General features: G+C 42.8%; 52 protein-coding genes, 2 tRNA genes and 1 riboswitch (1 of these 55 running past the window's edge). Of the genes, 30 read left to right on the forward strand and 24 right to left on the reverse strand.

Annotation, left to right across the window (positions count from 1 at the left end; translation table 11 throughout):
- Positions 1-122 precede the first annotated feature (122 nt).
- The 4 genes from sstT to QO187_RS08125 form a co-directional block, all read right to left on the reverse strand.
- Positions 123-1,325 carry a serine/threonine transporter SstT gene (gene sstT / locus QO187_RS08110; RefSeq protein WP_057757687.1) on the reverse strand — a complete coding sequence of 401 codons (1,203 nt, stop codon included), beginning with the start codon at positions 1,323-1,325 and terminating at the stop codon, positions 123-125.
- Positions 1,326-1,620: 295 nt separating this feature from the next.
- Positions 1,621-2,118 carry a DNA polymerase III subunit chi gene (locus QO187_RS08115; RefSeq protein WP_102092640.1) on the reverse strand — a complete coding sequence of 166 codons (498 nt, stop codon included), beginning with the start codon at positions 2,116-2,118 and terminating at the stop codon, positions 1,621-1,623.
- A gap of 7 nt (positions 2,119-2,125) precedes the next feature.
- Positions 2,126-3,781 (reverse strand): leucyl aminopeptidase, encoded by a 1,656-nt coding sequence (locus QO187_RS08120; RefSeq protein ID WP_102092641.1) that lies wholly within the window; start codon positions 3,779-3,781, stop codon positions 2,126-2,128.
- A gap of 225 nt (positions 3,782-4,006) precedes the next feature.
- Complete coding sequence (locus tag QO187_RS08125) at positions 4,007-4,624, reverse strand: cysteine hydrolase family protein (RefSeq protein ID WP_228153127.1); 618 nt, start codon at positions 4,622-4,624, stop codon at positions 4,007-4,009.
- Positions 4,625-5,116: 492 nt separating this feature from the next.
- On the opposite strand from QO187_RS08125, the gene lptF reads away from it, so the two are divergent.
- Both lptF and lptG read left to right on the forward strand, forming a co-directional pair.
- Positions 5,117-6,427, forward strand: coding sequence for an LPS export ABC transporter permease LptF (lptF, locus tag QO187_RS08130; RefSeq protein ID WP_102092642.1), 1,311 nt, complete (start codon positions 5,117-5,119; stop codon positions 6,425-6,427).
- Complete coding sequence (gene lptG, locus QO187_RS08135; protein ID WP_102092643.1) at positions 6,427-7,635, forward strand: LPS export ABC transporter permease LptG; 1,209 nt, start codon at positions 6,427-6,429, stop codon at positions 7,633-7,635. The genes lptF and lptG overlap by 1 nt, the downstream gene beginning before the upstream one ends.
- 120 nt (positions 7,636-7,755) lie before the next feature.
- Here the strand turns inward: lptG and QO187_RS08140 are convergent, their stop codons facing one another.
- Positions 7,756-8,364, reverse strand: a complete 609-nt coding sequence (locus tag QO187_RS08140; protein ID WP_102092644.1) for a class I SAM-dependent methyltransferase — start codon at positions 8,362-8,364, stop codon at positions 7,756-7,758.
- 241 nt (positions 8,365-8,605) lie between these two features.
- On the opposite strand from QO187_RS08140, the gene QO187_RS08145 reads away from it, so the two are divergent.
- The gene (locus QO187_RS08145; RefSeq protein ID WP_102092645.1) at positions 8,606-9,049 is read left to right on the forward strand and encodes a PH domain-containing protein; all 444 of its coding nucleotides are present in this window, start codon (positions 8,606-8,608) and stop codon (positions 9,047-9,049) included.
- Positions 9,050-9,112: 63 nt separating this feature from the next.
- Here QO187_RS08145 and QO187_RS08150 read toward each other — a convergent pair whose 3' ends face one another.
- From QO187_RS08150 to recN, 7 genes are all read right to left on the reverse strand, one after another.
- The gene (locus QO187_RS08150; RefSeq protein ID WP_102092646.1) at positions 9,113-9,442 is read right to left on the reverse strand and encodes a DUF3817 domain-containing protein; all 330 of its coding nucleotides are present in this window, start codon (positions 9,440-9,442) and stop codon (positions 9,113-9,115) included.
- 140 nt (positions 9,443-9,582) lie between these two features.
- Positions 9,583-10,521, reverse strand: a complete 939-nt coding sequence (xerD, locus tag QO187_RS08155) for a site-specific tyrosine recombinase XerD (RefSeq protein WP_102092647.1) — start codon at positions 10,519-10,521, stop codon at positions 9,583-9,585.
- A gap of 66 nt (positions 10,522-10,587) precedes the next feature.
- On the reverse strand, positions 10,588-10,914 hold the full coding sequence (gene tusA, locus QO187_RS08160) for a sulfurtransferase TusA (protein WP_102092648.1): 327 nt from the start codon (positions 10,912-10,914) through the stop codon (positions 10,588-10,590).
- An 83-nt stretch (positions 10,915-10,997) separates the two neighbouring features.
- Positions 10,998-11,492: a hypothetical protein gene (locus QO187_RS08165; protein WP_102092649.1), complete on the reverse strand. Its 495-nt coding sequence runs from the start codon at positions 11,490-11,492 to the stop codon at positions 10,998-11,000.
- Positions 11,493-11,578: 86 nt separating this feature from the next.
- Complete coding sequence (gene ruvX, locus QO187_RS08170) at positions 11,579-12,154, reverse strand: Holliday junction resolvase RuvX (RefSeq protein WP_227673305.1); 576 nt, start codon at positions 12,152-12,154, stop codon at positions 11,579-11,581.
- A gap of 50 nt (positions 12,155-12,204) precedes the next feature.
- Positions 12,205-12,768: a YqgE/AlgH family protein gene (locus tag QO187_RS08175; RefSeq protein WP_101204671.1), complete on the reverse strand. Its 564-nt coding sequence runs from the start codon at positions 12,766-12,768 to the stop codon at positions 12,205-12,207.
- Between the two features lie 167 nt (positions 12,769-12,935).
- Complete coding sequence (gene recN, locus QO187_RS08180) at positions 12,936-14,615, reverse strand: DNA repair protein RecN (RefSeq protein ID WP_102078809.1); 1,680 nt, start codon at positions 14,613-14,615, stop codon at positions 12,936-12,938.
- A gap of 764 nt (positions 14,616-15,379) precedes the next feature.
- Between recN and QO187_RS08185 the strand changes: the two genes are divergently transcribed.
- Positions 15,380-15,715 carry a pyrimidine/purine nucleoside phosphorylase gene (locus tag QO187_RS08185; protein ID WP_057757729.1) on the forward strand — a complete coding sequence of 112 codons (336 nt, stop codon included), beginning with the start codon at positions 15,380-15,382 and terminating at the stop codon, positions 15,713-15,715.
- A 223-nt stretch (positions 15,716-15,938) separates the two neighbouring features.
- On the forward strand, positions 15,939-16,709 hold the full coding sequence (gene rlmB / locus QO187_RS08190; RefSeq protein ID WP_102078746.1) for a 23S rRNA (guanosine(2251)-2'-O)-methyltransferase RlmB: 771 nt from the start codon (positions 15,939-15,941) through the stop codon (positions 16,707-16,709).
- On the opposite strand, the gene coaE is transcribed toward rlmB, so the two are convergent.
- The 4 genes from coaE to pilB all read right to left on the reverse strand — a co-directional run bounded on the left by coaE (position 16,672) and on the right by pilB (position 21,566).
- Positions 16,672-17,358 (reverse strand): dephospho-CoA kinase, encoded by a 687-nt coding sequence (gene coaE, locus QO187_RS08195; RefSeq protein ID WP_102092650.1) that lies wholly within the window; start codon positions 17,356-17,358, stop codon positions 16,672-16,674. The genes rlmB and coaE overlap by 38 nt on opposite strands.
- A gap of 141 nt (positions 17,359-17,499) precedes the next feature.
- Positions 17,500-18,399 (reverse strand): A24 family peptidase, encoded by a 900-nt coding sequence (locus QO187_RS08200; RefSeq protein ID WP_102092651.1) that lies wholly within the window; start codon positions 18,397-18,399, stop codon positions 17,500-17,502.
- Between the two features lie 7 nt (positions 18,400-18,406).
- Positions 18,407-19,630, reverse strand: a complete 1,224-nt coding sequence (locus QO187_RS08205; RefSeq protein WP_102092652.1) for a type II secretion system F family protein — start codon at positions 19,628-19,630, stop codon at positions 18,407-18,409.
- A 220-nt stretch (positions 19,631-19,850) separates the two neighbouring features.
- Entirely contained in the window at positions 19,851-21,566 is a 1,716-nt protein-coding gene (gene pilB / locus QO187_RS08210) for a type IV-A pilus assembly ATPase PilB (RefSeq protein WP_102092653.1), read from the reverse strand.
- A gap of 384 nt (positions 21,567-21,950) precedes the next feature.
- On the opposite strand from pilB, the gene tpiA reads away from it, so the two are divergent.
- The 14 genes from tpiA (at position 21,951) to pnp (ending at position 35,746) form a co-directional block, all read left to right on the forward strand.
- The gene (tpiA, locus tag QO187_RS08215) at positions 21,951-22,763 is read left to right on the forward strand and encodes a triose-phosphate isomerase (RefSeq protein WP_102092654.1); all 813 of its coding nucleotides are present in this window, start codon (positions 21,951-21,953) and stop codon (positions 22,761-22,763) included.
- A gap of 213 nt (positions 22,764-22,976) precedes the next feature.
- Positions 22,977-23,285: a preprotein translocase subunit SecG gene (secG, locus tag QO187_RS08220; protein WP_021814138.1), complete on the forward strand. Its 309-nt coding sequence runs from the start codon at positions 22,977-22,979 to the stop codon at positions 23,283-23,285.
- 141 nt (positions 23,286-23,426) lie between these two features.
- Positions 23,427-23,510 (forward strand) — tRNA-Leu (locus tag QO187_RS08225).
- A gap of 123 nt (positions 23,511-23,633) precedes the next feature.
- A tRNA-Met gene (locus QO187_RS08230) sits at positions 23,634-23,710 on the forward strand.
- Between the two features lie 452 nt (positions 23,711-24,162).
- Positions 24,163-24,663, forward strand: coding sequence for a ribosome maturation factor RimP (gene rimP / locus QO187_RS08235; protein ID WP_102092655.1), 501 nt, complete (start codon positions 24,163-24,165; stop codon positions 24,661-24,663).
- Between the two features lie 134 nt (positions 24,664-24,797).
- Entirely contained in the window at positions 24,798-26,282 is a 1,485-nt protein-coding gene (gene nusA, locus QO187_RS08240; RefSeq protein ID WP_057757751.1) for a transcription termination factor NusA, read from the forward strand.
- Positions 26,283-26,429: 147 nt separating this feature from the next.
- Positions 26,430-29,156: a translation initiation factor IF-2 gene (infB, locus tag QO187_RS08245; RefSeq protein WP_057757754.1), complete on the forward strand. Its 2,727-nt coding sequence runs from the start codon at positions 26,430-26,432 to the stop codon at positions 29,154-29,156.
- Positions 29,157-29,357: 201 nt separating this feature from the next.
- A complete protein-coding gene (locus tag QO187_RS08250; protein ID WP_101204661.1) occupies positions 29,358-29,747 on the forward strand; it encodes a ribosome-binding factor A in 390 nt (129 codons plus the stop codon).
- Between the two features lie 9 nt (positions 29,748-29,756).
- Positions 29,757-30,848 (forward strand): tRNA pseudouridine(55) synthase TruB, encoded by a 1,092-nt coding sequence (truB, locus tag QO187_RS08255; protein ID WP_102092656.1) that lies wholly within the window; start codon positions 29,757-29,759, stop codon positions 30,846-30,848.
- A 385-nt stretch (positions 30,849-31,233) separates the two neighbouring features.
- Positions 31,234-31,758, forward strand: coding sequence for a type 1 glutamine amidotransferase domain-containing protein (locus QO187_RS08260; protein ID WP_102092657.1), 525 nt, complete (start codon positions 31,234-31,236; stop codon positions 31,756-31,758).
- Between the two features lie 97 nt (positions 31,759-31,855).
- Entirely contained in the window at positions 31,856-32,017 is a 162-nt protein-coding gene (locus QO187_RS08265) for a hypothetical protein (RefSeq protein ID WP_185156577.1), read from the forward strand.
- 113 nt (positions 32,018-32,130) lie between these two features.
- On the forward strand, positions 32,131-32,307 hold the full coding sequence (locus QO187_RS08270) for a hypothetical protein (protein WP_185156578.1): 177 nt from the start codon (positions 32,131-32,133) through the stop codon (positions 32,305-32,307).
- 379 nt (positions 32,308-32,686) lie between these two features.
- Complete coding sequence (gene rpsO, locus QO187_RS08275; protein ID WP_045443035.1) at positions 32,687-32,953, forward strand: 30S ribosomal protein S15; 267 nt, start codon at positions 32,687-32,689, stop codon at positions 32,951-32,953.
- 690 nt (positions 32,954-33,643) lie between these two features.
- Positions 33,644-35,746 (forward strand): polyribonucleotide nucleotidyltransferase, encoded by a 2,103-nt coding sequence (pnp, locus tag QO187_RS08280; protein ID WP_102092658.1) that lies wholly within the window; start codon positions 33,644-33,646, stop codon positions 35,744-35,746.
- 119 nt (positions 35,747-35,865) lie between these two features.
- Here the strand turns inward: pnp and QO187_RS08285 are convergent, their stop codons facing one another.
- The 4 genes from QO187_RS08285 to QO187_RS08300 form a co-directional block, all read right to left on the reverse strand.
- On the reverse strand, positions 35,866-36,429 hold the full coding sequence (locus tag QO187_RS08285) for a hypothetical protein (RefSeq protein ID WP_102092659.1): 564 nt from the start codon (positions 36,427-36,429) through the stop codon (positions 35,866-35,868).
- Positions 36,430-36,463: 34 nt separating this feature from the next.
- Positions 36,464-37,012 carry a hypothetical protein gene (locus QO187_RS08290; RefSeq protein WP_102092660.1) on the reverse strand — a complete coding sequence of 183 codons (549 nt, stop codon included), beginning with the start codon at positions 37,010-37,012 and terminating at the stop codon, positions 36,464-36,466.
- A gap of 142 nt (positions 37,013-37,154) precedes the next feature.
- Complete coding sequence (locus QO187_RS08295; RefSeq protein WP_102092661.1) at positions 37,155-37,412, reverse strand: YheV family putative metal-binding protein; 258 nt, start codon at positions 37,410-37,412, stop codon at positions 37,155-37,157.
- On the reverse strand, positions 37,413-39,623 hold the full coding sequence (locus tag QO187_RS08300; protein ID WP_102092662.1) for a M3 family metallopeptidase: 2,211 nt from the start codon (positions 39,621-39,623) through the stop codon (positions 37,413-37,415).
- 496 nt (positions 39,624-40,119) lie between these two features.
- Here QO187_RS08300 and QO187_RS08305 point away from each other — a divergent pair, with 496 nt between their 5' ends.
- The 4 genes from QO187_RS08305 to QO187_RS08320 all read left to right on the forward strand — a co-directional run bounded on the left by QO187_RS08305 (position 40,120) and on the right by QO187_RS08320 (position 44,452).
- The gene (locus tag QO187_RS08305) at positions 40,120-41,232 is read left to right on the forward strand and encodes a hypothetical protein (protein ID WP_102092663.1); all 1,113 of its coding nucleotides are present in this window, start codon (positions 40,120-40,122) and stop codon (positions 41,230-41,232) included.
- A gap of 208 nt (positions 41,233-41,440) precedes the next feature.
- On the forward strand, positions 41,441-42,196 hold the full coding sequence (locus QO187_RS08310; RefSeq protein ID WP_102092664.1) for an endonuclease/exonuclease/phosphatase family protein: 756 nt from the start codon (positions 41,441-41,443) through the stop codon (positions 42,194-42,196).
- 186 nt (positions 42,197-42,382) lie between these two features.
- Positions 42,383-43,414, forward strand: coding sequence for an NADP-dependent oxidoreductase (locus QO187_RS08315; RefSeq protein WP_101204652.1), 1,032 nt, complete (start codon positions 42,383-42,385; stop codon positions 43,412-43,414).
- A gap of 195 nt (positions 43,415-43,609) precedes the next feature.
- Positions 43,610-44,452 carry an EcsC family protein gene (locus QO187_RS08320; RefSeq protein WP_102092665.1) on the forward strand — a complete coding sequence of 281 codons (843 nt, stop codon included), beginning with the start codon at positions 43,610-43,612 and terminating at the stop codon, positions 44,450-44,452.
- 32 nt (positions 44,453-44,484) lie between these two features.
- Here the strand turns inward: QO187_RS08320 and QO187_RS08325 are convergent, their stop codons facing one another.
- From QO187_RS08325 to QO187_RS08335, 3 genes are all read right to left on the reverse strand, one after another.
- Positions 44,485-45,102: an alpha-ketoglutarate-dependent dioxygenase AlkB gene (locus QO187_RS08325; RefSeq protein WP_102092666.1), complete on the reverse strand. Its 618-nt coding sequence runs from the start codon at positions 45,100-45,102 to the stop codon at positions 44,485-44,487.
- 20 nt (positions 45,103-45,122) lie between these two features.
- Positions 45,123-46,013 carry an alpha/beta fold hydrolase gene (locus tag QO187_RS08330; protein ID WP_102092667.1) on the reverse strand — a complete coding sequence of 297 codons (891 nt, stop codon included), beginning with the start codon at positions 46,011-46,013 and terminating at the stop codon, positions 45,123-45,125.
- A gap of 81 nt (positions 46,014-46,094) precedes the next feature.
- Positions 46,095-48,011, reverse strand: a complete 1,917-nt coding sequence (locus tag QO187_RS08335) for an ABC transporter ATP-binding protein (RefSeq protein WP_102092668.1) — start codon at positions 48,009-48,011, stop codon at positions 46,095-46,097.
- A 369-nt stretch (positions 48,012-48,380) separates the two neighbouring features.
- On the opposite strand from QO187_RS08335, the gene QO187_RS08340 reads away from it, so the two are divergent.
- On the forward strand, positions 48,381-49,229 hold the full coding sequence (locus tag QO187_RS08340; protein ID WP_102092669.1) for a hypothetical protein: 849 nt from the start codon (positions 48,381-48,383) through the stop codon (positions 49,227-49,229).
- A 176-nt stretch (positions 49,230-49,405) separates the two neighbouring features.
- Complete coding sequence (locus tag QO187_RS08345; RefSeq protein WP_102092670.1) at positions 49,406-50,296, forward strand: fructose bisphosphate aldolase; 891 nt, start codon at positions 49,406-49,408, stop codon at positions 50,294-50,296.
- Positions 50,297-50,418: 122 nt separating this feature from the next.
- Here the strand turns inward: QO187_RS08345 and thiC are convergent, their stop codons facing one another.
- A complete protein-coding gene (thiC, locus tag QO187_RS08350; RefSeq protein ID WP_228153128.1) occupies positions 50,419-52,533 on the reverse strand; it encodes a phosphomethylpyrimidine synthase ThiC in 2,115 nt (704 codons plus the stop codon).
- Between the two features lie 248 nt (positions 52,534-52,781).
- A riboswitch (TPP riboswitch) is annotated at positions 52,782-52,926 on the reverse strand.
- Positions 52,927-53,219: 293 nt separating this feature from the next.
- Between thiC and pstS the strand changes: the two genes are divergently transcribed.
- From pstS to phoU, 5 genes are all read left to right on the forward strand, one after another.
- Positions 53,220-54,386 carry a phosphate ABC transporter substrate-binding protein PstS gene (gene pstS / locus QO187_RS08355; RefSeq protein ID WP_057757805.1) on the forward strand — a complete coding sequence of 389 codons (1,167 nt, stop codon included), beginning with the start codon at positions 53,220-53,222 and terminating at the stop codon, positions 54,384-54,386.
- Positions 54,387-54,595: 209 nt separating this feature from the next.
- Entirely contained in the window at positions 54,596-55,549 is a 954-nt protein-coding gene (gene pstC / locus QO187_RS08360) for a phosphate ABC transporter permease subunit PstC (protein ID WP_102092671.1), read from the forward strand.
- A gap of 61 nt (positions 55,550-55,610) precedes the next feature.
- The gene (pstA, locus tag QO187_RS08365) at positions 55,611-56,516 is read left to right on the forward strand and encodes a phosphate ABC transporter permease PstA (RefSeq protein ID WP_102092672.1); all 906 of its coding nucleotides are present in this window, start codon (positions 55,611-55,613) and stop codon (positions 56,514-56,516) included.
- Between the two features lie 77 nt (positions 56,517-56,593).
- Entirely contained in the window at positions 56,594-57,514 is a 921-nt protein-coding gene (gene pstB / locus QO187_RS08370; RefSeq protein ID WP_102092673.1) for a phosphate ABC transporter ATP-binding protein PstB, read from the forward strand.
- Between the two features lie 119 nt (positions 57,515-57,633).
- A protein-coding gene (gene phoU / locus QO187_RS08375; protein ID WP_102078266.1) for a phosphate signaling complex protein PhoU crosses the window boundary here: on the forward strand, positions 57,634-57,671 show its start. It continues 745 nt past the right edge of the window; only the first 38 of its 783 coding nucleotides appear in the window; its start codon is at positions 57,634-57,636; its stop codon lies beyond the right edge, outside the window.

The following is a 57,671-nucleotide window of genomic DNA, read 5'->3' on the forward strand; positions in this document are numbered from 1 at the left end:
GACTTTGAGTTTAAAGTCTAGATTGTAACGCATAAAAATACCCCAAAAGTTGTGTCCAACTTATGGGGTTCAGTTCATTAAAGGCCCTTTTCTTATGTCTATATAAAACACTACAGCAGAAATTAACGCGAATACGTCGGATCCGCTGCTGCTGTAAATAATACATCAGTAGAAGAGTTCAAAGCAGTCTCAGCTGAGTCCTGAATCACACCGATGATAAAGCCAATCGCAACTACTTGCATCGCGATATCATTTGGAATGCTAAATAAGCTAGCAGCGAGTGGAATCAATAGCAATGAACCACCAGCAACACCAGAAGCACCGCAAGCACTAATCGTAGCAACCAGACTGAGTAGCAGCGCTGATGCAAACGTCACTTCGATACCCAACGTATGAGCAGCAGCAAGCGTTAAGACGTTAATCGTAATCGCAGCACCCGCCATGTTAATGGTGGCCCCTAGTGGGATGGTCACCGAATAAGTGTCTTCATGCAATCCAAGCTTACGGGCAAGGTTCATGTTGACTGGGATATTGGCCGCTGAACTGCGTGTAAAGAAGGCAGTAATTCCTGATTCGCGCAGACATCTGAACACGAGTGGATAAGGGTTCTTGCCAGTTTTGATAAGGACGATAAGCGGATTGGCAACCAACGCAATGAATAACATACAGCTGATTAATACCATCAAGATACGTGCGTAGCCTGCCAAAGAAGCAAAGCCTGTCTCAGCAACCGTGCTAGCGACTAGGCCTAAGATACCAAATGGGGCTAAAGCAATAATCCATTTAACCACTTGTGAGATGGCATCAGCGAAATCACCGACAACATTACGAGCAGTATCACTGGCTTGGCGCAGTGCAAAACCAATAATAATTGCCCATGCTAAGATACCAATATAGTTGGCTTCAGCGATTGCATTGATCGGGTTAGCGACCAGGTTCATGAGCAAGTTCGTCAAGACTTCTTTTAGGTCAGCAGGTGGTACTTGCGCGATATCGGCGTTGATCAAGACCAGCTCAGTTGGGAATAAAAAGCTGGCACCGACTGCCGTTAGTGCTGCCAAAAAAGTGCCGAACATGTACATGATAAGCACTGGCTTTACGTAGACTTCATTGCCACTACGATGTTGACTGATGGCTGCCATAACCAGAATAAATACTAGGATGGGAGCGACTGCTTTTAGTGCGCCGACAAAGAGTGTACCGAGCAACCCTATGGCGGTGCCGATACTTGGCGCTAGCCAACCAATCAATACCCCTAACACCAAACCAATAATAATAAGCGGCACCAGCCCTATACGCTGATACATTGCAATTAATGAACGCATCTGTACACCCTCAAGTCCGTTAAAAGTAAGTGAATTGTCACAACAGAAAATTTATCGAAGGATGGTAGCATTTTTTGACATATTCGCATACCGCTCATAGCAGTAGCTGTTGCGTGCAAACAGAGGGATAGTAGAGTTATAGAACTAGTATAAAAAAGAATGTAGCACTTATAGGCAAGGGCTAGCTACTCAGAATACCTCATTTATAGGAGAGTAAAAGCAGCGATATAGGCAATGATATATAAGGTAGGAAGAGATTTCGCTATGAAAGGTAAGAGGGAAATAAACAGTAGAGCTACACCTTAAAGTGGGTCAAATCGTAACCTAATTGCTGGTAGGCTTTATATTTATTGCGACCTTCTTGTGTACTTGTGGCATCAGGTTGGATCAGCTCAAGGACTCGAGAGGGTTTTGAATTATTGGTAGCAGCCATAAAATCGTTGACGGGACGAGTCGTCGTATTGAGCACGATACCATTAAAATCTGCTGGCATATGATTGCCTAGCAGTACAGGCGCTGATACTTCAGAAGTAGCAATGTTGATGTTGCTATCATCAGTACCTCTATCATTGGTACTTTTATTGTCAGTATCAGAAAGACATTGATGCGGTATAAAACTCGTAGGTTCTTGTGCCCAAAGTGCCGTATCTAGATTTGCTAGTAATGTCCCATCTTCAATTAAAATCAGCAAAGACTGAGCGCTTTTGTTAAGCGCCGTCTGCGTCAGCTGACAAATAAAGCCCAAGAAATCTTGGGCCTTACTCTCACTTAATACATAAAAACTAATTTTCATAAATGGATTAAGCCATCTCTGCGCTGTTTTTTAGATATTGCATAAACAATGGCACAGGACGACCAGTGGCTGCTTTGTCTTTACCTGAGTTCCATGCAGTACCAGCGATGTCTAAATGCGCCCATGCTTGACCTTCTTCAATGAAACGCGATAAGAAGCAGGCGGCAGTTACCGCACCAGCACCTTTACCACCGATGTTTTGCATATCAGCGATTGGTGAGTCAAGCTGAGCTTGATATTCATCATCCAAAGGCATATGCCAAATAAGATCGCCTGATAGGTTGCTAGCATTTTCTAAATCAAACAGGACATCTTCATCATTACTAAATACGGCTGAACGAACATGACCTAGTGCAACTACACAAGCGCCAGTCAAGGTGGCAACATCGATGATGGCTTTTGGCTGATAGCGCTGCACGTAGCACAAGGTATCTGCTAGTACTAAACGACCTTCAGCATCAGTATTCAAGATTTCGACTGATTTACCGTTCATTGCTTTAACGATATCGCCTGGACGTGTTGCATCACCTGATGGCATGTTTTCAGCACAGGCTAGCGCACCAACGACGTTGATTGGTAGACGAGCTTCGCACAACGCTTTGATTGTACCAAGTACTGACGCCGAACCACCCATGTCAAACTTCATCTCATCCATCGCCGCACCTGGCTTGATTGAGATACCGCCTGAATCAAAGGTTACGCCTTTACCGACTAATACGATAGGTGCGTCGTCATTGGTCGCTTGTGCATTGTCATTGCTATTTTTGCTTGCATTTTTAGCTGACTTTTTGGTTGGTAGTTTATCGGCCAATGCCTTTAGACCACTCACTTTTGCGTTGCTAGTGGTGTGCTCGGTAGTGCCTGCATTTGAACTAAATTCTGATTTACCACGGTACTCCATGAGTACCAGTTTACCTTCTTTGGTAGAGCCTTGTGCAACGGCCAAGAAGCAATGCATACCTAGCGCTGACATCTCGTCCTCACCTAGTACCTTCACGGTTAATAGGTCAGGGTAAGTTTTTGCAAGTTCTTGAGCTTGTTCAGCCATGTAAGCTGGGAAGCAAATATTGCCAGGCTCATTGGCCACATCACGAGTGAGGCTCTGACCAGCAAATACTGACTGAGCAAAGGCAAGTGCAGGCTGTAGTGACTCATCAGCTAATAGATAAACATCAGTCAATACAGGACTTGCTTGCTCAGATTTATACTTGTCAAAGCGGTAGCTCGCTGCCAACAGATTAAGGGCAAATTGACCAAAGTGGTTTTCTTCTAATACATCACCCAAGGCGACAGTGATAGAAGACACACGCTTTTGAGTGCTGCTATAGATAGTATTGGCGATTTTTTGCAGTATTGTGTTGTTAAACTTATCAGTGTTACCTACACCGACTAATAGCAGTTGTACAGGGTTTTGCTTAGTGGTTTTTTTATCACCTGCCAGCGCATAGTCAGCAACAGTCTCACAGGTAGTGCCCTTGAAATGTGATACTTCAATCAGCTGCTCAATACGAGTGGTATATTCCGTTAGCACAGATTCAGCCAGAATGTTTTTCTTGTCATCGACCAAAACAACCAGACAAGCATCGTCTTTACTTTTGGCTTCTTTTTTCAAGATTTTTTGCGTATGAGTCTTTGGTAAATGCTGAGATAATTTGATATTCATATAGTTATCCTTATTAGAGTTATGAAAATTGCAGGATTTGTATGACTGCTTATACCTGTCATATTATTAGATTATTTGGTCTGTTGAGCAATCACAGTAGTGTAGCATATTGCGATAATTGTGCGCAGTTAGCAAGGTTTAGGTAATACGTTTGAATTATTATGCTGTACTAACTTACGCTATGGTTTAGCGGTTACATTATCATTTTTCGATGGTGCCAACATATTAGCCATTGACCAATTCATCGGTCGTTACCATCGCGGCAAATCTGTCTTGTAGTGCGGCCATGGCAGTATCATGCATGATTTCAGCGCTTATCGGCTTTCTTGTAGCGCTAGGTAGATCGCGCGTGGCACAGGCATCATGGCAGACAAAACTATCGAAACCTAGGTCAAATGCGGCGCGGACGCTTGAGCTGACGCACATATGACTCATAAAACCCGCAAAAATAATCTGCTTCTTTTCTACTGCTAAAATCAGTGATTGTAATTGCGTATCATAAAAGGCATTCGGATGCTTTTTGGCAATCACTGTTTCGCCATCTTGAGGCTGCAACGGCTCGACTATCTCAACATTAGCTGATAAAGGATCAAAGACATTGCCATTCTTGGCGCCATGATGGGTAATGTGGAAGATAGGTAAATCTTGCTGACGCGCTCTATCGAGTAGTAGGCGCGCATTGGCGATAGCTTTTGCCCCAGCGTCCCCTAATGGCATAGCGCCATCGACGTATTCGTTTTGATAATCGATAAGAACGAGTGCGCAATTTGACCAATCAAGCGCATCGAATGTGCCGCCAGCGAGCTCAAGTAGGGTAAAGGGTGTAGAGATCGTTTTATTCATTAGTATTATTCTCCGTTTAACAATATAAGTATATTTTTCTATCAGTCAGTCTAGCAATTAATAACAGAGATAAATGTTCGATGATACGAATGACAAACAAACCTTTCTAAAATAAATAAAGCAAAAACTTAGCGCTAGAAATACTATCAATTCGATGTAATTTGAGGTTTTATCAATTATTTATCCAATATTTGCTATGTTTGTTACTTACTGTCAATAATGCGCTCTCAGCAAGGTGTAGGTAATGTTTTCAAACACATTTCACAGCCATTTTTGGGCAAAACATGCTAGCATTAGCGGTTATATCTGTCGCTTGTGTTTATTGAGTATGACTAACCAGTCGCTTAGTAACGTTTACCGTTATTTGAGTATTTAGATGACCCATATCATGCTGATGATATGACGTCTACGACCTAAACATTCAATAAGCTCATCATCAATCGCGCGCATACCAACCGTTTAAGAGTACCCATTGTGATATTACGCCGCTACATGACACAACAAGTTGCCTCGACCACTGCCTTAGTGTTGGGGTTTTTGGTAGTGATGATGCTCGGCGGTCGTTTGATACGCTACTTTGGCATCGCTGCTGAAGGTCGTTTGGACGTCAGCCTACTGTTTACTATCATTGGGTATAACCTACCGTACTTTTTAGAGCTCATTTTACCGTTAGCGTTTTTTATCGCTTTGATGCTGGTATTTGGTCGCTTATATGTCGATCAAGAAATGGCAGTGATCAATGCTAGTGGCGTGTCTCGAGGTAAGCTTGCTCGATTGATGACACCATTAATATTGGCATTGTTCGTCGGCGAGGCGGCACTATCTGTCGTCGGAAAGCCTTGGGGCGTACGCTCATCTGAGGCTGTCTGGCAGCAGCAAGCATTGACCAGTGCGTTTGATTTGATTCGTCCGAACGAGTTTATCAGTAGCGGTAATTACCATTTATACGTGGGTAGTCTCAGCGATGATAAGAAAAAATTGCAAGATGTGATCTTGATCCAATCTGAACCTGCGAAAAAAGGTAGTGCTGCTGAAAGTGTCGATGCCACTGCTACTGATATGAATAACACGATTGATAGAGAGACAGCCGAACAGATTGGCATCTCTGATATTCCAAAAGATATTATAAATAGCGGTGCGAAGGACATTAGCAAAGACACGATTACGTTGGCTAAGCGTGCTGAGCAAGTGGATACCGGCAATAGCGGTGTGACCCAGTTAGATCTGTTCCAAGGACGTCGTTACGAAGTCGGCGCAGGCAGTCTGAAATATAATCAAGTCGCTTTTGATCGTTATCGCATTACCTTGACTGAGTCTTCACAGGAAGTTATCACCGAAGACAATATTGAAACGCAAAAGATTGGACCGTTATGGCAAGCCGCCACGAGTAGTTCGTCATTAGGCACGAATAGTGCAATGCGCGCTGCACAAGGTGAGCTTGGCTATCGTTTGGCGCTACCATGGCTGATGATTATCGCGCCTATGTTGGCCGTGCCACTGGCACAAGTCCGTCCGCGTCAAGGACGCTGGCTGCGCTTGTTTCCTTCTATCTTATTATTTGTCAGCTGTGCATTAGGTATCATCTCGCTCAAAAACGCAGTGAGCAAAGACAGCATCAGCGTATGGGCCTATGCATGGCTTATCTTAGGATTTATGGCATTGGCGCTTTATATGAATTGGGGTAGCCGTGTGCAACATCGACTACGCTTTCGCAAACAAGAAAATAGGCTAGCCGCTGCCACAACTAGTTCAGTTAGCGACATCGATAATCAGAACAACAGCTCACAAGGAGGGCAGTCTTAATGCGCTCTTTATTTGCTAAGTCAGCGAAGTCTGATCAATTGGCCAAAAAACCTGCCAATCTAAAAGTCCTTAGTCGTTATGTCAAACTCAACGCTCTATTGGCTATTATCGCTGCCGTCATTGGTTTATGGGCGTTGCAGCTGATTTTTTCTTACTTATCAGAGCTTGATTCGTTAGATGATAACTACACCATGGGCGAGGCGCTCAAATATATCTTTTATCGTTCGCCTTACTTTTTAGAACAATTTATTCCAACGGGTGCGCTATTGGGTGCCGTCATAGGATTAGGTTTGCTGGCCAATAAAAGCGAGCTGGTCGTCATGCGCGCGGCTGGGGTCAGTATCTATCGTATCGTCGGCTGGGTATTGCAGCCCGCTTTGATATTTGTACTATTGGCATTAGCTATCAATCAGTTCGTTCTACCTTCTTCTAATCAGTTGGCAAAACAGATTAATGATGAAGACAGCACCTCACTGGTCACATCAGTGCGCGGCTACTGGACGATACAGCCACGTTTCGACACCGCAGAAGATGGCAGTGCTACACCTGATGGTAGCGACATTTTATATATCGATTATGCTGATGTCGCAGGCAATATTGGCGAGGTGAAACGCTGGCATTTGGACAACAATGGTAATTTGCAAACTGCTGTCCATGCGGAAGGTGGGAAATATACTGGCCGTGAACCAATTGATGTGAACAGTGAAAAGCCAAGCGAGCAGTATCGTTACGAGTGGCAATTAAACGATATGGTTAAGCTCTCTATCAATCAAGGTTTTGAGAGTAGCCAAGCCGTTTCACCATCAGATACGCTAAGCTTACCCTTTGCCCCAGAGTCTGTGTATCTGCTGACGCGTAAGGCAGAGGATTTGTCATTGACGCAGCTTTATGAGCATCGCACGTTTATGCGCCAACAGGGCAATCGCTCTTTAGATCATGAAGTCGCATTTTGGCAAAAGCTACTATCGCCATTGTCGATATTGTCGCTAGTGATTGTCGCCTGCTCATTTGTCTTTGGCTCGCTACGGACGCACAGCTTAGGCTTGCGTATCGTCGTGGCGTTGTTGTTTGGTCTACTATTTAGCTATATACAAGACTTAGTTGGTTTTGTATCGCTGGCGACAGGCTTTTCACCAATGCTCATGGTGCTATTACCGATTATTGGCAGCGCGCTATTAGGCGGATATCTAATAAAACGCCAGATGTAAAAAGACAATTGGCCATACAAAATAAAAAGCACGCTAAAATTAATTTAGCGTGCTTTTTTATGTCGATTTCAATTTAGGCTTCAGTTTAAATGGCTGAAACTCAATCAGGCAAAGCTAAAGCTAGTCTTTGGTCGCCATCGTAATCGTATAGGTTTTACCTTGTTTGATTTTGTCGCTATTGCCAAACACTTCGGTAAATGAGCGCTTAACAAATTGGCGTAGGCCATTAATCGTCACCACGTAAAAACGTCCACCTTTACGCATGCGTGCATAGGCATCGAGGAAGTATAAATAATGCTGCTCTTTACCGACTTTGGCTGGCAAGTTTGACATCACAAGGCTAAAGTCTTTGTCTTTTGCCACATGATTAAAACCATTTGATAAATGCACATCGACATTGTTTAGACCATTTTTTTCACAGTTACGACGTGCATATTCTACTGCCATAAAGTCTTTATCAATCAGCGTATGCTGACCATTTGGACATTCACGTGCTGCCGTCATACCAAGTACACCATAACCACAGCCTAAATCGATCGAATCATCATCTTGCTCAAAATCCACATAATCAAGAAGCATCAAGCTACCGTCATCGAGTTTTTGCGGTGAAAAAATACCCCACGTGGTCGCAAAATCAAACGGCTTACCTAGCACTTCTTGGCGAAAATTGATATCTTCGCGCCAGTGTTCGGCGTTTTTTAACAGGTCAGAAGGTGGTCTATGGCTCATGGGATTCTCGGATAATAGATAGGTAAAAGGTAGTGCGCAGCCCAGTTAGGTAGCATGTATATCATGACGCACTTTAATAAGGGTATTGTAACGAGAAAAGGATGGGTTTGCAGCTATCTATTTCTAGAACTGCATTTTGCTGTATCGGAAAAATTTTTAAGAAAAAATGCTAGAGATATTAGATAAGAGGTATCGCTTAAGATAGAATCAAATCTAACCTGATAGTCTCTAAGTGTTATTTATGCCAGACATTATATTCGTATCCAAAGTAGACTTCTGGCTTGCACTGTTACTTTGGGGTTTGAGTTTATTTACTGTGTCCGTTCCATTATGGCAGTGGAAGCGAGATGCTCAAAAATCCCTCGTACAAACTATATTAATGACGGTTATTCTCATACCTTTTGCAGCACTAATGCTCATCCCTTTTTTCGGTACTGAGTACATATTAACGAATGACCAACTACAAGTAGATAGTGGGTTCTCTGTTCAAAAAATTGAGATTACAGATATCACCTATATGACGCCGACTCGAAGTATGAGTTCTGCGCCAGCACTATCATTGGATAGGATTAAAATATCATATCAAGATGAAGAAATACTAATTTCACCAAAAGACCAGTCACGTTTTTATCGCGAGATACAGGCACGTAATCCTAAAATAGTGATAGATACAGCAGGCGAATAGAATGGCATTATCGTTAGCCGCATTCAGCTATACATCGTTCCTGATATTGAATTTTTTTCGAAACTACTTCCCCAAATTCTTCTTTAATAAGTGATCAAATATAAATGGCCCAAATGGCAAAAACGAGCCGAGCACACCAGCAGGTAGCGCCCAAAGCGGCATTTTTATTCTGCTCGCGGTGATGATTAATACCATGACATAAGCAACGAATAATACCCCATGCACTGGACCGATATAGCTTACCGCTTCTGGAATATCGAACATATATTTGAGTGGCATCGCGATACCAAGTAACAGCAGAAAAGACGTACCCTCTAAATAACCCATGATAGTAAGGTTTCTGAGAGCAGTGTTTTGACTCTTTGATAAGGTAGATGGTTGAGCTTGCGACACGATATATTCCTTTTACAATCATCAATAATATTAGATTTCAATGCTGCCCATATGACAATATGACAATATGACAATATGACAATATGACAATATGACAATATGACAATATGACAATATGACAATATGGCAATATGGCAAGGCTACCCACGTGGATGATGCTCGGCATGCAATTTCTGCAATCTCGCTGTTGCCACATGAGTATAGATTTGCGTGGTTGATAAATCGCTATGTCCTAGCAATAACTGCACACTACGCAAGTCTGCACCGTGATTAAGCAAATGTGTGGCAAATGCGTGACGTAGCGTATGCGGGGATAATTCTTTATCGATACTGGCAACTTTGGCGTATTTCTTAAGTAGATACCAAAAGTTCTGCCGCGTCATATAGCCACCTTGCGCCGTCAAAAATACCGCTTGGCAATTGCCTGATTTTAAATGAGCAATCAAGTCGCCACGCCCATGAGACAGATAATCTTCCAATGCATCCGCTGCATATTCGCCGAGGGGCACCAATCGCGTTTTATTGCCTTTCCCCGTGATTTGTAGCCAGCCTGAGTTTAGATTCACTTGCTCTAATGAGAGGTTAATCAACTCACTCACTCGCAGACCGCAGGCGTATAAAATTTCTAGCATTGCTTTGTCACGCAGTCCGAGTGCCGTACTGGTATCAGGTGCGGCAAGTAGATTGTCGACATCCGCTTCAGCTAAGTCTTTTGGCAGCGGACGTCCGAGTTTTGGGCTTTTAATACGCTCACAAGGATTGTCCTCACGCAGATTACTGGCAATCATCCATAGATAAAACTGACGCAAGCTTGAGAGCATGCGTGCTTGGGTACGTGGAGTTTTGCCATCTTGAGCAAGGAGTGACAGACAGTGCAGCACATCATCAGGCTGCCAGCGTGTCAGAGCGATAGGATTGGTCAGCTCACAAGAGCGTAGGTCGCGGACGTACGCATTACGAGTACGCGTCGCTAGACCGCGTGCCAGCATGGCTTGACGAAACTCAGTCATATAAGCTGGCTCATCATCGACCGCCAATGCTTTAGGCTGTCGTTGTTGCACGGCACGATCACGGCTCATAGGATGATACTCAGGTAGGGGTTAAGTTAGCAATAACAGACAGTTATTAAAATAATGCCAAACTTATCATGCCATTTTTTTCTTAACCAGATAGCGATATAGCGTTACGCTTGCAGGCGTATCCTCATCGCTATCGATGGTAATTTCATCAGGATCAGCGTCTAAGCTCACGTTCTCAGCCAGTGTTTCTTGGCCTACTAGTTCATGACCTAAATGACGACAGAAATTTGGAATATCGCGCGTGGTAGCCGGATCTGTCGCCAATATTTCAATCACTTCACCGCCATCTGCTTTGCGAATGACGCGATGTAGCATCATGACCGGCTCAGGACAAATCAGCCCTTGAGTGTCTAAGTGATGGTGGATAGGCGTGTCTGGTATCGAAGTGGTCATAGTCATTATCGTAAAGCTAAATAAGTGAATTTGAGGATGAGTAGTTTGCTTAAGTGCTTATTGCGGCGTACTTTGTAGGTCGTCTACGCTTCAGTACTTTCAGCCTCTTCGTCGGCATCAGGCGTATCAGCTACTTCTAAAAAGTTAAAAAACCGCTTAAAACTTACTTTAAATAAAAATGCCACGCCCAGCCAACAAGATAGTCCTAACCATGCAGTATCGGCAAAAATTAATCCACCAACCAATATAATGGTTGATACGCCAATACTCATGGCAATCATCGACGGTTGATTTAAGCGATAACGATAAACGACCAATGCATCGTAAATAGTAATGGGTATCGTGAGGGCTACTAGGGCATATGGCAAATTATAAAATAATTGATAAAGCAGCTGGTTATCATGGAAGGCTTTGATACTAGCAATCGTGCCAAAGACCACAAATGCAAAAATAGCCGCATAAATGAGATAAATCGCTATTTGGTTGGCACGCTGTGCGCCTTTAATACGGGCAATAGCAAGTGGAGCAAAACCATGCTGTGACTTATGTTGCGAAGATTGGTCTGAGACAGTGGTCATAGTAATCAGTCATTTATCCGTTAAGAGGTATGATGTATCGAAGTGACATTATAGCCGCACACGTGTCTTTTACCTATTTGGCTGCTTTATTCTGCTTTGATTGCATCGATAGCGATACTGCTATTAGGATCAGCAAAATAGGTCGACATTAGGATACAAGCGGAGATATCATCGATTGGGTCGCGTTCGTTTTTGATCCAACCATTGTCCCATGCGATTTCTCTTGCTTCGATTGAAGTCAGCCGCTCATCACACAGTGATACGGTCACTGGCAAATGCTGCTCCATTATTCTATGGGCCAGACGACGAGCGAATTTGTGCGCTCGTTTTGAAAGCATGGAGCTAGTGCCATCCATATTAAGCGGTAGGCCAACCACGACTTGCGCCACGCCCCAGACTTTGATGATACCAATTAAGTTGTCCCAATCTGGCTGCCCGTTATTCATTGCCAAAATGTCAAAGGCACGTGCCGTCTGTGTGATGGTATTACCGAGTGCCATTCCCATCTTTTTGACACCGTAGTCTAGTGCCAAGATAAGATGCGGCTTTACCTCTGGCTCAATAGTTTCAGCAGTGCTATTGCTACCGTTATCGAGAGTATCAATATCAATGTCATTATCTATAGCGTCTGTGCTACTGGCTGTAAAAGTACTATCTACCATAGTAATGGGCGTCCTTTATGTCTTTATCTAAATTCGCAGAGCGTATGAGATTACGCATGACCTATGTCACTACTAAGATAGTCGAAATTGACTCCGATTTTGTCGGCTGCGATTTGCCAGCGTTCTTCAAACGGTGTATCAAATAATAAATTCAGATCAGCAGGGCAGACTAACCAATCACCATTACTCAGTTCTTGGTCTAGCTGTTTCTTACCCCAGCTGGCATGACCTAGACACAGCTGATAGTGACCGACGCCTTGACCTGCGGCGATACGTTTTAGAATATCTTGGCTAGTTGTGATGCAAACGTTCTCCGAAATAGCAAAAGAAGAAGCCCATTCTGGCTGACCAGTATGCAGCACAAAGCCGACCTCAGGATACATAGGGCCGCCCTCTAATGCCACATCTTCCATCACCTGCGGATTGGTCACTTCAATATCTAAATCTTCTAGCAGCTTACCTACGCGAGATTGCTCGAGCGGACGATTGACCATCAGACCTAGTGCACCATGCTTGTCATGACGGCAAATATATATAAGTGCCTGCTCAAACCTTGGGTCTGACAGCTCTGGTGCTGCAATCAAAAAATGATGGGTCAAATTGGTTTTAGACATAGAAACAAATGCAACCTAATAATAAAGGTGAAAGACCACTATATGGTGATAATCAACAGAAAAGCAAGATTCGCACTAATTGCTACTGACCATCATACAGACTCAGATAACCATCCGTTTTGATGAAAACGAACGGTTATTTAACGTTAGATAGGTCAGGTAGAGCGTTATTTAACATCGGATAATAAGCTGCGGGCATGATCGCGCGTGACATCGGTAATAATGACACCACCAGACATACGCGCCAACTCGTCTACTTGCGCACTGTTGGTCAGTATGAGTAGCTCGCTTTCGGTCTGTTCTTGATGGTGCTTTTGTACCAAGATATGTTGATGCGCTTGTGCTGCGACTTGTGCTTGGTGTGTGATGGCTAGCAATTGCTGTGTTTGCCCAAGCGAGCGTAGCAGTTCGCCAACCACTTGCGCAGTACCGCCACTGATACCGACATCAACCTCATCAAATACCAACATAGGCTTGGCGGCATTGTTATCAGCATTGGTCGCTTGTAGTACTTGCATCACGAGTGCCATACGTGACAGTTCACCACCTGAAGCAATTTTATGTAGGGGCTGCATTGGCATACCGACATTGGCGCTGAATAATAAATCAATATCGTAGCAACCTTGTGCATTGTAATGACTAGGTTCAGATTTTTTGGTAAAGACAAATTCACAGCGAGCATTGGGTAGCGCAAGCGGTTGTAGTTGTTTGATGAGTTGCTTACTAATTACCGGGGCAGCTTTTGTGCGCTCTTTATTTAACTGTGTGGCCAGAGCGAGATAGTCTTGCCAAGCCTGATCAATTTGCGCTGCCATTGCATCACTACTTGGCTCGTTCTCTAGCTGCTCTAATTGCGCCTCCCAGCCTTTTGCTTCATCAATTAAATCACTGGCGGGCAAGCTATGCTTACGTGACAAACGATGTCCTAAGCTGATTAGGTTGTCTAATGTTTGCAAGCGTTCAGGATCAGGTAGCTGCTGTTCGGCATAATCTGATAGCAGGGCAGTTACCTCAGTGATTTGCTGCTGTGCTAGATGCAGCTGCTCAGAGGCTTGTTCAAACGTTTGACTGACGCTTACTTGATTGTCACAGAGTTTGATCGCTTGCCCAAGCAAGGTCATGACGTCTGGCTCATCAGTATCATTGTCGAGCAAATGCAGACCATGACTAGCCTCTTGCATTAAGGCTTCAATGTTGGAGAGCTCTTCGTGTTCAGATTCAACTTCCGCGTAGTCCACAGCCAATAACGGCGCAATATCTGCTAATTGGCTCTGCAACAACTGAATACGATCTTGACGCTGGGCTTCGCGGCTCGCGATGTCATCTGCGCGACGTTTTAGCTGCTGATAGGCTTGATAGCTACTGGCAGTTTGGATGGCTAGCGGTGTTATCTGGGCCATCTCATCAAGCCATTGCACCACAAATTGCGGCTTGAGCAATGCTTGCTGAGCATGTTGGCTATGTATATTGACCAATAAAGTGCCTAAACTCTTTAGCTCCGCTAAGCTAACCGGTGAACCATTTAGCCATGCTTTTGAGCGGCCAGTATTGCTTAATTGTCTACGAATAAGTACTTCAGGCTCTTCTAGCGGTCGCTCATTTTTGGTAAACCACTCAGCGACGATACTGTTATTTTCTACATCGAATTGAGCGTAGATATCCGCATGCGCAGCGCCATGCCTGACCATCGCACTGTCTGCTCGCTCACCGACACACAGTGATAGTGCATCTAGCAATAACGACTTGCCAGCACCTGTTTCACCAGTGATGACATTAAAACCTTCAGCCACGCTCAGCTCATGCTGAGCAATCAACGCAAACTGATGTAAAGTTAACGATACTAGCATCAACGCCTCTCAGGACAGACAATGGACATCATATAAATCTTAGGAAGCCATCTATAAATAGGGTAAATAAGGAATTGAAAATATCTATTTAAACTTGCTAATTAGATAAATATTGTAGGCAAATAGTATGGTGTTAAATGTGCGTAAATACAAACTTTAAGACGAGGTATAACAGAATTTATTATTGGGAGATTACCATAAAACTATTAAAAACTGACAATAAATCATCAACATAATATCTATAATATTAATCATTAGGGTCATTGGATATTCAAAGATAAGCATAGTATGCGAAGAAGTATTTTGACTGATAATGATAAAAATATACCTAAAATAATGGTCTAGCATACGCCTAGAAAAATACCAAATGAATATTAAACGAATGGGTAGATACTTGCCATCGAATAGAATTTTCCTAGTCGCTTTAACAAACTTTATAGATATAATGTGGTAGCATAATCTCACATAATGATAAACTCTTCTTATGAGTTTGATGCGCTATGCAACCTAATAACGAGTCATAATTTTGTAAAATTGTAGGCGTATAGTGGTAAAAACATGCCACTCGATCATTATTCAAAAGCGTTTTCATAGAACCTGCGGCTAGCTTTAGCGCGCAGATATCTACTATAGAGGGATAAGGTGCCTAAAGCAGGCGTGTTTGCTTACTGGTCGCGTATTTGAAGCCCAGTGCAACTCTGTCGGTACTTTAACCCGTTACTTATTTTTTAGTTTTGCCATAATTATTTGATAAGGAAGCCACTATGACAGCGGCGCAATTTACTAACGTAACAGTTAATGCCCAAGCGACAGTATCTTATGATGGTCGCTGCTCAAGCCATACCATTATGTTTGAGGATGGTCGTCATAAAACGCTAGGCGTTATCTTACCTTGTGACAACTTGGTTGAGCATTATCATTTTAGCACCAACACTTCTGAGCGTATCGAAATCACCAGTGGTGAGTGTGAAGTGAAGATCAATGGTGACGATGAATTCAGCTACTACCGTGCAGGTCAATCATTTGTCGTTGAAGGCAATAGCGGTTTTAACCTACGTACTGAAGAGATTGTTCAATATGTCTGTCATCTAGAAGGCTGATATTATTAATAGGGCGCTTGAGCTTTATTATTCTAGCGCCTGTTCTATCACACATTAGTATTTCGAGAAAATAAACAATATCGGATTGGTATTGTTTATTTCTTTTTTGACGTTTGGTTTACTGTTCTCTCATCATCAATGGGTCATGACACGTAAAATCTACGTTATCTTCTTTTATCCCGTCGCCTAGTGCGATATCCACTTTATATTTAGTAGGCCTATTATGGCAAAACCCATTTATTTTTACGGCATTCATGCCATTGATGCGTTACTTGAACATCGTCCTCTTGATGGTCTTAGTTTGTTTGTGCAGCAAGGGCGTGAGAGTGACAGTCATGTACAGGCTATCATGGCCGAAGCGGAAGCAAACGGTATTAGTATTCAACCGACCCAAAAAGACAAGCTAACGCAGTTGTGTGGTAGTCCGCAGCATCAAGGCGTGGTACTCAATGCTCGTCCGTTAGGTTTTGCTGATGAAGGTTTGCTTGATACTATTATTGGCCGTGAACAGTGCCTATTATTGGTACTGGATCAAATTACTGATGCACATAACTTTGGCGCTTGCCTACGTACCGCAGTGGCTATGGGTGTGGATGCAGTGGTTTGTCCAAAACACCATGCAGCGAGCCTAACGCCAACGGTGGCTAAAGTATCGGTTGGCGCAGCAGAGATGATGCCGATCGTCAGCGTTACGAACTTAGCACGCACGTTGTCGCAAATCAAAAATGCAGGCGTTTTCGTATTTGGTACGGCACTTAGTGAAGAGGCTAAGCCAATACATGCCGCTGACCTAACTGGCAAGACCGCTATTATTATGGGGTCAGAAGGGGAGGGTATGCGTCGCCTGACAATGGAGAGCTGTGATGAGTTGGTTTATATTCCAATGTCAGGAAACGAGCATGGTAATCTACAGAGCCTAAACGTGAGTGTTGCTACTGGCATGGCATTGTACGAGGTTAATCGCCAGCGAACTTTAGCTGCTGGGCAAGCGTAAGATACTCTTGGTGCAAGGGTTCTAACTGTAGATATAGAGAGGCAAGGTCGCTCTCATTGAGTATGACATTGTCTGCATGACGATTACGCTCTTCACGACTCAGCTGATTGGTCATAATGGCCTTAATTTTTTGTATGCTTTGATCATCACGCTGACTGGCACGTGCAAGCTGCGTGTCTTCGGTCGCATCCATGACTAAAATACGTTGACATAAATTGGCCAGTCCTGCCTCTGCCGCCTCTATAAGTAGAGGCGCAGACAAGATTATATACGGTGAAGTACTAGCATCTAGCTGTGCTTTTGCTGTCTCACGTATTGCTGGATGAGTGATAGCCTCAAGCTCAATCAGCGCTTCAGGATTTGCGAATACGTGTGTACGTACAGCAGCCCTATCCATAACACCATCATCCGTCAGTATCCAATCACCAAATTTTTTCTGGATTTTCTGCAGAGTGGCGCTACCTTTAGCGACAGTCTCATGGGCGATTACGTCTGCATCAATAATATTGATGCCTTGCTCAGCAAACCAAGCACTAGCGGCAGATTTACCGCTACCGATACCACCCGTCAAACCAACTACGAGCTTCTTGCTTTTTGTTTGCATGGTTTGTGGCTGGTGTGAATAAGAGTGCGATGTATTTTTTGACATAATAATGGCTTATCTGAAAGATAGAACAATGGATGCAGCTTTAAACTCATAATTGGCCTTTTAAGGCTTTATTTATAAGTCACTACCGAAAATTTACTACAATGATATTTACTATAATAATCTAGTGTGCGCTGTCAGCTATTAGACATACATACCAAGATACCAGCTAACGATATCTGAGCCGTATAATAAGGCAACAATACCTGCTATAGCGATATAAGGCCCAAAAGCAAAAGGTCGACTTTCACCTTGTTTTTTCATCAAGATCAGCCCAACGATAGAGCCGAGTAAAGATGATAGTAGAATAATCAAAGGTAACATCATAGGTCCGAGCCAAGCACCTAATACTGCTAGTAGTTTAAAATCCCCTTGACCCATTCCATGTTTTTTAGTGATTAAATAGAATACCTTGACTACTATCCATAGCGATAAAAACCCAAGTAGTAATCCCCATATTGATTGTGTTGGTGAGACGAACCAGCTTTGTGAGTTTACCGCCAATCCTAAGCCTGCCAAAGGAAAAGTTAGACGATCAGGTAGTAGCTGTGTGTCAAAGTCGATACCTGTTAACGCCACTAGTGTCCATACTAAAACCAATGCGGACAAACCTGTAGCATTTACCCCAAACTTATATATTACTAACACGGATAAGAGGGCAGTTACTAGCTCAACGAGAGGATAACGCAGACCGATAGCCGCTTTGCAGCTTGAACAGCGTCCGCGTAGTAATAGCCAACTTATTAAAGGGATGTTTTCATACCACTTAATTTTATGTGCGCAATGAGGACAGCGTGAGGCAGGTCGACTTAAAGTAATTGGTTGGTCAGTAGCGACAATATTTGCTATGGGTAGCGTATGCTCGCGTGGCATATCTGCCTGTTCAGACATAAATTGGCTACACTCTTGTCTCCAACCATACACCATTATGAGCGGTATGCGATGAATCACAACATTTAGAAAACTGCCAACGCAAAGACCTAATAGGCCAAATACGAATAAAGCTAGGGCACTGTTCTCTTGTAGTAACTGTATAAATTGCATCAAATCATTATCCTACTACTGCGCCCATTTGGAAAATTGGCAAGTACATTGCAATGACTAGGCCACCAATTAATACACCTAATACCGACATAATGAGTGGTTCCATCAAGCTAGTTAGACCATCAACAGCGTTATCAACTTCATTCTCGTAGTAGACAGCGACTTTATCTAGCATTTCTTCTAAGCTACCAGACTCTTCGCCAATGCCAACCATCTGAATAGCTAAACTTGGGAATAAGTTGGTAGATCGTATAGAGAACTGTAATTGCTGGCCAGTAGATACGTCATTTTTGATTTGTTGAGTTGCATTGTAAAAAACGACATTATTGGTCGCCCCAGCAGTAGAATCTAGGGCATCGATAAGCGGTACACCAGCGGCAAAAGTGGTAGATAGCGTACGTGCAAACCGAGCAATAATTGCTTGATAAGCAATGTTTCCAAAAATTGGAGCCTTTAGGGTAGCCCGATCCAAAAAGTCACGGAACTTTTTAGAGCGCTTTTTAGCCTCAGTAAAGCTAATAATTGATCCACCAATGACAATAATCAAAATAAACCACCATGCCTGCATCCATTCAGACATCGCTACTACCATCTGAGTAAAAGCAGGTAGTTCCGCTCCAAATGATTCAAATAATCCAGAGAATACAGGTACTACCTTTACGAGCAAAATTATAGTGACAATGATAGCAACTACGATAACAGCAATAGGGTACTTCATCGCCTTTTTGATTTTTGCTTTTAGAAGCTCACTCTTTTCTTTGTAAGTAGCTACTCGTTCGAGCATCGTCTCAAGTGCACCGGATTGTTCGCCCGATTCGACGAGGGAGCAGAATAAATCATCAAAGTAACGAGGATGTTTGCGCAAAGAAGAGGCAAAGGTGCCACCTGCTTCAATATCTGCTTTTATTTTCAATACTAAGTCTTTCATACTTGGATTATCGAGCGAGTCGGCGACAATCTCAAAGGACTGGGTCAACGGTACACCTGCTTTCATCATTGTTGCCAACTGCCGAGCAAAAATAGCAATATCAATGGCTTTAATAGCTTTTTTGAAGGTATAAAGAGGTTTTGGTTTTTTCTTAATCCCTTTAACCGTGATGCCTTGTTTACGTAGGGTTGCTTTCGCTAGCTCTAAGTTACGACTGGTGGTTTCTCCCTTAACTTTCTGCCCGCGTCGGTTCACACCGTCGTAAACAAAATCTAACAACATATCGGTCTTAGCTTTTGCCATATTACTACCCTCAAAATGGTCCAATATATATTGTAAATTTACAATAGAATACCAGACTTAAGACATTAGTCAGGCATACTTTATTTTAGCGTAAAAAACCAGTGTCTATCTGTTTTATTTTTAAAAGTATCTGATAGACAATGTTGCTAGTTTATAAATTGCTTAACAACTATAAGTTAAGTTGCCAAAAAATAGCAGGTACATTCTATGACTTTACTTATTATTCAGAAGTCACCCGCATCATTTCTTGAATACTCGTGACACCTTGCAAAACTTTTAAGATCCCAGAACGTCGCAAGTCGCGGAAACCATTCTTGATGGCAGCGTCTTTGATATCTATTGCGTTACCATCTTCCATAATAATGCGTGAAATATCAGGGCTGACCTTCATCACCTCATAAATACCTACACGGCCTTTATAACCTTCACGGCATTCATTACAGCCGACTGGTTCATAAATGATATTATCAGTGTTATCTAAATCAGTATCGGTAAAACCAATCTCTAATAAGCTCTGACGCGGGATGTTAATAGGTTTTTTACAGTTCTTACAGAGACGTCGTGCCAATCGTTGGGCAATGACTAGGTTGACTGAGGTGGCAATATTAAAAGAAGCAACGCCCATATTGCGTAGGCGCGTTAGTGTTTCGGGTGCTGAATTGGTATGCAAAGTAGAAAGAACCATATGACCTGTCTGCGCCGCTTTAATGGCGATTTCAGCAGTCTCAAGATCACGAATCTCACCGACCATAACAATATCAGGATCTTGACGTAAAAAAGACTTGAGCGCATTGGCAAACGTTAGACCAACTTTGGCATTAACGTTGACCTGGTTAATTCCTTCAAGGTTAATTTCAACTGGATCTTCAGCCGTTGAAATATTGGTTGCGCCAGTATTCAAGATGTTGATACCAGTGTAAAGGGAGACCGTCTTACCAGAACCAGTAGGACCAGTGATAAGCAACATGCCTTGTGGTTTGTGTAATGCCTCTAAAAACATTTCCTGCTGATCTGGTTCATACCCCAATGCATCAATACCTAACATGGCTGAGGATGGGTCAAGGATACGCAAGACAAGTTTTTCACCGAATAACGTCGGTAATGAGTTTACTCGGAAATCAATGGCTTTATTTTTAGAAATTTTTAGTTTAATACGCCCATCTTGCGGTACCCGGCGTTCTGAGATGTCCATTTGCGACATGACTTTTAAACGTGCTGCAATTTTATTCGCAAGTTGAACCGGTGGATTGGCCATTTTTTGCATGACGCCATCGACACGAAATCGTACTCTAAAAGATTTTTCGTATGGCTCGAAATGTAAATCAGAAGCACCCATACGGATAGCATCTACCAACATTTTATTGACGAACTTTACAACAGGTGCTTCATCGACGCCGTCATTCAGCTGAGTCTCACCATCCTCTTTATCTTCATTACCATCTTCAAAGTCGACATTTAGGTCGCTATTAGAAAAGCTATCAAAACTTTGCATTGTATCTGCGTATGCACTTTCAATACGCTTTTTGAGCTTATTTTCTTCGACAACAATGGTTTCTATCGACAGTCGAGAATTAAAGGCAATCGCATCAATAGCATCAACGCGTGTGGGATCACTTAGTGCGACAAATAGACGTTGTCCTCGTTTAAAGAGTGGTAAAGCATTAAACTTGCGAACGATTTTTTCATCCACCAAGTCTTTTGGAATAACATCAATGTTTAATGCATCAAGATCAAATAGAGGGTCACCGAAAGCTTGGGATAGCATTTGGGCAAGTAAATAAGCATCGGCCAGTTTATTGTCTACCAGATAAGGTACCAGTCCTATTTGCTGCTGTTGCGATTCAATTTGTGCCGTCTTCATGTTCGCTTCACTAACGACACCGTCGCTAATCAGTTGCTGCGCTAGACCACCGTACTTACTGGTTGCGATAGACATTATAACCTCTCCTTTGATACAAAATATGCTGTAGACCTGCTTGGTCTTGCCCGCTATATACTTGTCGTTGCTAGTCGATAACTCGCTCGAACTATCTTGCTTTGTTTATCTTATCTACCTGTAAATCTATATATAGAACTAGCAATAATATTTGATTTTATAAACTCTGTAGTATAGAACTTTACTTTAGTTTGAAAAATTTATATATACCATTAGACGACTAGCTCGTAAAAATAACGGTCTATTGATATATTCTCTGTAGATAAGTTTGCAGAAGTGATTCTGCTCATGGTGGCACGCTACTATAGCACTTACGAATTATTTGTTATACTGACGCGCATATTAGCCGAATTGGCATGAATACATGAGACAAGGTAAATAAGTATGCAAGCTTGGGTAATTGGCAATTGGAAACAGAATCCTGCGACTAACAGTGCTGTCAATACACTATTGGACGACTTATTAACTAAAGTTAATACTGAAGAACGAGCCAACTCGCAGGCGTCAAAAAACCGCTGTAAATTAATGGTAGCGCCCAGTTGTGTTCATTTAAGTACAGTGAGTGCGCGTCTAGCAGATAGCTCAATACTCTGTGCAGCACAGGATGTTAGTACTTATAGTGCAAGTACAGGAGCTTATACTGGTGACTGCTCAGCACAGCAGGTAGCAGATGCAGGTGCTACTTGGACGCTACTTGGCCACTCTGAGCGTCGTCAATATCATAAAGAGTCTCATGATTGCCTGATAAGCAAATTGTCTCATGCGTTTTCTCAGAACTTAGGCGTGGTATTTTGCATCGGCGAAACGCAAGAGCAGTATGCCAATGGTCAAACACTCGACGTTATCAATGAGCAACTCTCGGTTATTAAGGATTTACTGACTCAACAGCCAGAGTTAGCATCGTCATTATCTGAAAAGCTGCTCGTCGCTTATGAACCTGTATGGGCCATTGGTACAGGTAAAGTGCCTACTGTGGCAGAAGTGAGTAAGACTCATCAGTATATTAAGCAAACGGTTGCAAGCTTTGCTGATATAACAGATACGATTACCGTGCTGTATGGCGGTAGTGTTAATGCTGATAATGCCGATAGTTTTGCTTCTGACGCTATGATTGATGGTGCGTTGGTGGGCGGTGCTTCATTAAAAGCAGAGAGCTTTCTAGCGATTGCCGACGCATTTAACCAAGCCAATGCTTAAATGGATAGATAACGCTCAGATATCAAGATCATAGCTTATAGAGAGTATGGTTTTATCGGTTGGTAAAAGTAGGTTTAACACTGCCCTTGCAATCGTGTACAATGCGCCTTATTTATATAGTCGATTTGGCATTTGATCATGCCGATTGTCTTTCTATTAACCTACGTTTTATTTTCCGTTATCAGTCGTCATTACGCGGCAAAAGAGGCCACCATGTTTACGTTTATATTAGCCCTGCATATTATTGTGGCCATTGCCATGATCGGCTTGATTCTGATACAGCATGGTAAAGGGGCAGACGCTGGAGCTTCTTTTGGTGCCGGTTCGTCAGGTACCGTGTTTGGCGCAGCAGGTACTGCTAATTTCTTGACGCGTGCTACGGCAGTACTAACGGTCATATTTTTTATTACGAGCATGACGCTTGCTGTTCATGCTCGTAAGCAAGCAGAAGATCAGTTTCGTCTAGATGCGCCAGTTTCAGCACCGCAAACGCCGCGTCCATTGACTCAAAATCCTGAGTAAGCCTCTTTTAAGTAGGCAGCGCTTGCTATTTTGGTAGGTTAGATTTACAATGCTTTCCTGTTTTCGCAACTCCTGTTCTATAGATGCCTACCTTAAGCATCATTGATTATAGACTGGACGATAGAGACAGAGCAGTACAATGCGATTGTGGTGGAATGGTAGACACGCCATCTTGAGGGGGTGGTGGCGAAAGCTGTGGGGGTTCAAGTCCCCCCAATCGCACCAAGTTTTACAGACGTAGCATAGCGTCAGGTTGGATTTTTAGCAGATAATACTTATTTTATAATTAATTTAAAAAAAGTATTGACACTTCTACAGAACCTCCCTATAATATGCGTTCTAGATTGATGCGGGGTGGAGCAGTCTGGTAGCTCGTCGGGCTCATAACCCGAAGGTCGTTGGTTCAAATCCAGCCCCCGCTACCACTTTTTATACTGATGTTTTGTACACTAAATTTGTCAGTACCGATTAGCCCACCATTATGTTTGTGGGTTTTTTTGTATCTGAAGGTCAGTGTTATCGCGGTATCTATCCTACTTATGCTAAGCTCTAAGTCTATAGAGTACGATATTACTCGTCACTGGTCATCATCGGCCGCTACCGGCACGATGCTTCTTAAGCAACACTATCTTTTATTCCTCATACTTTTATCGATAGTAGTGCTTTATAAATAATAAAAGCATTGTTTGGCCGAGCTTGATGTTTTTTACGCTCGTCCCTATATAAATGCACAATATGTATCATATATTTGTGATTTAAAATTATATACTGACCGTTATTCTTATCATTATAAGATTGCTATATATAGATAAGAGTCAATCTTTAATACGGTTTACTAAGTACGATAGATAAGTGAATAGGAAAATACAAAGAGATTATGAAGCTTTCGACTAAAGTTGCAGAACTGACTAATATTATTGCCCCTGCCGTGGCCGCTTGTGATGTGTCACTATGGGGTATCGAGTTTGCGCCACAAGGTCGTCGCTCTTTACTACGTATCTATATTGAGGCATTGCCAGAAGAGCAAGCCCAAGATAAACAAGTAACGATTGAAGACTGCGCGGCAGTAAATCACCAAGTAAGCGGTATCTTGGAAGTTCATGATCCTATCGCTGGTGAGTACATCTTAGAAGTATCTTCACCTGGTTTTGACCGTGCGTTTTTCTCAGATGAGCAAATGCATGCGTATGTTGGTCAAACTGTGAGCTTGCGTCTGATTCAAGCTATCGGTACAGGCGATCAAAAACGTCGTAAAGCCACAGGTACTTTAGATAGTATTGATGAAAACGCTTTAAAACTGACGTCAAGCGATGGCGAGCAGTTTGAGATTGCACTAAGTAATATTGATAAAGCCAATTTGATTTATGAAGATGCCTAGATTTTTACTAGGGTAACTGTTTATAGATAGACAGTTTTATCTTCCAATAGCTTATGTGGCTTATAGCAACTATATAATAGCAGCACCCAAATTATAAAATTTAAGTCAATTAAAAATGATAGGACAGGTATAGCATGAGTCGTGAAATCTTAACGGTAGTAGAAACTGTCAGTAATGAAAAGGGCTTAAATCCTGAAGATATCTTTGAAGCAATTGAAGACGCTTTAGTGGTATCGACTAAGAAGAAAGTATATACCGAGCAGCCAGAAGTGGCTGTACGGGTAGCGATCGACCGTGCAACTGGCGATTACGATACTTATCGTTACTGGACAGTGGTTGCAGATGAAGACCATGAAATGCCAGCTTGTCAGCTTGCTATCACCGATCTTGATCAAGAAGAATGGTCAATTGGTGATATTAAAGAAGAGCAAATTGAATCAATCGAATTTGGTCGTATTGCTGCTACTCAAGCCAAACAAGTCATCATCCAAAAGATTCGTGAAGCTGAGCGTGCATTAGTTGCAGATGCTTTCGAGCCACGTGTTGGTGAGATGATGTATGGCGAAGTCAAAAAACAGACTCGTGATGGCTATATCATCGATTTGGGTGACAATGCTGAAGGTTATTTGTCACGTGATCAAATGTTGCCACGTGAACAACTCCGTGCAAAGTCGCGTATCAACGCTATCTTGTACCATGTGAACCGTGAAAACCGCGGTGCACAGTTATTGTTATCTCGCACACATCCTGAAATGCTATCAGCATTGATGCAAAAAGAAGTACCAGAGATCGCAGAACAAATTATTGAAATCCGTAACGTCGCTCGTCTACCAGGCACCCGTGCTAAAATAGCTGTGAAGACCAACGATCATCGTATTGATCCAGTTGGTGCTTGTATTGGTATGCGTGGTACACGTATCCAAGCAGTACAGCAAGAGCTAGACGGTGAGCGTATTGATGTGGTGGTATGGTCAGATGACCCTGCCCAGTTTATCATTAGCTCTCTAGAGCCTGCTGACGTAAGCAGTATCATTTTAGATGAAGATACGCAAACAGCAGATATTATCTTTAGCACCAATGATCAATTGGCGCGTGCTATTGGCTCACAAGGTCAAAACGTACGTCTAGCGTCTGAATTGACGGGCTATAAGCTGAATATGATGCTCGAAGAAGAGTATCAGCAACGTCAACAAAACGAATCAAAAGCGTTTATTGAATTATTCTATGAGCGCCTAGAAGTAGATAAAGATTTAGCACAGGCATTGGTCGATATTGGTTTTACCAGTATCGAAGAAGTGGCCTATGTACCAGTTGAGACTTTCTATGATATCGAAGGTCTAGACGATGAAGCGATTGATATGATTCAAGAGCGTGCTAAAGAAGTTGTCATCGCTGATGAACTGGTCAAACAACAGAACATGAAAGAGCCAAGTCAAGAGCTTCAAGAGCTTGAAGGTATGACAGTCAGTTGGGCTTATAAAATGGCGCAGAAAGACATCATTACTGTTGATGACTTGGCAGAACAAGCCGTCTTCGATCTAGAAGATATCGAAGGATTAGACTCTGAAACTGCAGGAAAACTCATCATGAAAGCTCGGGAATCTTGGTTCGATGAATAAGCGGTAACTGCATATCGCTGTCTTTTGGTGATATGCTATTGAGAATAAAGCGCTGATATTATTTATAAGTATCAGCCTTAACCCAATCATTTGTAGCCAACAACTGAATTGAACATATAGCAAATAATAGACAGTAGGTGATAATAAATGGCAGATAAGACCGTCAAAGAACTGGCAGAAATGGTAGGCAAAACTACAGATGCTGTAAAGCAGCAATTAGTAGATGCTGGCCTGCCTGCTCGCGCAGAGGATGACCTAGTCACCGAGCTTGAGCAAGAAAAGCTGGTGACGTATTTAAAGCAAAGTCATGGTCAACAAGAAAAGCGTCGTATTAGTCTTAAATCTAAGACGACCAGTACTGCACGTGTGACAGGCTCTTCTGGTAAATCTAAGAGCGTCAACGTAGAAGTGCGTAAAAAGAAAGTATTCGAAAAGCCTGATCCGGAAAAAATGGCTGAAGAGCTAGCCGCTCGTGAGCAGGCTCTAATTGAGTCTCAAGAACGTGCAGCCAAAGAAGCTGAAGAACGCGCCGCTACTAAGAAAAAAGCGGAAGAGCGTCAAGCAGCAACGCTAGCAGCAATGCGTGCAAGCTTAGGCTCTAGCAAAAAATCAGACGACAAGAATGATGATATTTCTACATCAGTTGTCGTCAAAAAAGGCGGTAAAGCGACGGCTGAAGTTAAGCCTAAAGAGCAGCCGAAAAAGAAAGTTGCTGCAACTAAGCCTAAAGTTGAAACCGCTGCTGAACGTAAAGCTCGCGAGACTCGTGAGAAAGAAGAAGCGCGTCTGCGTGAAATCGAACTAGAAACCCGCCGCACACAAGCTGAAGAAGCGCAAAAGCGTACACTTGAGCAAATGCGCAAAATGGCTGGTAAATATACAGATCGTGAGCCTGTTACTGAAGTACGTAAAGATGAGCCATTGGCTGAAGGTCTGGTAGGTGATGCACTAGAAGAGTCTTTCGAAAAAGAGCGTCGCGAAATCAAACGCGGTTCGAACAGTACTGGTACTCGTGGTCGTCGTCGTAAGAACCAAGATGAACGCGAAATCAAAAACCGCAAAAACGGTTTGCGTTCAACTCAGGCATCACAGCATAAGTTCGAAAAACCTGTTGAAAAAATCGTCTATGATGTCGAGATTAGTGAGCAAATTTCAGTTGCCGATCTTGCACAGCGTATGGCGGTTAAAGCTCGTGAAGTCACCAAATTACTTATGAAAATGGGTGAAATGGCTCGTGAGTCAGATACGATTGATCAAGCAACCGCAAGTTTGCTTGTTGAAGAAATGGGTCACAACCCAGTACCAGTTAGTGATACTAAAGTCGAAGATGACTTACAGTATGCAGTCGATGAGCGTAGCAGTAACATCCAAACTCGTCCACCAGTAGTAACTATCATGGGTCACGTCGATCATGGTAAGACATCACTACTAGATAAGATTCGTGAAACGAAAGTTGCGAATGGCGAAGCGGGCGGCATTACACAGCATATCGGTGCTTATCATGTAAAAACTGATCGCGGTGTTATTACTTTCCTTGATACTCCAGGTCACGCAGCGTTTAGCGCAATGCGTTCACGTGGTGCTCAAGCGACTGATATCGTTGTATTGGTGGTTGCGGCTGACGATGGCATGATGCCACAAACAGCAGAAGCCATTGATCATGCACGTGCAGCTGGTACGCCAATCATTGTTGCTATCAACAAAATGGATAAGCCAGGTGCTGATCCTGACCGTGTTCTTAATGAATTAACGACGAAAGAAGTTGTTTCAGAAGAATGGGGCGGCGATACACCAATGGCTCGTATCTCAGCCAAAACAGGCGAAGGTATCGAAGACTTACTAGAATTCATTAGCTTACAAGCTGAGCTAATGGAACTAGAAGCGCCACTAGACGGTGCTGCTCAGGGTGTGGTTATTGAGTCAAGACTTGAAAAAGGTCGTGGTCCTGTCGTTAGTGTCCTAGTGAAAAAAGGTACATTGAAACAAGGCGACTTGGTTCTAGCTGGTGAGCACTATGGTAAAGTTCGTGCATTAACAGACGAGCATGGCCAACGTATCAAATCAGCTGGTCCTTCTATTCCTGTAGAGATTTTAGGTCTGCCTGAGACACCTGCTGCTGGTAGCGAGTTCCTAGTTGTGACGGACGAGAAAAAAGCTCGTGAAGTTGCGGACTTTAGAACCAACCGTGAGCGTGAGCGTCAACTTGAGCGTCAGAATGCCATGCGTTTAGAAAGCATGTTTGATCAGATGGGCCAAGGCGATGTGTCATTCTTGAATATCGTACTAAAAACAGACGTACGTGGTTCACTTGAAGCACTACTAGCTGCCCTAAACGAATTGTCTACTGACGAAGTAAAAGTCAGAGTGATCAGTTCAGGCGTTGGTCCTATCTCTGAGTCTGACGTAACCCTTGCAGAATCGAGTGAAGCGGTACTGTTAGGCTTTAACGTTCGTGCAGATGCTACCGCACGTCGCAAAGCAGACACTGCTAACATGGATATTCGCTACTATAGCGTAATCTATGGTTTGATCGATGATGTGAAATCAGCAATGAGCGGTATGCTTGCTCCTGAACATCGTGAGAAAATCCTTGGTGTTGCAGACGTTCGTGAAGTATTCCGTTCTAGTAAGTTCGGTGCTGCTGCTGGTTGTATGGTGGTCGAAGGTACAATCTATCGCAACAAACCTATCCGCGTATTGCGTGATGACCAAGTTATCTTTACTGGTCAATTGCAATCATTGCGTCGTTATAAAGAAGACGTCAATGAAGTACGTACTGGTATGGAATGTGGTCTAGCCGTTCGTGGTTATGATGTTGAAGCTGGCGATAAGATCGAAGTCTTTGAAATCCAAGAGTTCGCACGTACTATCTAAAGCTGCTGTTCGATAGCAGAGTATGTATTAATGCAATATGCGTAATCCGCTGAGCTGTTTAGATACTTTGCTAATATTCAGCTGTACTTAGGCCTAACAGGTACATCCTGCTAGGCCTTTTTTAGCACATATCAGTGCAACATCTATTAATCAGCAGAATTATACAGTAATAAAATAAGCCCATTAAAGTAAGGTAACAACATGAACCAACGTTTACAAAGATTATCGGATCAGATTCAGCGTGAGCTTGCTGTTCTTATTCGCGATGAAGTTAATGACCCTCGTCTAACAGGTTTTGTCACGATCTCTAGTGTCAAAGTTAGCCCAGATTTAGGCTATGCGGACGTCTATGTCACTATCATGGAGCCTGAGCTCAATGATGCTATGAATAAGACCAACCATGAAGAAAGTATCAAGGTATTGAATAAAGCGGCAGGGTTTTTGCGTACAGAATTAAGCCATAGCTTAAAGACACGTACTACGCCGCGCTTACGTTTTCATTACGATGAAGTAACGGCTCGTGGTAACTACATGATGGACTTGATTAGTAAGGCCGTGACTAAAACTGAGAAAAACGAGAATGACGAGTAAATTATTATTATGTCTATAGCGTCTAAGCAAGTTGATAAAAAAGCTAATAAAGTATCTGAAAAAGTAAAAGTTTCAGGTGTTATATTGGTGGATAAACCCAAAGGTATGACCTCGCAGCAAGTTGTGTCAAAAGTGAAGTATTTATTTAAATCACCGATACACGATAGTAAAAAGGCAGGGCATACAGGGACGCTTGATCCGATGGCAACTGGCCTGCTGCCTATTTGCTTGGGTGAAGCTACCAAGTTTAGCCATTATCAACTGGATGCTGATAAATCTTACCAAGCGACTATCTTGCTAGGTAGTCAAACCGATACTGGTGATGCTGATGGCCAAATCGTAACGCAGGCTTCTATCCCAAAATTTGATGAAGCCTCATTAGCGACTATTGCCCAGCAGTTTTTGGGCGCTCAGCAGCAGATACCACCGATGTATTCAGCGCTAAAAAAAGATGGCAAAAAACTGTATGAATATGCTCGCGCGGGTATTGAGGTTGATAGACCGCCCAGAGATATCACGATTAAAGCAATTAATCTACAGATGATAGATGATACCCAGATTAATCTAACGGTTACTTGTACGAAAGGTACTTACGTACGTGTATTAGCGGAAGATATTGCAAAGCAGCTAGGTACGCTAGGACATTTGACGGCATTGCGTCGTACACAAGTAGGGAGCTTCAGCATTGATGATGCGATCGCTGTATCATTATTAGAAGAGCATAGTTTAGAGGGGCGTCAGTCTTGGCTGCTGCCTACCGATGCTTGTATTGATATCGATGCTGAGCTGACGCTGACAGAGGAACAATGCGCCCGCGTACATATGGGGCAACGCTTAAACGTATTTGATGAGCTAACAGGTAAGCTCAAGGATTATGTTGCTAGAATGGTTTCTGACCAGCTGTCTAAGAATAGCTCTGTCGATATTAATGATGATGCTAGTACTCACAGTAAAGCTAATATTGGTCTTGATGCGCCTCAGCTCCTAGAGCATGAAATACCTATTGATATACGTTTACTCAATGAGCAGGGAGAATTTCTCGGTTTGGGGTCTGTGAGCTTAAATGGACGTCTACAACCTAAGAAATTGATTCAGCGCTAATAGTCACGTTTTCACCAATGTTACTTAAATAGAGAAACTACCACCTAACGTTGGCCTGATTTACTAATAGTTTACACTAATCACATACCGTCACATTTTATTGCAGGTTTCGCCTATGGTGAAACCTGTTTTTTTTGTACTCTAGATTCATCAGATAGGAAATGCTGAGCTAAAAAATAAAATGGATAAATATTATAAGAATAAAAAATTGCTATAAAGCTAATAATTAAAAAATAGACAATTAAAAGAAAAAATTAATGCAGAAAGGACGCATTTGAATAAAAATAAAATAGTTCAAAGGAAAATGTACTACTGAATAATAATAAAATTAGCTTATAAAAATATACTGGCTCACAAAAACTAATAGATAAGAAGAAGGAAAGTTATGAAAACGATCGCTTTTTTACTGCATAACCACTTCGAACAAGCAGAGTACGAAGACGTTAATAATCAGCTAAAAGACAAAGGCTACAAAACACTTCTCATAACAACAAATGATAAAAAAGAAGTGCAAGCCATGCAGCAAGACGTAAATAAGAGTGATACTTTTACTGCTGATATCTTTGCAGAAGATGCTGACGTTTCTGAGTATGATGCATTGGTGTTACCAGGTGGTACTGTCAACGCTGATACTATTCGTGGTAACGAAAAGGCTCATCAAATTATCAATGCTATAAATGAAGCAGGAAAGCCACTAGCTGTTATTTGTCATGCTCCTTGGGTTCTCATCAATACAAATATTGCTAAAGGCAAAACCCTTACCGCTTATCCTACTTTGCAACTAGATTTAGAAAACGCTGGAGCAAACTACGTAGATAAGACAGTGCAGGTAGATGGTAATCTTATTACTTCGCGTAACCCAGACGATATACCCAATTTTGTTGATGCCATAGATAAAGCATTATCTTAGAATTTTGACTTCTAACCAGACAAGTTTAATTAACTAAGTACTATTAAATCTAAATTCTGTACAACTAACATTTATAACCATAACTAAGGAAGATACTATGTCAAACTCTAACCCAAACGATACTAAGCTTGAGCAACAACGTTCTGATTCAGCAGAAGCAGCACTTAAAAGTCAAACTGAAGATAATCATAGTGAAAACAGCGAAGCAGCAGCAGAACGTATCGCAGCTAACTTAGAAAACGCGAAAGAAGATAAGTAAGTTTTTAATATGCCACCTGTAATAGGTGGCATTGATATGTTTATAGTTTGCACGTCTTATGATCGATGAGTGCAACGACAGTTAGTCCACAAAATAATAATTCAGGAGCTAATATGAGTAATTCACCGAACAATATGGACGAGCAGGAAAAAGAGATTGAAAAGCTTGCAGAAGAAATTAATCCAAGCGAGCATACTGCCCCAGACAGCTTAGCGGAAGTAACTACTGCCGCGCCTCTTGAAGATGATGAACTAGGCGGCAATGCGACAGAGTCTGACGTTAGTAAGTAGCCTAGGTAGGCACTTAATAGATAGTTATCTATAGAATACTAGCTACTAGAAATTAAATGTCGCTTTACAAGTATTATGAAAAACTGCTGCTAGTTCAGCAGTTTTTTGTTATAATTACCCCCACATTTAAATTAGGTTTTGAATGATGTACTGTAGTTAGCCCATTACTTTGATTAAGTAGTGCTATAGTTAACTACAATGTACGATTCAAAACATGCTAAATGGTTGTTAACTGAGCTTGTCGTACACTAGGTCAACTCTAGTAATGCAGGGTTGTCCTGAATGGCGTACAGGTTATTTTATTTATTATTCTATTGCTTTAATACTGACTCAAATTGCAGTCCGCTTTTTAAAGTTTTTAGCATTGCCGGAGATATTTATGCTAACTAATACCGATCGTGAACAAATCATCGCTCAATACCAACGTGGCGAAAATGACACTGGTTCTCCAGAAGTTCAAGTAGCTTTGTTGAGTGCTCGTATCAATGATTTGCAGAACCACTTTAAAGCACACAAAGCTGACCATCATAGCCGTCGCGGTCTTATCCGTATGGTTAACACGCGTCGTAAACTGCTTGATTACTTAAAAGGTAAAGACCTTGGTCGTTACACTACTCTAATCAGCCAGTTAGGTCTACGTCGTTAATCTAACGACAATAGTACGAGTGAATGCTGAATTTTTTGCTAAATCGCTTGGAACTTGTTTGTTGTTATCGATAAAATAGATTTTTCTAAAAACGGTGTGGAATAGTTTCACGCCGTTTTTTTATGCTTATTCGTTTTAGATACTGTGCTCAAGTAGTAAGAGGTAGAACCCCTTCTCTAGAATAGCTAAGAGGAATATTGGTATAAACTGTACTAACCAAGCCTCAAATGCGGTATTTTCTGATGATAATTGCGCTACTGTGCAATTAATTGGTCAATGGCTATAAATCACTGTAAAATAATGCCTTGTTAGTTTGATAGCGCATCTGCTACAGATATGGCGATTATTGTTAAGATATTTATGATTTGGCTTGGTAATCAGCGCAGATAGCTGATATTTGAAAGTTCAGAAAATAGCCTGTAGGGTTTTTAGCATCGAAGTCTTTTGACTTAATGTCTTTTTGATAGTATTTATAGTAAAGGCAAAATTGCACGACCGAATATACATAATAGTACGATGTCTAACTCAGACAAATATATGAGATAACCAAGTAACGTTATTGGCATTGGTTGCGATGATTTCTAATAGAAAACATATCAACGGATAGCCATATACACAGAATTTTAATGACAGATATCAGATTTTTTTGACGCTGATATCAGTTTTGTCAGTCAACATTAGGAAGATTATATGACAATGTTCAACACCATTAAGCGTGAATTTCAGTATGGCAACCAGCAGGTTGTTATCGAGACAGGTCGTATTGCCCGTCAAGCAAACTCTATTTTAGTACACATGGGCGGCGTAACCGTATTAGTTGCAGCAGTCGTGAAATCAGAAGCTAAAGAAGGTCAAAACTTCTTTCCGCTAACGGTTAATTATCAAGAAAAAATGTATGCAGCAGGTAAAATTCCAGGTGCTTACGGTAAACGCGAAGGCCGTGCGAGCGAATTTGAAACCTTAACTTCACGCTTGATTGACCGTCCGATTCGTCCGCTATTCCCAGAAGGCTACGTAAACGAAATCCAAATCACCGCAACAGTTGTATCATCAGATAAAACTCAGTCTGCAGATATCGCTGCACTAATCGGTGCCTCAGCAGCATTGGCTATCTCTGATGCGCCATTTAATGGTCCTGTTGCTGCCGCTCGTGTTGGTTTCATTAACGGCGAATACGTTCTAAACCCAACGTCTGAGCAGCTTGAAACCAGTGATCTGGATTTGGTTGTGGCTGGTACTAAGTCTGCGGTATTAATGGTTGAATCTGAAGCGGCAGAGCTGTCAGAAGACCAGATGCTAGGTGCAGTATTGTACGGCCATCAGCAACAACAAATCGTTATTGATAACATTGCTTCAATGGCTGAAGAAATCGGTACTGCTAAGCAGCAATACTCTGCTCCTGAGCGTGACCAAACCCTTATTAGCAGCATGAAAGAGCAGTTCGGCGAACAAGTTGCTGACGCTTATACCATTACTGATAAGCAAGCACGTTACACCAAGCTTGATGAAATTAAGCAGTCAATTATTGATGCACTTGCTGGTGATGCTGAGTCAGAAACTTATGCTGATACCGTATCTGAGCTTAAAGAAATCTATAACGACCTTAAATATCGTACCGTTCGTGACAACATCTTGTCAGGTAAGCCGCGTATCGATGGTCGTGACCCTGAGACAGTTCGTGCGCTTGACGTACAAGTTGGTGTATTGCCATATACGCATGGTTCAGCATTGTTCACACGTGGCGAGACGCAGGCATTGGTTACTACCACACTTGGTAACAGCCGTGACGTCAACATGATTGACTCACTAGGTGGCACGATTCGTGACCATTTCATGCTGCATTATAACTTCCCGCATTTCTCAGTTGGTGAAACGGGCCGTGAAGGTATTCCAAAACGTCGTGAAATCGGTCATGGTCGTCTAGCACGCCGCGGTGTACAAGCAATGTTGCCAGATAGTGAGCGTTTCCCGTATGTGATTCGTGTGGTATCAGAAATCACTGAATCTAACGGTTCATCTTCTATGGCTTCTGTTTGTGGCGCAAGCTTGGCATTGATGGACGCAGGCGTACCATTAAAAGCACCAGTTGCTGGTATCGCAATGGGTCTGGTTAAAGAAGGCGATCGTTTCGCTGTATTGTCAGATATCTTGGGTGATGAAGATCACCTAGGTGATATGGACTTTAAAGTAGCTGGTTCTAAAAACGGTATCACTGCACTTCAGATGGATATCAAAATCGAAGGTATTACCCCTGATATCATGGAGCAAGCGCTTAAACAAGCCCATGCAGGTCGTATCCATATCCTAGAAGCAATGAACCAAGTATTGCCTGAGAGCCGTACTGAAATCAATGCTCATGCACCAAACTACGCGGTTATCGAAATCAACCCGGACAAGATTCGTGACGTTATCGGTAAAGGCGGCGCAACTATCCGTCAGCTAACGGAAGAAACTGGCGCGGTTATCGATATTGATGACGCAGGTACTATCCGTATCTTTGGTGAAAACAAAGCAGCGACCAAGGCAGCTATCGGTAAAATCGAAGCACTCACTGCTGAAGTTGAAGTTGGTAAAACTTATGAAGGTACCGTTGCTCGTATCGTCGACTTCGGTGCATTTGTAAATGTCTTGCCAAACACTGATGGTCTAGTACATATTTCACAAATCGCAGAAGAGCGCGTAGAGAATGTGTCAGACTACCTAAAAGAAGGTCAGGTCGTTAAAGTACTTGTACAAGACGTTGACAACCGTGGTCGTATCAAACTAACTATGAAAGGTGTTGAGCAGAACTAATACTCAATATCTGATGTGGTTTAAATAAGAAAAAACCGCCTTGAAATGCTCGTTATGAGTATTCAAGGCGGTTTTTTTATGTGCTCAAAAAGACGATGACTGGCTAGCTAAAAGGCCATTTATAACTCAATGCTTTTAGGCAGGTGTATATCGATACGAAGTTTTGGTAGGTCTTGTAAATACTCAGTTAATAATGGCAAAGTAACAGCATGCCAGTCTAAAGGCAGAGTATCTGCTGTATTGCTTTCATTGGATACGATATCACGTGGTCTGCCTGAGATAAGTGGCCGCGCAAGCAATGCAACTCTGCGTATGCCTTGGTAACGTATAAGCGGCATTATTTGCTGTTGCAAATCAATCAAGGCAGCAGTCAGCCAACGTGTGCGCGCTGGATGATAAGGATGGTTTGATATCACAAGGTTGGCAATATAGTTTGGCTGGTTACCGTTACTACTGATACCAAGTCCGACCAGCTCACGTGTACGCTTATTAAGTAAGCAGCTACCAACATTCAGACTACCATCGCGGCACGCGCGATGATAGCGACTATAATTATCAGGAAATAGAGTTTTCGCTCGTGTGAGTACAGGATCTAAAACGATACCAGTATTGTTGACAGGTAAAACAAGCAACTGTGCATTGCTATTTAAAATAGAGGCATGTGTGAATTGCAAAATCGCCATCGTAAGCCTCTCTATAACCAAATCAAGTATACGGTTATTGAACCGTCGCTTTATTAGAGTCGTTTGCTTCTAACTGAGCAATTTGTTGTTCGAGTAGCGCAATTTGTTCTGCCTTCATATCAGTCAACTGCTTATTCATAGCCACTTGTTCAGCGGCTAACTTTTCTTGTTCGGCCAGTCGCTGACGTTCATCTTCTAAACGATCAATCTCTTCTTTCGCCAAGCTATCATTTTCTGGTAGCGGCGCATCTAATATAGCAGTAGGATTTGGTATCGCAGTACTGTCATTATTGGCTGCTCCAGAGTTTTCATCCATGAGCACACCGTCGTCAATCACAGAATCATCTGATACTTCTGAAGTGCTGTCTGTGACTGATTCTGTCTGTGATTGGTCAGTTACTGGTGCTGAAGTGGCGTTATCTGTAGGGAGTGTGGACTGAGTGCCAGACCTTCCTACGATAAGGTAGACAATGACGATAAGTAGCAATACTGAGATAAGTACTGCCAAAATTTTCTGACGTGTTTTAGTCTGTTTTTTCTTGGAAGCGCGGGTTGATGAAGGCCGGATGTTGTCTGGTTTCATATTATGATCGATTCATGTCAAGAATATAAGAAGCCATACTATAGCAAACTCAAAATAAAAAGCCTATCTATTGATAGATAGGCTTAATAGACCATTAAATAATAAAGTATTTAATCTGTTTTTAGTTGTGAAAACTAAATAACTAAGGCTTAAATTTTACAGTGCCGCTAGTGCCAGTTGCCATCGCATCACGAGCCATCTGATCTTCTAAATGGTTCTTTGCACTAATGGCATCAGGATCGGGGCGTTGCTCTGTGTGTCCGCACTGAGTGCATTCAATATACTCATCTGGGGCAGGGGTTACGATATTGACTTGCACGACCGCATCCATTTCCTGACATTTTGGACAACGCACCCCTGCTAAAAATCGGCGCTTAGGACTCGATGACTGATAACGCATTTAAATGACCTCGCGCGTCGTTTGAGTATTTGCCGCATCGATATTTTTAGCATCAGTGAAACCATTATGACGTAGCAAGGCATCGATACTGGCGCTACGACCGCGGAAGTTTTCAAAGTTGGTCTTCGCTGGGAAACTGCCGCCAACAGATAAGATAGATTCACGGAACGCTTTGCCTGTCGCTGGGTTGAAAATACCGTCTTCTTCAAACTTGCTAAACGCATCAGCTGACAGCAGTTCCGCCCATTTATATGAGTAATAGCCTGCAGCATAACCACCCGCGAATATATGACTAAAACCATTAGCAAAGCGGTTATAGTCAGGTGTTTGCATAACGGAGATATCATGACGGACAGTATTGAGCGTCTCTAAAATACCATCGTAACTTAGTGCTGGCGTATGAGCGTGAATGAGTAAATCAAATAGAGCAAACTCAATCTGACGCAGTGTTTGCATGCCGCTTTGAAAGTTTTTCACTGCTAGTAGTGCATCAAGTTTGTCTTTAGGTAATGGCTCACCAGTCTCAACGTGACTGCTGATAAGAGCGATACCTTCAGCGTCCCAAGCCCAGTTTTCCATAAACTGACTAGGAAGCTCGACCGCATCCCACTCGACGCCATTGACACCAGCGACATCGCCGACCGTGACTTGAGTCAATAAATGATGTAAGCCATGACCAAACTCGTGGAATAAGGTTAATACTTCATCATGGGTCAATAAACTAGGTTTGCCATCAAGTGCCGGCGTGAAATTACCAACCATAAAGCAAACGGGAAGCTGCTGATGGTTTTGTGCTTCATAGCTATAGCGAGATTGGAAACCACTCATCCATGCACCGCCACGCTTACCGCTACGTGCAAACAAGTCAAAGTAGAAGCCACCGAGCAAGCGATCATCAGCATCGAATAATTGATAAAAGCTTACATCGTCATGCCAGCGAGAGACTGAGTCACTTTCTACATCTTTATGGTTTTGCTCTTGTACTTTGATACCGTATAGACGCTCAACGATAGTAAACAAGCCATTAATCACTTTGGGTAATGGGAAATATGGACGAATTTCCTCTTGCGATAAGCTGAACTCACTTTGTTTTACCTTTTCAGCGATGTAAGCGCTATCCCACGGTTGCAATTCATCAATGCCATAATCACTAGCGTATTTCTGTAGCTGTGCCAAATCCGCTTTGGCAGCAGAGGTCGCTTGCGTTGCTAAGTCACGTAAGAATGTTTCAACTTCTAAGACGCTGTCTGCCATCTTGGTCGATAGCGATACTTCAGCATAATTTGCAAAACCAAGTAGCTTGGCTTTTTGCTCACGTAATGAGAGGATTTGACTCATATTGTCAGCGTTATTTAATGAGTTGCCTTTTGCATTGGTATGCGTATCAAACTCAGAGGCGCGTGTGACGTAAGCATGATACAGCTTCTCACGTAGGCTACGATCGTCCGCATGAGTCATGATCGCTAGATATACAGGAATATTTAAACTGGCCACATAGTAAGGAGTAGGAAGCGCATCTATATCAGCTTGGCTAAGGGCACCGCTAGCAAGCTCACGCGCTTTGTATTGCTCGCCTGCATCTGCCAATAGTGCCAAACCACTCTCTGTTAACCCCTTTAACTGAGAGTCTTCTAAAGGCAGGGCAAATGCTTGCGTCGCATCCAAGATATTGTCCGAAAAGGTTGCAGACAGGGTCGATAACTCACTTTGGATAGCGGCAAACTTTTCTTGCTCAGCTTGAGGTAATGCAACGCCTGATAACTCAAAGCTACGTAATGCCAGTTCGATTGCACGTGCACGAGCAGGCTCTAACGTAGCAAAGAAATCTGTGTCATTGACGATAGCTTGATAACGATTAAACAAAGGCTGATGTTGGCCCACTCGCGTACCGTAAGCAGATAGTTTTGGTAGCAGTTCATGGTGAACATGGCGAATCTCATCGTTGCTCATCACGCTATTGAGATGCGACAAAATACCCCAGCTACGATCTAATGCCAAATTGATATGGTCAAAGCTCATCACATCTGCTAAAGCTTGTTCAGCGCTTATTTTTTCAGCACTTGTTTTTTCAGCACTATCGCTTTCTACCACGGTTAAGGTATCTAAAAAAGCATTGGCAGCATCAATGGCATCAATTACTTGGTTTTGTAACGTATGTGGCGCAGTGTCGGTAAAATCGACAAGGCGTAAATCTGAAGGAGAAGGTGTCATATAGGTATCCGATATCAATGAATTATTATTAATCAAAATGAGAATGAAATAAATCTAGCTACTATGGAAATATACAGTGTGTTCTTATTTTATATATAGATTATATAAAAGATGGGTTCGTTTGGTAAAAATACAACCTAAGCACTTTTATACGATTCAAGTAATTAGGACAGTGCTAGCAATCTGAAGGTAAACATCGAGATTCTGATATTTAAATTCAACTTCTCAAGATAATTATCTGAATATGTAGCTATGTTCGTTAAGGCAGTTCTTTAACAATATAGAGTGCTCTACTTACAAAGCGCTATCATTTGCTTGCAAATTAACCCTACAGGGAGTGGGGTATAGCTGTTAGCATCAAGGTAATGGAATTTAAATATTATGCATCGACAGGATGCAAGAAAAACACGGATAGAAATTTCTACACTTATAAAAGTACATGAGTGAAGAAATACATAAAGTTAAAAATGAACGATAATAAAACAAGGAGCAATATATGAAAGCGACTCTTAAAAGTTTACGTGAAACTAAAGCTAACCCTGCAGTAAGTATCTTTGTTAAAACGTATCGTGAACATCCAGCTAATGAGCAAGATCCTATCGCTCTAAAAAATCAATTGAAAGTTGCCGAAGATCGTTTGACGAAGGAGTACGACAAACGCACAGCGACTACCATTCTAGATAATATTCAAAATAAAATCAGTGAGCTCAATCACAATTATAACCTCGATACGTTAGCTATATTTGCTAGTACAGATGATGTGCAAGTCATCCGTATGCCAATTGATACGACAGAGCGCGTTGTGATTTCAGATAGATTTGCTACGCGTGACTTGGTCCGTGATATGGCAAGTGCGGTTCATTATTATACGGTGGTCTTAACCCGTGACAATGCGCGTTTGATTGAAGCATCTAATGACCGCGTCGTGAGAGAGTTCGATAAAGATGACGATGCACAAAACAACATGGAGAACATTCAGTTCCCTGTCGAAAACAACGGACTATACACAACAGGCGACGGTGGCTCAGATCGTTCATCAAACAACGAAAGCAGTCACTTAAAAGAATTCTTTAACCAAGTCGATAAAAGCGTCCAAGAGTTATGGGGCGAGCATAAAATGCCTCTTGTGATAGTTGGTGATGCAAAAAATATTGGCTACTATAAAGAAGTCTGCGATCGTCCAGATAATATCATTGCTACAGTATCGAATGCGACCAATCTAGAAGATGGTAGTGCACAGCATATCGTTGACAGTGTGCAAGAAGCTGTAGAAGAGTATCGCACATCGCTGCACAAAGCTGCATTGGGTGAAATAGATAAAGCTCGCGGTGCGAATATGTTGCAGACTGACTTGCAGGAAGTATATCGAAGTGCTTTCCAAGGAGCTGGCGAGACACTTTATGTACGCCGTGGCTATATACAATCTGCTAAGATTGATGAAAAGGCACAAACGTTAAGCCCTGCCAATGATGCTACTACGGAAGGCATCACAGATGATGCAATCGGTGAAATCATCGAGCACGTCATTCACAATGGCGGCGAAGCTGTATTTATGCCACAAGATATCATGGGTGAAGATCAACCAATAGCGCTAGTAACTCGCTACTAATCTGACGATGCCACCTATGTGCGATATTCATTTATGAATCAGCCATTTATGAATTAGCCATTGATAATACATAGGTGTAATATGAGAGCATTGGTTCAATACGAGCCAGTGCTCTTTTTATGTCTGTCATTACCATCACTATGGATGCTATCGTAGCTGAGCTATTGATCTTTACTCCATAAATAATGAGCGTACAACTAACCAAACTATGACTACCACCTCTTTTGTTTTAACTAGCTACAACATCCATAAAGGCATGTCACCGCTGAATCGCCAAGTGAAGATGCAAGGTATTGCTCAGGCGCTAGAGTCTGTGGGTTCAGACGTCTTGTGCCTACAAGAAGTGCAGGGCCAAAACCTCAAGCGTAATATGCAATATAACGAGTACCCAGATCAATCACAGCATGAATGGTTTGGCGAATTTTTAGATTTGCAAAACAGTTACGGTAAAAACTCCGAATACGAAAACGGCCACCACGGCAATGCAGTATTGAGTCGCTTCCCGCTAGACCCCAAACACAATGTAAATATTACGGTCAACAAGCTTGAGCAGCGCGGTGTCTTGCACTGTGAGGTAAAACCTGTCGGTTGGGAGATGCCAGTTGTCGTATTGTGTGCACATTTGAACTTGTTTGAGCGCGATCGTATCAAGCAGTATCAAGCGATTAGTGACTATGTGCGAAATGAGATTGCGCCGGATCAACCACTTATCTTAGCAGGCGATTTTAATGATTGGAAAAAGATGTCTTGTGACAAACTGGCGTCAGATCTCGGTATGATAGAAGCGTTCAAACATTGTCATGGCAAGCTGTTGCCAACCTTTCCCGCAAAACTGCCAGTACTCAGCTTAGATCGTATCTATGTGCGCAATTTGCTTGTGAAGGATGCTTGGGTACACACTGGAAAACCTTGGTCATCGCTATCAGATCATCTGCCCATTAGCGCAGAGCTGATGTTGCCCTAATACCTAACTATAATAATTCGTCTAAATGTATTATATTGGCAATCTATCGATATATGAACAATTGTCTTTATTGATCATATTATTAATTAACTATGTTCTCGATTGAAAGTGATATTAACAGCACAACGTTTCAATAAAATGAATAACAAGTACAGCCTAATAAACAAAATATAAGGATATTCTACGATGGCAACAACGTCTACTACTGATAATAATCAACAAGCTAACCACAATATACCTAAGACACAGCACGCCGTACTCATACGCGAGTTCGGTGAGCCTGAAGTAATGAAATATCAAGATGGTGCTGATGTCCCTGAGCTACAGGACGACCAAGTACTGGTAAAAATTGCCTATGCTGGGATTAACCCTGTCGATTATAAAACTCGCCAAGGTAAAGGCTGGGGTGCGGAAAACATTCGCAAAGACAAGTTTGAGAATGATCAGCCAGCTATTTTAGGGTTCGATGTATCAGGCGAAGTAGTCAGCAGTAATAGCGACGAGTTTGCTGTTGGCGATAGAGTAGCGGCTTTGACCTTTAGCGGTGGTGGCTATGCGCAATACGTGGCAGTAGATGCCAAGTTGCTTGCGAAAGTACCAGACAATGTCAGCTTAGAGCAGGCGGGTGCTTTACCTTGTATTGGACAAACGGCGCTACAATTTGTAGATTTTGCTGATATAAAAACAGGCGAGCATGTGGTAATTAATGCACCAGCAGGCGGTGTCGGTCATTTACTAATCCAATTGCTCATGAATAAGGTGGCGCAAGATAACATCAAGGTGACGGTAATTTGCTCGCCAGAAAAGTACGCCAAGCTTGATGAATTGATAGACGTATCTAAGCTGGCGGGCTGGATAGATTATACCAAAGATGAAGACTTCCCTGACCTACAAGCCGACGTGCTACTTGATTTAGTCGGTGATGAAGCAGGTGTCCGCGCGCTTAGCGTGCTCAAGTCAGGCGCTCGAGTGAATGTATTACCAACTATCTGGGTTGATAAGCTCAAAGAAGCCGGTCAGCAAAAAGACTTAGCAGTAGCAGGCTATAAAGCGCAGCGTAGTGGTCAAGATATGGCGCGTGTTTTACAGGAGGTGGCCGATGGTAAGCTAACTTTAAAAATTCAAAAAACCTATCCACTCTCAGAAGTCGTTGCAGCGCACCACGAGCTACAAAAAGGCGATGCTTTTGGCAAGATTGTCTTAGCGGCAGCTGAGTGAATGTCAAGATTGCCCAAGTATTAGGTAGTGTTCGATAGGATTTATTAGTAAAGGGATGTCTGTTGAAACGCAGTAAACTTAACTGATGATTTAACAAATCATACAAAAGTTTTATTTTGGACAACAGAACGTCCCTGTAGTCTTCGCTGATTTATCATAGGATAGAAAGCGAACGATACTAAGAAAGGGAATAATATGACTATCAATGAAAAAACAGATGACCACATTGCTTATGAATCCAAAGTCCGTGCAGAAATAGAAGCATGGAAGAACCCTGATAAAGGGATTTTGGATAAGACGCTCTCAGTGCTTAATACCCCTGTGGTAGCAGCCGGTGATGCGTTAATGGAGGCTCCACAATTTGGCGATTCTCTAAAAAAAGCAACTGAAGAAACGATTAGTGCTTTGAGTGATGCAGCCAATTGGACACTGGACACTCAAGACGTTATTGATAGCTATCAAGAGGCAGCAGATATTAACGACTTCTCTATCAAAACGCTGTCTGACATCAAAAGTCTACCCATTGCTGTTATAGATAAACAAGTTAAGCTTTTTAAGAGCAAATATGTAGCGCTAACCAGTGCGCAAGGGGTGACTACGGGGGTTGTAGGCTGGGCAGGTATCCCTGCTGATGTCGTTGGGCTTATTACAGCTAACCTACGAGCGATTGGAGAATATGCAACGTACTATGGCTTTGATATCAATGATGAAGGCGAACAGTTATTTGCTATGTCTTTGTTGGCTGTAGCAACTTCTGCCTCTGTTGAAGAGCGTAAAGCGGCGTTAGATGACACTCATGCGATGATTAAAGATCCAGAAACTCAAGCATTCAATCAGATTAATGAAGAAGTTATGTCTCGTGTACTGCGTCAGACAGCGACTAAAGTAGCCACTAACATCGTTAAGACAAAAGCGGCGCAAATTATTCCAGCGGTAGGCGCAGTGGTCGCAGGTGGTGTTAATGCTAGCTACACTGCCAATGTTTGTGAAGCTGCTTATCAGTGTTACCGTGAGCGTTTTTTGGACCGTCTCGCGTAAGAATTAGATGACTCGTTAAGTCAGCGATAGTATCAAGATGTAAGCATATGCCGAAACGTTAGACTGATTCGCCCAGCATCGACCGTCTTTGTCTTAGTAATCGTATGCTTCCAAAAGGTTTGTGTATCACCATGCATCACAACGAGCTGACCAGACTCAAGATAAAGTTCAACTTTGTCTTGAGTTTTTTTATGCTTAAAAACAAATTTTCGTGTGGCACCAAGCGATAAGGAGGCGATGACTGGTTGATGACCGAGTTCTTTTTCGTCATCAGCGTGATAGCCCATACCATCAGCGCCAGAAGGATAGTAATTAAGCAGGCAGGTGTTGAAATTGGCAGTGACGCCAATCTCTGCTAAAGCTTGCTCAATTCTCTGTTTCACGTGAAACACTTTATCTGTCCATGGAACGGTTTGCCGCACATGCCCCGAGTATTGATAATTGGCATCTTCGTCTCCCATCCAAACGATTTGCCGAGTGGTTATATGGGTCTTACCAAATAACGTCACGATATCTGATTGCCAAGGTAGCTCATTTAGTAGAGTGTGATAAAGGGCAGTGGCATCGTCGATAATCACGCCTAAATCATTCACCTTACCATCATAGGGTAGTAAGTTATCCGTGGGTGCAGAAGCAAAGAGGTCAGTCATAATTTAGTCGTTGTAAATCCTTATTTACTGCTTTGATAGTGCTCGTTGATAATTTGAGCGCATAGTTCAGGCGCTTCCATTGGCAATAGATGACCATAATCTGACAGCGAAATAAGACTGCTATCTGGGACAAATTTTTTCCATTGCTTGCGTACTTTGTCATTGATGAACAGGGTAGGCTTGCCTGTAATCAACGTGTAGGGACAGCGTAGTTTTTTAAGGGCAGCATCGATATGAGGTGCGCCAAAATAATTGGCCAGCTCTTGTTCTGGTGCAAACATAAGCGTATAGCTACCATCTGTGTTTTTGCTCAGGCTTTGTTCAGCAAATACTTGCAAGTGCTCATCGCTGATACGTTTATAAGCACGCTGCGCACGTAGGCTCTCGTAATAACTATGGGTACTTGGCCAAGTAGATTGCTTAGTTAAGGTGCTTTTGAAAGGCTCGCGGCTCAGTAGGACAGAGCGTGGCAAAAGGTTATATAAGGTGGCTTGGTGTTTGGTAAATGTGACTGGCTCGATCAAGTATAACTGTGAAAATAGCTCTGGACGTTTGGCAGCTGCCATCGCTGTAGCCGTAGCCCCTTGCGAATGACCAATACCTATGACAGGCTTATTTTGGGTCTTTTCTAAAAACTCAATCAGCATATCAGCATCTTGCTCGCGCGTCAGACGACGGCTCTGCGGCTTATCATACCAGTAGCCACGTAGGGCAAGTGAGCTGATATCAAACTCAGTGGCTAGCTTACTTAATAGCGGTGTATAAGTGCCAACGGTAAAACTATTACCACTATAAAAATGTGCTGGCGCGCGGGGAGTAGAGCTGAAATCTAACGGCTGATTAAACTGGCTAAGGTCATAATAGCGTGCCTGTTTTCCGCCAAGATTAATGCGGTTTGTGAATGCTTCCATAAAATAAACACTTCCTTGTGACTTATTTTGAGTGATTTTTTTGTAGTTTGTCTTCTTATGATTGAGCTGACTTAACAAGTCCTAGTTATCTTCACCTAAGAAGCCACCGCTTTGACGTTGCCACAGTCGAGCGTAGACACCATTCAATGCCAATAGTTCATCATGACTACCTTGCTCAATAATACGGCCTTGATGCATAACGACCAGTCTATCCAGTGCGGCAATAGTAGACAAGCGATGGGCAATAGCAATAACGGTCTTGCCGGTCATGATGTCATTTAAGCTTTCGGTAATAGCATATTCAATCTCAGAATCTAACGCACTGGTGGCTTCATCTAAAAGTAAAATCGGCGCATTTTTTAGCATAACACGTGAGATAGCAATACGCTGACGTTGACCGCCAGATAGTTTGACTCCGCGTTCACCCACTTGGGTATCAAGTCCTGTATTGCCTTTATCATCGTACAGATCTTTGATGAAATCCCATGCCTGAGCTTGTTTGGCAGCGATCATAATCTCTTCATCAGTAGCATCAGGACGACCATAGGCGATATTTTCACGTACAGTACGATGTAGCAACGAGGTATCTTGAGTCACCATACCAATCTGTTGACGCAACGATTCTTGTGTGACCGCATCAATAGCTTGACCATCAATCAGAATCTTACCGCTATCGACATCAAAAAAGCGCAGTAACAGATTGACCAAGGTCGATTTACCAGCACCTGAACGCCCAACCAAACCAATCTTTTCACCCGGCTTAATATCTAAGTGGAAGTTGTCCAACAGTTTGATATATGAGTTAGGAGCGCGCTTAGCGATGTTGGTACTATCAATAGGCTCGCTAGTTTGGTCATTGTCTTCTTCGTCATTTTCATAACTGAAGTCAACATGGTCGAACACGATACGCCCGTCCGTAACGGCTAGGGCTGGCGCATCAGGTTTATCAATGATTGTCTGCGGTGCTGACAACGTACGCATACCATCTTGAACTGTACCGATACTCTCAAACAAACTGGCTGTCTGCCACATAATCCAACGCGTCAAACCATTTAGACGCAACGCCATAGCAGTCGCAGCAGCAATGGCGCCAACACCAACTGCGCCTTGTTGCCACAAGTACAATCCAATACCCGCGGTACTACTGACCAAGATCACACTGATAAGATGGGTCGATACTTCTAAATAGCTGACCCAGCGCATCTGCGCATGTACCGTACCTAAGAATTGTCCCATGGCATTTTTGGCATAGCCTAGCTCACGACGAGAATGGCTAAATAGCTTAACGGTCATGATATTGGCATAAGCATCAGTGATTCGTCCTGTCATCAAGGCACGGGCATCCGCTTGCACAATCGCTGTTTGTTTAAGCTTAGGGATAAAGTACCAAATGGTAATGGCAACCAAGACCAGCCAAATGACAAATGGAATGAGTAGTAAGCTGTCTAAATTAAACAAAATCACCCCTGAGGTGATAAAGTAGACAGAGACATACATAAACATATCGGTGACGGTCATTACGGTATCGCGTACTGCTAGGGCTGTCTGCATTACCTTAGCTGAGACACGACCCGAAAACTCATCCTGATAAAACTGCATGGATTGCCCAAGCATTCGCTGATGAAACCGCCAGCGCATCTGCATAGGAAACACGCCCTGCAAGGTCTGAAAATGGATAAATGATGACAAGGCGATCCACAATGGGCTCACTATCATGACAGCGAGCATGATGAGTAGCATATCGCCTTTTTCTACCCATAAGTTTTGCGGCGTATAAACGCCCAACCAATCGACGATATTACCTATCCAAGCAAACAGCATGGCCTCGTAGATACCGATACCAGCGGACAAAATCATAAAGATTAGTAGCCAGCCGCGTAGGCCATTGGTACATGCCCACAAAAACTTCAGCATGCCATCGCGAGGTGATGGCAATGGCATAGGTGTATCTGGAAAGGCGGGTAGGCGGTTTTCGAAAAAGCGAAATAGAGCATTCATAGGCAGTAATAAAACATCAATAGCAGTACGTCAAGATGAACGAGAGGACTCGTTATCTAGAATCTTTACTTTTGTGATTGGGATTAGGTGCTATTTTAGCAAAATTACTAATCATACCTGCATGCTAATTGTAATTTGCTTAAGAATAGCTATGTTTTGAAAGCTTCAGTTATAACCATAATAAATAGATTGCTGTAGAAAACATATTTTGTTACATTCTACACCTAAATTTATTTATGGTTTAAATATTGCTTTTATAAGCATGATTTCATTGCAAAAATCAGCTGATTAGCAGGGGTTTTATTTAATGGTTTTTATTAATATACGAACAGTAATAACTCAACATTGAAGTTCAAAAGGTAGTAGTGAATGATGTATTTAATAATAGCGGTGCTATGTAGCGTCGCCGTCTCCATACTTTTGAAAATATTGCGCCAGAAAAATATAGATATTCGTCAGACCATCGTGGCAGGCTATCCTGTGGCTTTTTTACTGACTTGGGTATTACTAAAACCTGATATAGGGGCCATACATGCGCTTGATAGCGCTTGGGGCATCATCATCGCGCTTGGGATACTATTACCTGCCGTATTTATCATTCTGGGACGGGCTATTGAAGCGGTGGGGATGGTAGCAACCGACGCCTCTCAGCGCTTATCACTTATCATTCCTATCGTAGCGGCTTTTTTGCTATTCGGTGAGGTGCTGACTGGTACACGTATACTTGGATTGGCGTTAGGATTTTTGGCATTAGGTGCACTTGTCTATCGACCACAGTATAACGATATTACTCGCCAAGCAAAGCATACGCCACTGTGGTTATTCGGGGTATGGGCAGGCTACGGCATTATTGATATTTTGTTCAAACAAGTTGCCAAACAAGGAGCAGCTTTTCCATTGACTCTACTGGTTAGCTTCGGCGTAGCAGGTTTATTGCTTCTAATCTATTTACTTATCACACGGGTACGTTGGCAAAAACAAGCGCTTATGACAGGCTTGCTGCTTGGTGCACTAAACATGGGCAATATCTACGCCTATGTACGGGCACACCAAGTGCTGCATGATTCTCCTAGCATCGTCTTTACTGGTATGAATGTCGGTGTTATTGCCGTAGCGACATTGATTGGCGTAGGTGTATTTAAAGAGCAGTTAAACCGTATCAATATAGTAGGCTTAGTATTGGCAGTCTGCTGTGTAGGGGTACTATTTTTGGCGTAATGCGCATTGTCTAAAAGTATTGGTTTCATGATTTTTTGGCTATATTGTCACGTATCCTATATAGGCATACAAATCATCCTATGATAAGGTTATCTACAAATAACACGGCTTGTATGGAATAAAAAAGCTTAGTTTATGATATTTAATTTAACCAATAAAAATAGGATGCAGGCTCAATGGAATACGATAAGCAATTACAGCGTATAAAAAATAGTTCAGGTTTTATTGCTGCTCTTGATCAAAGTGGTGGCAGCACACCAAAAGCGTTAGAGACTTATGGTGTCAGCAGCGATGCTTATGATAATGATGAGGCCATGTTTGATTTGGTTCATGAAATGCGTGCTCGTATTATGACGTGTGACTGTTTTGATAGTGATCGTGTACTTGGTGCAATTTTGTTTGAAGACACTATGGAGCGCGAAGTCAATGGTAAGTCGACGGCCAATTACCTATGGGAAGATAAAAATATCGTACCATTTTTAAAGGTAGACAAAGGTCTGGCTGAGCAAATGAGCGGCGTACAAATTATGAAGCCAATCCCGAATCTAGATCTATTATTAGACAAAGCAAAAAACTATCCCGTATTCGGTACTAAAATGCGCTCAGTCATCTATGAGCCAAATGTCGATGGTATCGAGCTTGTGGTACAGCAGCAGTTTGATGTGGCTAAGCAAATTATTTCAAAAGGTTTGATGCCTATCGTCGAGCCAGAGGTCAATATTGAAAGCACTCAAAAGCATGAGTGCGAGTTACTGTTGAAGACAGATATACTGCGCAATCTGGAACGCTTAAGTGACGAACATCAAGTGATGCTCAAGCTGACGTTACCAGAAGAGGCAGGGTTTTATCAGGAGCTGATTGACCATCCTAAAGTGTTAAAAGTTGTGGCGTTATCTGGTGGTTATAGTCGTAGCGATGCTTGTGCCAAGCTTAAACAAAACCCAGGTATGATTGCGAGCTTCTCGCGTGCCTTTACTGAAGGCTTGAGTAAGCAACAAAGTGATAGCGAGTTTGCTGAAACCATTAATACGTCAATTGAAGAGATTTATGAAGCGTCGAAAGTGTAAACGTAGTAAATAAAAACTCGCACATAAATCATGAGTAAATAAGCAAAAAAGCCCTACTAGATAAGTGTGCAAATACTTAAATAGTAGGGCTTTTCTTATTTCAAAAGCATAGGTTATTAACACTACACCTCTTTATATAACTGGCGTCCTTCGTTGTTATATTTCTTAGTCATCTCCGCCATGCCTTGGCGAATTTCCTCAGCAGTGGCTTCACCAACTTGTCCAACGAGCTCTGTATCTACCTCTTTGATTAGATGACCAGCGTCAGTTAAGTCGCCTGTTTGCGGCGTTACTTTTTGGTTGGCAGCAGCTTTATCTAGTCCTGCTGCATATTCACGCACGTTTTGAGTGATTTTCATTGAACAAAACTTAGGGCCACACATGGAGCAAAAGTGTGCCGATTTGTGTGCGTCTTTTGGCAACGTCTCATCATGATATTCACGTGCAGTATCAGGATCGAGCGCTAGGTTGAACTGATCATCCCAGCGGAATTCGAAACGGGCTTTAGATAGCGCGTTGTCACGTGCTTGTGCTCCTGGATGACCTTTAGCAAGGTCAGCAGCGTGTGCAGCGATTTTATAAGTAATAATGCCGTCTTTGACGTCTTTTTTATTTGGCAAGCCTAAGTGTTCTTTTGGCGTGACATAGCATAGCATCGCTGTACCAAACCAACCAATCATCGCAGCTCCGATGGCGCTAGTGATATGGTCATAGCCTGGAGCGATGTCTGTCGTTAATGGCCCTAAAGTATAGAAAGGCGCGTCAGCACATAGCTCAAGCTGCAAGTCCATGTTTTCTTTGATGCGGTTCATCGCGACGTGTCCAGGGCCTTCGATCATTACCTGTACATCGTGCTCCCATGCCACTTTGGTCAATTCACCAAGCGTACGTAGCTCACCGAACTGCGCTTCATCATTGGCATCTTGCAAGCAACCAGGGCGTAGGCCATCACCTAGACTAAATGCTACATCGTACTGTTTCATAATCTCGCAGATGTCTTCGAAATGCGTATATAAAAAGCTTTCCTTGTGATGGGCTAAACACCACTGCGCCATGATAGAGCCGCCGCGTGAGACGATACCTGTCAGACGTTTTGCGGTGAGCGGCACATAGCGTAATAGCACGCCAGCGTGAATAGTAAAGTAATCTACGCCTTGCTCTGCTTGCTCGATCAACGTATCACGGAATATCTCCCATGTAAGATCTTCAGCGACGCCATCGACTTTTTCTAATGCTTGATAAATCGGTACCGTACCAATCGGCACAGGAGAGTTACGGATTAGCCATTCACGGGTTTCATGAATGTGATTGCCCGTTGATAAATCCATGATGGTATCCGCACCCCAACGTGTTGCCCACGTCATTTTAGATACTTCTTCATCGATAGACGAGCCCAGCGCTGAGTTACCGATATTGGCATTGATTTTCACCAAGAAATTGCGCCCGATGATCATCGGCTCAGATTCAGGGTGGTTGATGTTGTTTGGAATAATTGCGCGTCCAGCCGCCACTTCATCACGGACAAATTCAGGGGTGATGATTTGAGGCGTATTGGCACCGAAGCTTTCGCCATCGTGTTGACGCATATCGGTCAGTTCATGCTGCTTTTGCGTTTCGCGTATGGCGATATATTCCATCTCAGGGGTGATGATGCCTCGGCGCGCGTAGTACATTTGCGTGACGTTCTGTCCTGCTTTGGCGCGACGCGGTTTATCAATATGGGCAAATCTAAGGTTAGCAGTGCTGATATCACGCGCACGCGCTTGTCCGTATGAGCTAGATAGGCCGCTTAATTGCTCGGTATCATTGCGTTCCGCGATCCAGCTTTCACGCAACTTTGGCAATCCACGTGTTAGGTCGATATCGACATTAGGGTCGGTATATACACCTGAGGTGTCATACACATAAAACGGTGGATTATGCTCACCGTCTTTATCTCCCGTACCGCCTACAGGTGTATCAGCCAAGCTGATTTCACGCATCGGTACTTGGATGTCAGGTCTTGAGCCTTCGAGATAGACTTTTCTTGAGGCGGGTAAAATACGGTGCAAGTCGCGCGCATCTTCTTCGAAACGGGCATCACTTGCGGCACGGTGAGCAGGGGTTTTTAACGCATCTGCTTTTTTATCTGCTTTGACTTTGGTCGTGTCAGCAGCATTTGAAGCAAGCGTTGAGTTGTCGGCTGGGTTATGCGTTTGGGCTTTCGGTGCAATTGAGGTAGTGTCTGCAGTAGTCATATGCTGTCCTAGCGTGTTGGTTTTTGAATAAAATCAACACCGCCAGTATCTGCGGGGGTAGGCATCCATCATCTAGACAAATTTATATCATGAACCCACAACTTCGACCAAAAAGTATCGTCGCGCATGGTGATCATCAAATATTGGACGCAGCTTTATATCATCTCTTCTTATCTGTTTATGCATTACGCATATTAAGACAATAGTGACGATAAAAATGTATTTCTACGCGCCCTTTGTCATAAATAACAAAGTGCTTAAGACTTCCCTGCGTCGGTACTAACCGCATCAGGTTCGGCGGGTGATCTCTCAGCGAATGTATCAAGGCGACTACTTTGATAAAGCAAGTTTAATAAAGTGAGCCAAAAATACACCGCACCCCGAGTCTGTCAGTGTTGTAAATCAGCCTTCATACTAACAAAATTCTCTACCAACGGCTAATAGTATTTGGATACAAATATTCTGTGTCAAACACACGGTTCAATATTTTCGTGAATAATTTTTTTGAGTGTTGATAGATGAGGGTACTTAGTATTACTAGGTTGTAGACAAATTGTTCAAATATTATGTAAAGCGAATGAAGGATTCTAGAAGTTGTCATTAAACTGTCATAAAGATTTGGCAAGATAACACGCATATCACAAGCAATGCTTTTTTATACCGTTGTTAAACTTCAGGAGTCCTACATGCGTTATTCGTTATTAGCAGTGGCCGTCAGTTGTACATTAATGCTTACGGCGTGTAATAAGTCAACAGATACGGCGGAGCCAACTGCTGATACTAGCAGTAGCGCTGTGACAACAGCTGAAACAACCTCTCAGACAGCATCTTCTGCTACGTCAGATTTTAAATCTGCTGAAAATATCGCTATGAATATTACAGGTGCAGGTGCGTCATTCCCGCAGCCTATCTATGCGAAATGGTCATATGACTACAATGCTGCGACCGGCGGCCAAGTCAACTATCAGTCGATTGGTTCATCTGGTGGTATCAAACAAATCCAGTCAAAGACAGTAGACTTTGGTGCTTCTGATGCACCGATGACGCCTGAAGAGTTAGACGAAGCAGGTTTGATTCAGTTCCCAACAGTCATCGGTGGTGTTGTACCAATCGTCAACATTGATGGCGTTGAGCCTGGTGCACTGAAGCTAGACGGCACAACGTTGGCTGATATCTATTTGGGTAAAATCAGTAACTGGAATGACCCTGCGATTAAGGCGATGAACCCAGATTTGACCTTGCCAGATGCCCCAATCACAACAGTATTCCGCTCAGATGGTTCAGGTACGACGTTTAACTTTACTGACTATCTTGCCAAGGTTTCACCAGACTGGAAAGACACCGTTGGTGTTGATAAAACCGTCAAATGGCCGACTTCTGCTACTGGTGCAGGCGGTAAAGGTAACGAAGGCGTATCAAGCTACGTCAACCGTATGAAAAACTCTATCGGTTATGTTGAGTATGCTTACGCTAAGCAGAATAAGATGTCACATACTGCGCTGAAAAACGCAGCTGGTAACATCGTACAGCCATCTGCTGAGACGTTTGCTGCGGCAGGTGATATCGATTGGTCACAACAAGAAGGCTTTTATAAGGTCATCACCAACTCTGAAACTGACCAAGCATGGCCTATCGCTGCTGCGACCTTTATCTTGGTACATAAGCAACCAGAAAATCCTCAGCAAGTCGCTGGCGTGTTGAACTTCTTTGACTGGGCTTATACCCAAGGTGATGACAGCGCCATGGAATTAGACTACGTACCATTCTCTGATACGGCAGTAGCCTTGTTTAAAGAGAAGTGGAACGAAGTGAAAGGTAGTGATGGACAGCCTGTCTACAAGCCAGCTCAGTAATTTGTTTCTGCTAAATACTATTTAGCAACCGACAAGTTATCCTCTCGAATAACTATTCTCCGGTAGTTATTTGAGAGGTTTTAACACAGCAAATTTGATGAATACATCTCGATAAATATGCTTACATATCCCATTTAAGTTTGTTGTGTTAAAACCTGAGATACATCTTTTTAATATTTCGATTCATCCCATTCAATGCTGAGACACTTATGACAGACTTAAGGTCCCAACTGGCTAAACAAAAACGTTACGACGCTTTATTTGTCAACTCTACTAAAGCGTTTGCCATACTCGTCCTCCTATCTTTAGGGGGCATTTTGGTGTCTCTAATTGTTGGAGCATGGCCGAGTATTCAAGAGTTTGGTTTGGGATTTTATACCAGTAATAACTGGGATACAGTCGCCAATGAATACGGGGCATTAGCGCCTATTTACGGCACCTTAGTCACGTCATTTATCGCTATTGTTATCGCGGTTCCAGTCAGTTTCGGTATTGCGATATTTTTAACCGAGATGTGCCCTAAGTTCCTCAAAAAACCACTTGGTATCGCCATTGAGTTGTTGGCTGGTATCCCATCTATCATTTATGGTATGTGGGGATTATTCGTATTTGCGCCATTTTTTGGTGATCACATTCAGCCATGGTTTATTGAGCACGTCGGCCCTCTGCCTATTGTCGGTAAGCTGTTTGCAGGTGCGCCTATGGGACTGGGTATGTTTACCGCCTCCCTAGTACTTGCCATTATGATCATACCGTTCATCGCCGCTACTATGCGCGATGTTTTCTCTGTCGTACCAGACTTACTGAAAGAGTCAGCATATGGCATGGGCGCGACGACTTGGGAAGTCATGTTCAAGATTATCTTGCCTTATACCAAAGCTGGTGTCGTTGGTGGCGTAATTTTGGGTCTTGGTCGTGCATTGGGTGAGACGATGGCAGTTACTTTCTTGATTGGTAATGCGTTTAATATCAGTCCAAGCCTATTCACGTCTGGTGTGACGATTACCTCGGCCTTGGCTAATGAGTTTGCTGAAGCATCTAGTGAGCTACATCTTGCGTCTTTACTACATCTAGGCTTAATCTTATTTGTCATCACCTTCATTGTGCTGTCTTTAGCAAAACTGATGCTCATGCGCATGGATCACAAAGCAGGTAACCGATAAGTCTGTTACCGATTTATTGAACCTTGATAGATATTGATAAAAGATATGGGAAATAAATATTATGCCTGCTAACAATACGATCAATGCACCACTACCTACTAAGCCAAACGGCGCTACCCGCTACAATCAAAGCCTGTATAACAAGCGTCGTTTGACCAACAAGTTAGGTCTAGGCTTTGCCATGTCAGCGATGATTTTTGGCCTCTTTTGGTTATCATGGATTTTGGTGACTTTGTTTGTTGAAGGCTTCCAAGGCATGGTGCAGTTGCCAATCTTTACCGCTGATACGCCGCCACCGATGAGTGCAGGCGGCTTACGTAATGCTATCGTTGGTTCGGTCATGTTGGCGTTTTCAGGCTTGTTTATCGGTGCACCTATTGGTCTTATGACAGGTATTTACTTATCTGAGTTTTCTAAAGGCAGTATGCTGGGCAAGGTCACTCGCTTTTTAAATGATATTCTATTGTCAGCGCCATCGATTGTCATCGGTCTATTTATCTATGCGCTGATGGTAAAAGGTCAAAGTTTCTCTGGTTGGGCGGGCGCGTTGGCATTGGCGCTGATTGTTATTCCAGTGGTCGTGCGTACGACAGAAAACATGCTGAACTTGGTACCTAATAGTCTACGCGAAGCAGCTTATGCGCTAGGTACTCCTAAATGGAAACTGGTCACTCAGGTTACGGTAAAAGCTGCACGAGCTGGACTGACCACAGGTGTGCTACTGGCCTTTGCTCGAATCACTGGTGAGACAGCGCCGTTACTATTTACCGCACTTAACAATCAATACTTCAGTACAGATATGGGTCAGCCTATTGCTAACTTACCCAATACCATTTACCAGTTTGCGATGAGTCCTTATGATAATTGGCACACACTGGCATGGGCAGCCGCGCTGCTGATCACAGCGTCGGTCTTGGTATTGAATATTTTGGCAAGATTTATTGGCAATCGCGGTCAGGTCAAATAAAGACAGATATCGCTGCAAAGATACCAAGTATTTACTTATATTTATACGAAATACACTAAGCTAGGTTGGATAATATTATGAATGATGTCGTAAGCAAAGCCCGCACAGAAACAACGGCTGATCGCCTTAACAGTACAACAGACAGCTTGTTAAATAGAACCACGTCTCATAGTGCGCAATCGCAGCAACCCAATACTGCTGACTTCACTAAGCAAAGCATTCATGATATCCCCAAAAACATGCCCAAAGCAAAAATGGAAGTCCGCGATCTAAACTTTTACTACGATGATTTTCAGGCATTAAAAAACATCAATATCGATATCGCAGAAAAGAAAGTAACGGCGTTCATTGGTCCATCAGGTTGCGGCAAATCGACGCTGCTACGTACCTTTAACCGCATGTATGATCTGTATCCAGGAATGCGTGCAGAGGGCGCTATCAACCTTGATGGGCGCAATATTTTGGGCAAAGACATAGATGTCAACTTGCTACGCGCGCAGGTCGGTATGGTATTTCAAAAGCCAACGCCGTTCCCGATGTCAATCTATGACAATGTTGCCTTTGGTGTCAAACTCTATGAAAAGCTCAGCAAAGACGAGCTGGATCATCGCGTGGAGTGGGCACTAAAAAAATCGGCGCTATGGCCAGAAGTGAAAGACAAGCTAAAAGCATCAGGACTGTCGTTATCAGGTGGTCAGCAGCAGCGTCTGTGTATCGCCCGTAGTGTGGCGACCAAGCCTGAAGTGCTGTTGCTTGATGAGCCGACCTCAGCACTGGATCCTATCTCGACGGGTGCTATCGAAGATTTGATCGAAGATCTGAAAAACGACTATACCATCGCTATCGTCACTCACAATATGCAGCAAGCAGCACGCGTATCTGACTACACGGTCTATATGTATTTGGGCGACATGATTGAAATGGGTGAGACCGATCAGATATTTACCAAACCTACCCAAACCGCGACAGAAGACTATATTACAGGTCGTTATGGCTAATATTGATTGAGATTGAAGTCGGTACAAGCAGACAACGCTGACTAGTATGTCATAAGCCGACTTTCTAACTTCATAGGCACACTGCGCTATTAAAATATAGATTCTAGGGAATACCTCTTATGCAAAGTGATAAGCATATCTCCAAAAGTTTTGACCA

The sequence above is a fragment of the Psychrobacter sp. Arc9 genome (assembly GCF_041431295.1).
Taxonomy (GTDB): Bacteria; Pseudomonadota; Gammaproteobacteria; order Pseudomonadales; family Moraxellaceae; genus Psychrobacter.

Excerpts from the sequence above, each read along its gene's own strand:
- recN (WP_102078809.1), bottom strand. The coding sequence starts at position 14,615 with ATGCTAGTATCGTTAACTTTACATCAGTTTGCGTTGATTGCTCAGCAT.
- QO187_RS08250 (WP_101204661.1), top strand. The coding sequence starts at position 29,358 with ATGAACCAACGTTTACAAAGATTATCGGATCAGATTCAGCGTGAGCTT.
- truB (WP_102092656.1), top strand. The coding sequence starts at position 29,757 with ATGTCTATAGCGTCTAAGCAAGTTGATAAAAAAGCTAATAAAGTATCT.
- QO187_RS08120 (WP_102092641.1), bottom strand. The coding sequence starts at position 3,781 with ATGAATATCAAATTATCTCAGCATTTACCAAAGACTCATACGCAAAAA.
- lptF (WP_102092642.1), top strand. The coding sequence starts at position 5,117 with ATGACACAACAAGTTGCCTCGACCACTGCCTTAGTGTTGGGGTTTTTG.
- QO187_RS08335 (WP_102092668.1), bottom strand. The coding sequence starts at position 48,011 with ATGAATGCTCTATTTCGCTTTTTCGAAAACCGCCTACCCGCCTTTCCA.
- pstA (WP_102092672.1), top strand. The coding sequence starts at position 55,611 with ATGCCTGCTAACAATACGATCAATGCACCACTACCTACTAAGCCAAAC.
- sstT (WP_057757687.1), bottom strand. The coding sequence starts at position 1,325 with ATGCGTTCATTAATTGCAATGTATCAGCGTATAGGGCTGGTGCCGCTT.
- QO187_RS08205 (WP_102092652.1), bottom strand. The coding sequence starts at position 19,630 with ATGGCAAAAGCTAAGACCGATATGTTGTTAGATTTTGTTTACGACGGT.
- coaE (WP_102092650.1), bottom strand. The coding sequence starts at position 17,358 with ATGTCAAAAAATACATCGCACTCTTATTCACACCAGCCACAAACCATG.
- QO187_RS08145 (WP_102092645.1), top strand. The coding sequence starts at position 8,606 with ATGCCAGACATTATATTCGTATCCAAAGTAGACTTCTGGCTTGCACTG.
- QO187_RS08295 (WP_102092661.1), bottom strand. The coding sequence starts at position 37,412 with ATGCGTTATCAGTCATCGAGTCCTAAGCGCCGATTTTTAGCAGGGGTG.
- lptG (WP_102092643.1), top strand. The coding sequence starts at position 6,427 with ATGCGCTCTTTATTTGCTAAGTCAGCGAAGTCTGATCAATTGGCCAAA.
- QO187_RS08305 (WP_102092663.1), top strand. The coding sequence starts at position 40,120 with ATGAAAGCGACTCTTAAAAGTTTACGTGAAACTAAAGCTAACCCTGCA.
- QO187_RS08320 (WP_102092665.1), top strand. The coding sequence starts at position 43,610 with ATGACTATCAATGAAAAAACAGATGACCACATTGCTTATGAATCCAAA.
- pnp (WP_102092658.1), top strand. The coding sequence starts at position 33,644 with ATGACAATGTTCAACACCATTAAGCGTGAATTTCAGTATGGCAACCAG.
- QO187_RS08285 (WP_102092659.1), bottom strand. The coding sequence starts at position 36,429 with ATGGCGATTTTGCAATTCACACATGCCTCTATTTTAAATAGCAATGCA.
- QO187_RS08140 (WP_102092644.1), bottom strand. The coding sequence starts at position 8,364 with ATGAGCCATAGACCACCTTCTGACCTGTTAAAAAACGCCGAACACTGG.
- pstC (WP_102092671.1), top strand. The coding sequence starts at position 54,596 with ATGACAGACTTAAGGTCCCAACTGGCTAAACAAAAACGTTACGACGCT.
- QO187_RS08290 (WP_102092660.1), bottom strand. The coding sequence starts at position 37,012 with ATGAAACCAGACAACATCCGGCCTTCATCAACCCGCGCTTCCAAGAAA.
- tpiA (WP_102092654.1), top strand. The coding sequence starts at position 21,951 with ATGCAAGCTTGGGTAATTGGCAATTGGAAACAGAATCCTGCGACTAAC.
- QO187_RS08270 (WP_185156578.1), top strand. The coding sequence starts at position 32,131 with ATGAGTAATTCACCGAACAATATGGACGAGCAGGAAAAAGAGATTGAA.
- QO187_RS08310 (WP_102092664.1), top strand. The coding sequence starts at position 41,441 with ATGACTACCACCTCTTTTGTTTTAACTAGCTACAACATCCATAAAGGC.
- rimP (WP_102092655.1), top strand. The coding sequence starts at position 24,163 with ATGAAGCTTTCGACTAAAGTTGCAGAACTGACTAATATTATTGCCCCT.
- QO187_RS08340 (WP_102092669.1), top strand. The coding sequence starts at position 48,381 with ATGATGTATTTAATAATAGCGGTGCTATGTAGCGTCGCCGTCTCCATA.
- QO187_RS08185 (WP_057757729.1), top strand. The coding sequence starts at position 15,380 with ATGACAGCGGCGCAATTTACTAACGTAACAGTTAATGCCCAAGCGACA.
- QO187_RS08115 (WP_102092640.1), bottom strand. The coding sequence starts at position 2,118 with ATGAAAATTAGTTTTTATGTATTAAGTGAGAGTAAGGCCCAAGATTTC.
- QO187_RS08260 (WP_102092657.1), top strand. The coding sequence starts at position 31,234 with ATGAAAACGATCGCTTTTTTACTGCATAACCACTTCGAACAAGCAGAG.
- QO187_RS08175 (WP_101204671.1), bottom strand. The coding sequence starts at position 12,768 with ATGTCTAAAACCAATTTGACCCATCATTTTTTGATTGCAGCACCAGAG.
- QO187_RS08325 (WP_102092666.1), bottom strand. The coding sequence starts at position 45,102 with ATGACTGACCTCTTTGCTTCTGCACCCACGGATAACTTACTACCCTAT.
- rlmB (WP_102078746.1), top strand. The coding sequence starts at position 15,939 with ATGGCAAAACCCATTTATTTTTACGGCATTCATGCCATTGATGCGTTA.
- xerD (WP_102092647.1), bottom strand. The coding sequence starts at position 10,521 with ATGAGCCGTGATCGTGCCGTGCAACAACGACAGCCTAAAGCATTGGCG.
- QO187_RS08125 (WP_228153127.1), bottom strand. The coding sequence starts at position 4,624 with ATGAATAAAACGATCTCTACACCCTTTACCCTACTTGAGCTCGCTGGC.
- nusA (WP_057757751.1), top strand. The coding sequence starts at position 24,798 with ATGAGTCGTGAAATCTTAACGGTAGTAGAAACTGTCAGTAATGAAAAG.
- QO187_RS08345 (WP_102092670.1), top strand. The coding sequence starts at position 49,406 with ATGGAATACGATAAGCAATTACAGCGTATAAAAAATAGTTCAGGTTTT.
- QO187_RS08330 (WP_102092667.1), bottom strand. The coding sequence starts at position 46,013 with ATGGAAGCATTCACAAACCGCATTAATCTTGGCGGAAAACAGGCACGC.
- QO187_RS08200 (WP_102092651.1), bottom strand. The coding sequence starts at position 18,399 with ATGCAATTTATACAGTTACTACAAGAGAACAGTGCCCTAGCTTTATTC.
- pilB (WP_102092653.1), bottom strand. The coding sequence starts at position 21,566 with ATGTCTATCGCAACCAGTAAGTACGGTGGTCTAGCGCAGCAACTGATT.
- pstB (WP_102092673.1), top strand. The coding sequence starts at position 56,594 with ATGAATGATGTCGTAAGCAAAGCCCGCACAGAAACAACGGCTGATCGC.
- rpsO (WP_045443035.1), top strand. The coding sequence starts at position 32,687 with ATGCTAACTAATACCGATCGTGAACAAATCATCGCTCAATACCAACGT.
- secG (WP_021814138.1), top strand. The coding sequence starts at position 22,977 with ATGTTTACGTTTATATTAGCCCTGCATATTATTGTGGCCATTGCCATG.
- QO187_RS08300 (WP_102092662.1), bottom strand. The coding sequence starts at position 39,623 with ATGACACCTTCTCCTTCAGATTTACGCCTTGTCGATTTTACCGACACT.
- QO187_RS08315 (WP_101204652.1), top strand. The coding sequence starts at position 42,383 with ATGGCAACAACGTCTACTACTGATAATAATCAACAAGCTAACCACAAT.
- QO187_RS08265 (WP_185156577.1), top strand. The coding sequence starts at position 31,856 with ATGTCAAACTCTAACCCAAACGATACTAAGCTTGAGCAACAACGTTCT.
- ruvX (WP_227673305.1), bottom strand. The coding sequence starts at position 12,154 with ATGGTAGATAGTACTTTTACAGCCAGTAGCACAGACGCTATAGATAAT.
- thiC (WP_228153128.1), bottom strand. The coding sequence starts at position 52,533 with ATGACTACTGCAGACACTACCTCAATTGCACCGAAAGCCCAAACGCAT.
- QO187_RS08165 (WP_102092649.1), bottom strand. The coding sequence starts at position 11,492 with ATGACCACTGTCTCAGACCAATCTTCGCAACATAAGTCACAGCATGGT.
- tusA (WP_102092648.1), bottom strand. The coding sequence starts at position 10,914 with ATGACCACTTCGATACCAGACACGCCTATCCACCATCACTTAGACACT.
- infB (WP_057757754.1), top strand. The coding sequence starts at position 26,430 with ATGGCAGATAAGACCGTCAAAGAACTGGCAGAAATGGTAGGCAAAACT.
- pstS (WP_057757805.1), top strand. The coding sequence starts at position 53,220 with ATGCGTTATTCGTTATTAGCAGTGGCCGTCAGTTGTACATTAATGCTT.